This is a genomic window from Granulibacter bethesdensis (genome assembly GCF_001889525.1).
Lineage (GTDB): Bacteria > Pseudomonadota > Alphaproteobacteria > Acetobacterales > Acetobacteraceae > Granulibacter > Granulibacter bethesdensis_C.
The window spans coordinates 170,648-228,318 of the sequence record NZ_CP018192.1; the positions used below are offsets into that span (position 1 = coordinate 170,648).

The 57,671-nt window shown below is 59.7% G+C and carries 47 protein-coding genes and 1 tRNA gene (2 of these 48 running past the window's edge); 27 read left to right on the plus strand and 21 right to left on the minus strand.

Features of this window, described 5'->3' with window-relative positions:
* Nucleotides 1-1,763, minus strand: the 5' portion of a protein-coding gene (hrpB, locus tag GbCGDNIH6_RS00770) for an ATP-dependent helicase HrpB (protein ID WP_081370139.1). It extends 658 nt beyond the left edge of the window; only the first 1,763 of its 2,421 coding nucleotides appear in the window; its start codon is at nt 1,761-1,763; its stop codon lies beyond the left edge, outside the window.
* Between hrpB and GbCGDNIH6_RS00775 the strand changes: the two genes are divergently transcribed.
* The gene (locus GbCGDNIH6_RS00775; protein ID WP_232449880.1) at nt 1,762-3,615 is read left to right on the plus strand and encodes a protein-disulfide reductase DsbD family protein; all 1,854 of its coding nucleotides are present in this window, start codon (nt 1,762-1,764) and stop codon (nt 3,613-3,615) included. The genes hrpB and GbCGDNIH6_RS00775 overlap by 2 nt on opposite strands.
* 24 nt (nt 3,616-3,639) lie before the next feature.
* On the opposite strand, the gene GbCGDNIH6_RS00780 is transcribed toward GbCGDNIH6_RS00775, so the two are convergent.
* The 3 genes from GbCGDNIH6_RS00780 to GbCGDNIH6_RS00790 form a co-directional block, all read right to left on the minus strand.
* Nucleotides 3,640-4,200: a NifU family protein gene (locus GbCGDNIH6_RS00780; protein ID WP_072562509.1), complete on the minus strand. Its 561-nt coding sequence runs from the start codon at nt 4,198-4,200 to the stop codon at nt 3,640-3,642.
* 145 nt (nt 4,201-4,345) lie between these two features.
* A complete protein-coding gene (metH, locus tag GbCGDNIH6_RS00785) occupies nt 4,346-7,837 on the minus strand; it encodes a methionine synthase (protein WP_072562510.1) in 3,492 nt (1,163 codons plus the stop codon).
* Nucleotides 7,838-7,885: 48 nt separating this feature from the next.
* Nucleotides 7,886-8,857 carry an ArsR/SmtB family transcription factor gene (locus tag GbCGDNIH6_RS00790; RefSeq protein ID WP_072562511.1) on the minus strand — a complete coding sequence of 324 codons (972 nt, stop codon included), beginning with the start codon at nt 8,855-8,857 and terminating at the stop codon, nt 7,886-7,888.
* Between the two features lie 28 nt (nt 8,858-8,885).
* Between GbCGDNIH6_RS00790 and GbCGDNIH6_RS00795 the strand changes: the two genes are divergently transcribed.
* The gene (locus tag GbCGDNIH6_RS00795; protein ID WP_157692284.1) at nt 8,886-9,290 is read left to right on the plus strand and encodes a hypothetical protein; all 405 of its coding nucleotides are present in this window, start codon (nt 8,886-8,888) and stop codon (nt 9,288-9,290) included.
* Here GbCGDNIH6_RS00795 and GbCGDNIH6_RS00800 read toward each other — a convergent pair.
* From GbCGDNIH6_RS00800 to GbCGDNIH6_RS00820, 5 genes are all read right to left on the minus strand, one after another.
* Nucleotides 9,287-10,615, minus strand: coding sequence for an ABC transporter ATP-binding protein (locus GbCGDNIH6_RS00800; RefSeq protein ID WP_198355780.1), 1,329 nt, complete (start codon nt 10,613-10,615; stop codon nt 9,287-9,289). The two genes, GbCGDNIH6_RS00795 and GbCGDNIH6_RS00800, sit on opposite strands and share 4 nt — an antisense overlap.
* Nucleotides 10,616-10,632: 17 nt before the next feature.
* Complete coding sequence (locus tag GbCGDNIH6_RS00805) at nt 10,633-12,357, minus strand: ABC transporter permease (RefSeq protein WP_072562513.1); 1,725 nt, start codon at nt 12,355-12,357, stop codon at nt 10,633-10,635.
* A gap of 145 nt (nt 12,358-12,502) precedes the next feature.
* Nucleotides 12,503-12,940 carry a dUTP diphosphatase gene (gene dut, locus GbCGDNIH6_RS00810; protein WP_072562514.1) on the minus strand — a complete coding sequence of 146 codons (438 nt, stop codon included), beginning with the start codon at nt 12,938-12,940 and terminating at the stop codon, nt 12,503-12,505.
* Between the two features lie 14 nt (nt 12,941-12,954).
* Nucleotides 12,955-14,205: a bifunctional phosphopantothenoylcysteine decarboxylase/phosphopantothenate--cysteine ligase CoaBC gene (gene coaBC, locus GbCGDNIH6_RS00815; protein ID WP_072562515.1), complete on the minus strand. Its 1,251-nt coding sequence runs from the start codon at nt 14,203-14,205 to the stop codon at nt 12,955-12,957.
* Nucleotides 14,202-14,969, minus strand: a complete 768-nt coding sequence (locus GbCGDNIH6_RS00820) for a class I SAM-dependent methyltransferase (RefSeq protein ID WP_072562516.1) — start codon at nt 14,967-14,969, stop codon at nt 14,202-14,204. Before GbCGDNIH6_RS00820 ends, coaBC begins: the two co-directional genes overlap by 4 nt.
* Before the next feature lie 100 nt (nt 14,970-15,069).
* Here GbCGDNIH6_RS00820 and mutM point away from each other — a divergent pair, with 100 nt between their 5' ends.
* The 3 genes from mutM to dnaA all read left to right on the plus strand — a co-directional run bounded on the left by mutM (nt 15,070) and on the right by dnaA (nt 18,322).
* Nucleotides 15,070-15,951, plus strand: coding sequence for a bifunctional DNA-formamidopyrimidine glycosylase/DNA-(apurinic or apyrimidinic site) lyase (mutM, locus tag GbCGDNIH6_RS00825; protein ID WP_072564207.1), 882 nt, complete (start codon nt 15,070-15,072; stop codon nt 15,949-15,951).
* Nucleotides 15,952-16,093: 142 nt separating this feature from the next.
* The gene (gene rpsT / locus GbCGDNIH6_RS00830) at nt 16,094-16,363 is read left to right on the plus strand and encodes a 30S ribosomal protein S20 (RefSeq protein ID WP_011630868.1); all 270 of its coding nucleotides are present in this window, start codon (nt 16,094-16,096) and stop codon (nt 16,361-16,363) included.
* A gap of 510 nt (nt 16,364-16,873) precedes the next feature.
* A complete protein-coding gene (dnaA, locus tag GbCGDNIH6_RS00835) occupies nt 16,874-18,322 on the plus strand; it encodes a chromosomal replication initiator protein DnaA (protein WP_072564208.1) in 1,449 nt (482 codons plus the stop codon).
* Nucleotides 18,323-18,328: 6 nt separating this feature from the next.
* On the opposite strand, the gene GbCGDNIH6_RS00840 is transcribed toward dnaA, so the two are convergent.
* The gene (locus GbCGDNIH6_RS00840; protein ID WP_072562517.1) at nt 18,329-19,381 is read right to left on the minus strand and encodes a glycosyltransferase family 4 protein; all 1,053 of its coding nucleotides are present in this window, start codon (nt 19,379-19,381) and stop codon (nt 18,329-18,331) included.
* A 152-nt stretch (nt 19,382-19,533) separates the two neighbouring features.
* Between GbCGDNIH6_RS00840 and GbCGDNIH6_RS00845 the strand changes: the two genes are divergently transcribed.
* Entirely contained in the window at nt 19,534-21,489 is a 1,956-nt protein-coding gene (locus GbCGDNIH6_RS00845) for a polysaccharide biosynthesis protein (RefSeq protein ID WP_072562518.1), read from the plus strand.
* A gap of 9 nt (nt 21,490-21,498) precedes the next feature.
* Complete coding sequence (locus GbCGDNIH6_RS00850; protein ID WP_072564209.1) at nt 21,499-22,647, plus strand: DegT/DnrJ/EryC1/StrS family aminotransferase; 1,149 nt, start codon at nt 21,499-21,501, stop codon at nt 22,645-22,647.
* Between the two features lie 26 nt (nt 22,648-22,673).
* On the opposite strand, the gene GbCGDNIH6_RS00855 is transcribed toward GbCGDNIH6_RS00850, so the two are convergent.
* Nucleotides 22,674-22,949 carry a hypothetical protein gene (locus GbCGDNIH6_RS00855; protein WP_072562519.1) on the minus strand — a complete coding sequence of 92 codons (276 nt, stop codon included), beginning with the start codon at nt 22,947-22,949 and terminating at the stop codon, nt 22,674-22,676.
* A gap of 143 nt (nt 22,950-23,092) precedes the next feature.
* Nucleotides 23,093-23,482, minus strand: coding sequence for a DUF423 domain-containing protein (locus GbCGDNIH6_RS00860; RefSeq protein WP_072562520.1), 390 nt, complete (start codon nt 23,480-23,482; stop codon nt 23,093-23,095).
* A gap of 63 nt (nt 23,483-23,545) precedes the next feature.
* On the opposite strand from GbCGDNIH6_RS00860, the gene pip reads away from it, so the two are divergent.
* From pip to GbCGDNIH6_RS00885, 5 genes are all read left to right on the plus strand, one after another.
* Nucleotides 23,546-24,499 (plus strand): prolyl aminopeptidase, encoded by a 954-nt coding sequence (gene pip, locus GbCGDNIH6_RS00865; protein WP_072562521.1) that lies wholly within the window; start codon nt 23,546-23,548, stop codon nt 24,497-24,499.
* 68 nt (nt 24,500-24,567) lie between these two features.
* Nucleotides 24,568-25,245, plus strand: a complete 678-nt coding sequence (locus GbCGDNIH6_RS00870) for a glutathione S-transferase (protein WP_072562522.1) — start codon at nt 24,568-24,570, stop codon at nt 25,243-25,245.
* Nucleotides 25,246-25,250: 5 nt separating this feature from the next.
* The gene (locus GbCGDNIH6_RS00875; RefSeq protein WP_081369895.1) at nt 25,251-26,567 is read left to right on the plus strand and encodes an O-antigen ligase family protein; all 1,317 of its coding nucleotides are present in this window, start codon (nt 25,251-25,253) and stop codon (nt 26,565-26,567) included.
* Between the two features lie 44 nt (nt 26,568-26,611).
* Entirely contained in the window at nt 26,612-27,595 is a 984-nt protein-coding gene (locus tag GbCGDNIH6_RS00880) for a CobW family GTP-binding protein (RefSeq protein WP_072564211.1), read from the plus strand.
* Entirely contained in the window at nt 27,592-28,632 is a 1,041-nt protein-coding gene (locus tag GbCGDNIH6_RS00885; protein ID WP_072562523.1) for a WD40 repeat domain-containing protein, read from the plus strand. Before GbCGDNIH6_RS00880 ends, GbCGDNIH6_RS00885 begins: the two co-directional genes overlap by 4 nt.
* Nucleotides 28,633-28,717: 85 nt before the next feature.
* Here GbCGDNIH6_RS00885 and GbCGDNIH6_RS00890 read toward each other — a convergent pair whose 3' ends face one another.
* The 5 genes from GbCGDNIH6_RS00890 to GbCGDNIH6_RS00910 all read right to left on the minus strand — a co-directional run bounded on the left by GbCGDNIH6_RS00890 (nt 28,718) and on the right by GbCGDNIH6_RS00910 (nt 36,175).
* Complete coding sequence (locus GbCGDNIH6_RS00890; RefSeq protein ID WP_072562524.1) at nt 28,718-30,883, minus strand: TonB-dependent siderophore receptor; 2,166 nt, start codon at nt 30,881-30,883, stop codon at nt 28,718-28,720.
* Nucleotides 30,884-31,048: 165 nt separating this feature from the next.
* Nucleotides 31,049-31,564: a sarcosine oxidase subunit gamma gene (locus GbCGDNIH6_RS00895; RefSeq protein ID WP_072562525.1), complete on the minus strand. Its 516-nt coding sequence runs from the start codon at nt 31,562-31,564 to the stop codon at nt 31,049-31,051.
* Nucleotides 31,557-34,577 carry a sarcosine oxidase subunit alpha family protein gene (locus GbCGDNIH6_RS00900; protein ID WP_072562526.1) on the minus strand — a complete coding sequence of 1,007 codons (3,021 nt, stop codon included), beginning with the start codon at nt 34,575-34,577 and terminating at the stop codon, nt 31,557-31,559. Before GbCGDNIH6_RS00900 ends, GbCGDNIH6_RS00895 begins: the two co-directional genes overlap by 8 nt.
* Nucleotides 34,574-34,855, minus strand: a complete 282-nt coding sequence (locus tag GbCGDNIH6_RS00905; protein WP_072562527.1) for a sarcosine oxidase subunit delta — start codon at nt 34,853-34,855, stop codon at nt 34,574-34,576. Before GbCGDNIH6_RS00905 ends, GbCGDNIH6_RS00900 begins: the two co-directional genes overlap by 4 nt.
* 60 nt (nt 34,856-34,915) lie before the next feature.
* Nucleotides 34,916-36,175, minus strand: a complete 1,260-nt coding sequence (locus tag GbCGDNIH6_RS00910; protein WP_072562528.1) for a sarcosine oxidase subunit beta family protein — start codon at nt 36,173-36,175, stop codon at nt 34,916-34,918.
* Nucleotides 36,176-36,286: 111 nt separating this feature from the next.
* Here GbCGDNIH6_RS00910 and GbCGDNIH6_RS00915 point away from each other — a divergent pair, with 111 nt between their 5' ends.
* Nucleotides 36,287-37,318, plus strand: coding sequence for a LysR family transcriptional regulator (locus GbCGDNIH6_RS00915; protein WP_072562529.1), 1,032 nt, complete (start codon nt 36,287-36,289; stop codon nt 37,316-37,318).
* Nucleotides 37,319-37,556: 238 nt separating this feature from the next.
* Here the strand turns inward: GbCGDNIH6_RS00915 and GbCGDNIH6_RS00920 are convergent, their stop codons facing one another.
* Nucleotides 37,557-38,234 (minus strand): helix-turn-helix domain-containing protein, encoded by a 678-nt coding sequence (locus tag GbCGDNIH6_RS00920; protein WP_095413367.1) that lies wholly within the window; start codon nt 38,232-38,234, stop codon nt 37,557-37,559.
* Between the two features lie 299 nt (nt 38,235-38,533).
* On the opposite strand from GbCGDNIH6_RS00920, the gene GbCGDNIH6_RS00925 reads away from it, so the two are divergent.
* The 8 genes from GbCGDNIH6_RS00925 (at nt 38,534) to GbCGDNIH6_RS00960 (ending at nt 48,218) form a co-directional block, all read left to right on the plus strand.
* Complete coding sequence (locus tag GbCGDNIH6_RS00925) at nt 38,534-38,935, plus strand: hypothetical protein (protein ID WP_072562530.1); 402 nt, start codon at nt 38,534-38,536, stop codon at nt 38,933-38,935.
* A gap of 293 nt (nt 38,936-39,228) precedes the next feature.
* Nucleotides 39,229-39,318, plus strand: coding sequence for a potassium-transporting ATPase subunit F (locus GbCGDNIH6_RS00930; protein WP_072562531.1), 90 nt, complete (start codon nt 39,229-39,231; stop codon nt 39,316-39,318).
* A gap of 3 nt (nt 39,319-39,321) precedes the next feature.
* Nucleotides 39,322-41,028: a potassium-transporting ATPase subunit KdpA gene (gene kdpA, locus GbCGDNIH6_RS00935; protein WP_072562532.1), complete on the plus strand. Its 1,707-nt coding sequence runs from the start codon at nt 39,322-39,324 to the stop codon at nt 41,026-41,028.
* Between the two features lie 15 nt (nt 41,029-41,043).
* On the plus strand, nt 41,044-43,140 hold the full coding sequence (kdpB, locus tag GbCGDNIH6_RS00940) for a potassium-transporting ATPase subunit KdpB (protein ID WP_072562533.1): 2,097 nt from the start codon (nt 41,044-41,046) through the stop codon (nt 43,138-43,140).
* A gap of 20 nt (nt 43,141-43,160) precedes the next feature.
* Nucleotides 43,161-43,772 carry a potassium-transporting ATPase subunit KdpC gene (kdpC, locus tag GbCGDNIH6_RS00945; RefSeq protein WP_475689803.1) on the plus strand — a complete coding sequence of 204 codons (612 nt, stop codon included), beginning with the start codon at nt 43,161-43,163 and terminating at the stop codon, nt 43,770-43,772.
* Nucleotides 43,773-46,472, plus strand: a complete 2,700-nt coding sequence (locus tag GbCGDNIH6_RS00950; RefSeq protein WP_072562534.1) for a sensor histidine kinase — start codon at nt 43,773-43,775, stop codon at nt 46,470-46,472.
* Nucleotides 46,469-47,167 carry a response regulator transcription factor gene (locus GbCGDNIH6_RS00955; protein ID WP_072562535.1) on the plus strand — a complete coding sequence of 233 codons (699 nt, stop codon included), beginning with the start codon at nt 46,469-46,471 and terminating at the stop codon, nt 47,165-47,167. The genes GbCGDNIH6_RS00950 and GbCGDNIH6_RS00955 overlap by 4 nt, the downstream gene beginning before the upstream one ends.
* Before the next feature lie 109 nt (nt 47,168-47,276).
* The gene (locus tag GbCGDNIH6_RS00960) at nt 47,277-48,218 is read left to right on the plus strand and encodes a DMT family transporter (RefSeq protein ID WP_081369896.1); all 942 of its coding nucleotides are present in this window, start codon (nt 47,277-47,279) and stop codon (nt 48,216-48,218) included.
* Nucleotides 48,219-48,247: 29 nt separating this feature from the next.
* Here GbCGDNIH6_RS00960 and GbCGDNIH6_RS00965 read toward each other — a convergent pair.
* Nucleotides 48,248-48,322, minus strand: a tRNA-Thr gene (locus tag GbCGDNIH6_RS00965).
* Between the two features lie 128 nt (nt 48,323-48,450).
* Nucleotides 48,451-48,828 (minus strand): arsenate reductase (glutaredoxin), encoded by a 378-nt coding sequence (gene arsC, locus GbCGDNIH6_RS00970; protein ID WP_072562536.1) that lies wholly within the window; start codon nt 48,826-48,828, stop codon nt 48,451-48,453.
* A gap of 154 nt (nt 48,829-48,982) precedes the next feature.
* Between arsC and GbCGDNIH6_RS00975 the strand changes: the two genes are divergently transcribed.
* The 3 genes from GbCGDNIH6_RS00975 to GbCGDNIH6_RS00985 are packed head-to-tail and all read left to right on the plus strand — an operon-like array spanning nt 48,983 to nt 52,812.
* Entirely contained in the window at nt 48,983-50,425 is a 1,443-nt protein-coding gene (locus tag GbCGDNIH6_RS00975; protein ID WP_072562537.1) for a paraquat-inducible protein A, read from the plus strand.
* Nucleotides 50,422-52,140 (plus strand): PqiB family protein, encoded by a 1,719-nt coding sequence (locus GbCGDNIH6_RS00980; RefSeq protein WP_072562538.1) that lies wholly within the window; start codon nt 50,422-50,424, stop codon nt 52,138-52,140. The genes GbCGDNIH6_RS00975 and GbCGDNIH6_RS00980 overlap by 4 nt, the downstream gene beginning before the upstream one ends.
* Before the next feature lie 3 nt (nt 52,141-52,143).
* On the plus strand, nt 52,144-52,812 hold the full coding sequence (locus GbCGDNIH6_RS00985) for a PqiC family protein (protein ID WP_072562539.1): 669 nt from the start codon (nt 52,144-52,146) through the stop codon (nt 52,810-52,812).
* A 26-nt stretch (nt 52,813-52,838) separates the two neighbouring features.
* Here the strand turns inward: GbCGDNIH6_RS00985 and GbCGDNIH6_RS00990 are convergent, their stop codons facing one another.
* Complete coding sequence (locus tag GbCGDNIH6_RS00990; RefSeq protein WP_072562540.1) at nt 52,839-53,390, minus strand: GNAT family N-acetyltransferase; 552 nt, start codon at nt 53,388-53,390, stop codon at nt 52,839-52,841.
* A 254-nt stretch (nt 53,391-53,644) separates the two neighbouring features.
* Between GbCGDNIH6_RS00990 and GbCGDNIH6_RS00995 the strand changes: the two genes are divergently transcribed.
* From GbCGDNIH6_RS00995 to GbCGDNIH6_RS01005, 3 genes are all read left to right on the plus strand, one after another.
* Nucleotides 53,645-55,918 carry a peptidase domain-containing ABC transporter gene (locus tag GbCGDNIH6_RS00995; protein WP_072562541.1) on the plus strand — a complete coding sequence of 758 codons (2,274 nt, stop codon included), beginning with the start codon at nt 53,645-53,647 and terminating at the stop codon, nt 55,916-55,918.
* Nucleotides 55,919-56,059: 141 nt separating this feature from the next.
* Complete coding sequence (locus GbCGDNIH6_RS01000) at nt 56,060-57,442, plus strand: HlyD family type I secretion periplasmic adaptor subunit (protein WP_072562542.1); 1,383 nt, start codon at nt 56,060-56,062, stop codon at nt 57,440-57,442.
* A 102-nt stretch (nt 57,443-57,544) separates the two neighbouring features.
* Nucleotides 57,545-57,671: the 5' portion of a tetratricopeptide repeat protein gene (locus tag GbCGDNIH6_RS01005; RefSeq protein WP_408874851.1), read on the plus strand. 1,781 nt of this gene lie beyond the right edge of the window; 127 of the gene's 1,908 nt are visible here — the first part of the coding sequence; the start codon lies at nt 57,545-57,547; the stop codon falls past the right edge of the window.

The following is a 57,671-nucleotide window of genomic DNA, read 5'->3' on the forward strand; positions in this document are numbered from 1 at the left end:
TAAGCCGTCTCGGTCGTTTCATGTGCAAGGTCGCGCAGGGTATCGACCTCGATTGGCACGGCCAGCCGGATACGCGGTGCGGTCTTCACTTCCAGCGAGGCGACAGCAAGCAATCGGGATCGGGCAAGGGGGTCATTCACGGCCAATTTTGCTCCGCCTCCGCCGGAGAAACGGAAGCTGCCTGCCTCTCCCCGTGCCTGTGCGACCCGGTCCGGAAAAGCGGCCACAATCAGCCTGGCCACTGCATCCGGCCCTGCCTCGCTGGCTTCCGCCGGAGCGGTGCTGGCGGTTTTCAGACGGCGGCGATACTGGGCTGCCGTCTGGCGGATACGGGCCAGCGCCCCGCGATCGGCCGCGGGATCGTCATGGCGCAGGGCCTCCAGCCGCAGCATGAGGTCGGCAGGGGCATCCGGGTTGCGGAACGGGTCCCGTTCCTCCAGCAGAGCGGCAATATCGGCGGCCAGCAGGCGCTCTGGAGAGGTGCGGGCAGCCAGCATCATGGCAGCCAGTCTGGGATGGGCGCCGATCCGCGCCATCCGCCGACCCGCTTCCGTGATGCGGCCTTCAGGATCGAGGGCGCCCAGATCGCCCAACAGTGACCGCGCCACCGCCACCGCGCCATCAGGCGGAGCATCCGGAAACGGCAGGTCGGAGGGTGATGCGCCCCAGCCCGCGCAATCCAGCACCAGCCCGGACAGTTCGGCCTCCAGAATTTCAGGCCGGTCGAAGGGGGGCATGCCTCGCTCCATTGCCTGACTCCATAGCCGGATCGCGATACCCGGCGCTTCACGACCGGCGCGTCCGGCTCGCTGGGCGGCGGCTGCACGGCTGATGCGCAGGGTTGCCAGCCGGGTCAGACCGGTCGAAGTGTCGAGACGTGGCGCACGACGCCAGCCGCTATCCACCACGATCCGTACACCCGGAACAGTGAGGGAAGTTTCGGCAATGGAGGTTGCCAGCACAACGCGCCGTCCCCCATTTTCCAGTGGACGAAGGGCGCGATCCTGCTCGGCGGGTGGCAGATCGCCATGCAGCGGCAGCACGGTGGCGCCGCACCCATCCAACATGGATTGCACGCGGCGGATTTCTCCCATCCCGGGCAGGAAGGCCAACAGGTCACCTTGATGATCGGACAGGGCCGTCCTGACCGCGCGAGCCGTGGCCTCGGGGATGTCGTGCAAATGGCTCAGGTCGCGCGCGCTATGGGTGATGCCGACCGGATGGGCCTGTCCGGCGCTTTCGACGATGTCGGCCTGCATCAGGGTGGAGAGGCGTGCACCATCCGCGGTGGCCGACATGGCCAGCAGCCGCAATTCGGGCCGCAAGGCGCGTTGCAGGTCCAGACAGAAGGCAAGGGCGATATCCGCATCCAGACTGCGTTCGTGGATTTCATCGAGAATGACCAGATCCACTCCCTCCAGCCCCGGATCGGATTGCAGACGGCGCACCAGCAAACCTTCCGTTAACACCTCGATCCGGGTGGCATCGGAGACGGCGCTGTCGGTCCGTGTGCGGTAGCCGACCAGGTCTCCCGGTTTCTGCCCGATCAATGACGCCATGCGGGAAGCAGCGGCACGGGCGGCCAGACGACGTGGCTCCAGCATCACCATGCGCCGGAAAGGGGTGTCCTCGCCGAGCAGAAACAGCGGAACAGTCGTGGTCTTGCCTGCACCCGGTGGTGCGACCAGAACAGCGTTGCCCCGGATCAGGGTTTCGCGCAACGCGGGCAGGACATGTTTGACCGGAAGATCGGAGACGCTCATGGTCCGCCCCATATCACGGCGTGCCGGGAAACAAAGCCCCGGTCGCATCATGGAAACATGTTATCCGGGCCTGATCATGCGCTTTCTTCTGTCTGTGCTGGGTGTCTGTCTGTCGCTGCTCTATGGGAGTTCTCCGGCTGATGCGCTGGAAAGCGTGCCGGTCAGCAGTCCTCATGTGACTGTGACGCTGCTGAGCGAGGCGGAAAGCTACACGTCCGGTCATCCATTTCGGCTCGGGCTGCAATTCAGGATGGCTCCGGGCTGGCATATTTATGGCAAGGATCCCGGCGATTCGGGACTGCCGCCGGAACTGACCTTTACCCTGCCATCCGGCGTCACGGCCGGCCCTGTCGACTGGCCGCCGACCATGCAGTTGAAAGAAGGGCCGCTGACGGTCAATGCCTATCAGGGAACGGTCGTACTGCCGGTCACGATTGATCCGCACGGAGCGCGTGGCCCGATCGAGATTGATCTTCAGGCCAACTGGCTGATCTGTCAGACCATCTGTGTGCCGGAAGAGGGCCATTTTCACCTGACTTTACTGGAAGGCCAGGGAGGGGAAGGTTCTTCTGCCAGTCCCCTTTCCGGACAGGTATCTCAGCCGCAGCCCAGTGATACATCTTCCCTGCCGATGGTGCTGTTGTTTGCGGTACTGGGCGGGCTGATCCTCAATCTGATGCCCTGTGTCTTTCCGGTGCTGGCCATGAAGGCGCTGGCTCTGGCCCGCCTTGGCAGCGGTGAGAGAGCCGCCGTACGCAGCCATGCTGTGGCTTATACGGCGGGTGTTCTGCTGGCTTTTCTGGCGCTGGGGATGGTGGCGATCGGGCTGCGCCATGCCGGGGCGGCGGTGGGATGGGGGTTCCAGTTCGCCTCACCGGTTTTCGTGACAGGGATGGCGTGGTTGCTGATGGCGGTGGGGCTGAATCTGTCCGGGGTTTATCAGATTGGCGCACGGATGGTCGGCACAGGTCATACACTGAGCAGCCGGGATGGCCTGTCCGGGAGCTTCTTTACGGGCCTGTTGGCGGTTGTGGTGGCCACACCCTGCACGGCTCCGTTCATGGGGTTGGCTCTGGCCGTGGCATTGAACGCGCCGGCTGTGACCATGCTGGCGATCCTGCTGGCCATGGGGCTGGGGCTGGCCCTGCCTTACATGCTGGTGGCGGTTTTTCCGCAGTTGGTTGCGGCCATGCCGAAGCCTGGTCGCTGGATGGAGGTTTTGAAGCAGGCGCTGGCTTTCCCGGTTTATGCCTCGGTCTGCTGGCTGGTCTGGGTGATCGCGCAGGAAGCCGGGTCCAACGGGGTGCTGATTGTGGGGGAAGGGCTGACCGCCATTGCTTTTGCCGCCTGGGTCTGGGGGATCGCACAATTCGGGAGTGGCGTGCGCAGCCTGATCGGACGTGGGCTGGCGGTGTTGGCGATTGGAATCAGCTTGCTTCTGTTACAACGCCTGCATCAAGCGTCCGGATTGAATGTGGCCGATGTGGCCGGCAGCACGATGGCCGAGCGGCAGGGGGCCGAGCCTTTTTCAAGGGCTCGGCTGGATGCATTACGGGCGGAAGGGAAGCCGGTTTTCGTCAACCTGACCGCTGCATGGTGTGTGACTTGCCTGGTGAATGAGCAGGTTGCTCTCAGTCATCATACGGTCAAGGAGGCGTTCCAGAATGGCGGCGTCGCCTATCTGCTGGGTGACTGGACCCGTCAGGACCGTCAATTGACAGCATTTCTGCGCGACCATGGGCGGGATGGTGTGCCGCTTTATCTGTTCTATCCGGCGGGTGGCGGTGATCCCGTAACCCTTCCGCAGCTTCTGACGCCGGAAATCGTCATCAACGCTATCAGGGCGCGGTAACGTTTTCCGGCGCTGAGCCGAAGATCAGGCTTCCACCTGCTCCACGGCCAGAACTTCCGGCACGTAATGCCGCAGCATATTCTCGATCCCGTGCTTGAGTGTCGCGCGGGAGGAGGGGCAGCCGCTGCATGCACCCTGCATATGCAGCAGCACAACGCCGTCGCGATAGCCGCGGAATACAATGTCCCCACCATCTCCGGCGACGGCCGGGCGGACGCGGGTATCCAGCAATTCCTTGATCTGATCGACGATTTCGCGATCTTCCGGGCGGATATCCTCCTCCAGCACGTCGGAGGGGGTATCGTCCATGACCGGACGGCCTGTGACGAAATGATCCATCAGTGCGGCCAGTATCTGCGGCTTCAGCTCCGGCCATTCGACATCGGAGGATTTGGTCACGGTGACAAAATCCGTGCCGAGAAAAACGCGTGCAACGCCCGGCAGTTCGAACAACGCCAGCGCGAGCGGACTACGCTGTGCCGTGGTGGGAGAGGCAAAATCCGCCGTTCCCCCCGGCATGACATCCCGACCAGGCAGGAATTTCAGGGTGGCGGGATTGGGCGTGCCCTCGGTTTCGATGAACATGCGGATCTCCGGACGTCAGGAATATGGACTTTTTCAGTCCTGTTACCGGAGTAGATCGTCTGTTTGCCGTCTGAACGCAAGGGCCGTACTGGCCCCTGCGCATCAGGCCCGCGCAACGGGAATGTGTGAACGGGTCTGTTCCTGCTCAGACGGAGAAATATTTCGCATGGGGGTTGAGCACGACCAGCGCGGAGGTGCTCTGTTCGGGATGCAGCTGATATTCATCCGACAGATCGACACCGATCCGTTCGGCCTGAAGCAGTTTCAGGATCGGCTCCTGATCCTCCAGCTTCGGACAGGCCGGATAACCGAAGGAATAGCGGCTGCCGCGATAGCCCTGCGCCAGCATCTTTTCCATGTCCCGCTCATCTTCCGCCGCGAAACCGCATTCGGCGCGGATGCGCTTGTGCACGTATTCCGCCATGGCTTCCGCCATCTCCACCGACAGGCCGTGGAGATAGAGGTAGTCCTGATACCGGTCTTCCTCGAACCAGACCCGCGCCATGTCGGAGGCTTTCTGCCCGACCGTCACCACCTGCAACCCGACGACGTCGCGTTCCGCATCGTCCACATCGCGGAAGAAATCGGCGATGCATTCCCCATCTTCCTTCGGCTGACGGGGCAGGGAGAAGCGGCACAGTTCCGTGCTGCCATCCTGTTCGAACAGGATCAGATCATTGCCCTGCCCGGCAGCTTTCCAGTAGCCGTAGGCAGCCTGCGGTTTCAGGATGTCCTGCTCCTCGCACAGGGCAAGCATCCGCTTCATCACCGGGCGCAGTTCCTGCTTGGCCCAGCCCAGAAAATCGTCCAGCGAACGGCCCTGTTTCCGGAAGCCCCACTGAAACTGATACAGGCTGCGTTCATTGAGGAAGGGGATGATCGCTTTCGGTGTGGCTTCCACCACGCGCGCGCCCCAGAAAGGCGGTTCGATGGCCGGAACGTTGTTCGTCAGACGATGACGCCGCGCCCGCGTGGCATTGATATCCACCGGCTGGAAAGCGCGTGCATCGGCCTTGCCCAGCGTTCGGCTCTGGTTGCGTGACTTGCCTTTGCGTTTCTGTTGAATGGCGGACAGGTAATCGTCGAAGGCGTTGCCGGTCACCTTGTCCATCAGATGCAGCCCGTCGAACGCATCACGCGCATAGGCGACGCGGCCGGAGGCGTAGGCCGCCACGCAATCATCCTCGACGTAATTCCGTGTCAGGGCCGCACCGCCCAGCAGGACCGGCACATCGACGCCCTGGCGGGACATTTCTTCCAGATTTTCGCGCATGATGACGGTGGATTTCACCAGCAGGCCGGACATGCCGATGGCATGGGCGCGATGTTCCTTTACCGCTGCCACCATATCCGCCAGCGGCACCTTGATGCCGAGATTGACGACGCGATAGCCATTATTGGTCAGGATGATGTCGACGAGGTTCTTGCCGATGTCATGCACGTCGCCCTTGACGGTTGCCAGGACAATGGTGCCCTTCTGCTGCCCTTCCACGCGCTCCATCATCGGTTCCAGATAGGCGACGGCGGCTTTCATGGTTTCCGCCGACTGGAGTACGAAGGGAAGCTGCATCTTGCCGGCGCCGAACAGCTCTCCCACCACCTTCATGCCGTCCAGCAGGATGGTGTTGATGATGTCCAGCGGCGCATGGGTTTTCAGCGCCTCGTCCAGTTCGTCGGTCAGGCCCTTGCGGTCGCCATCGACGATGCGATCTTTCAGACGGCCTTCTACTGTGGCGGCACGGGTTTTCTTGACGGCATCGGCGGCTTTACGATCCGCGAACATTTCCAACAGACGTTGCAGGGGATCGTAATCCTCCGTACGACGGTCGAAGATCAGGTCTTCCATGACCTTCGCTTCCTCTGCCGGAATCTGGTGCAGTGGACGGATCTTGCTGACATGCACGATCGCGCCGGTCATGCCTGCCCGGACCGCATGATCGAGAAATACCGAGTTCAGCACTGCACGGGCCGCTGGATTGAGGCCGAAGCTGATATTGGACAGGCCGAGAATAATCTGGATATCCGGGAATTTCTCCCGGATCATGCGGATGCCTTCCAGGGTCCATTCGCCCAGCTTCCGATCATCTTCATTGCCGGTGGCGATGGTGAAGGTCAGCGGGTCGATCAGCAGATCGGATTGCGGCAAGCCGTGTTTTTCACAGGCGAACTGAACCAGACGCTCGGCGATAGCGAGCTTGCGTTCCGGCGTCTTGGCCATGCCTTCTTCATCGATGGTCAGGGCGATGACGGCGGCACCGAACTTGCGTGCCAGAATCATGCGTTCTTCGGCAGCATGTTCCCCGTCCTCGAAATTGATCGAGTTGATGATCGGCTTGCCACCATGCAGTTTCAGGGCGGCCTCGATCACCGGTGTTTCGGTGCTGTCGATCACCAGAGGCGCATTCACGCTGCTTGTGAAGCGACGGATCACCTCATCCATTTCCAGCCCTTCGTTGCGGCCGACGAAGGCGGTGCAGATATCCAGCGCGTTGGAGCCTTCGCCGACCTGTTCCCGTCCCATGGAGATGCAGGTGTCCCAGTCATGCTGTTCCTGCGCCTCGCGCCATTTCTTCGATCCGTTAGCGTTGCAGCGCTCACCAATGGAGAAATAGGAATTTTCCTGCCGTAGTGAGGTCTGACCGTACAGGCTGGCGACGGATGGAACCCAGATTGAGTTTCGTTTGATCGGCTCGGGCCGCAGACGCGCACCGGCCCGGCGGCGCAGCATGGCATCCAGCGCGCGGATATGCGGAACGTTGGTGCCGCAGCACCCGCCGATGAGATTGACGCCATCCTCGCTGATATAGCGTTCGACCCAGCTCGCCATTTCCTCGGGCGAGAGCGGGTAGTGGGTCTGGCCATCCACCAGTTCCGGCAGGCCCGCATTGGGCTGCATGGAGATCAGGCCGGTCCAGTTCGAGGCCAGCCATTTCACGTGCTCGGCCATTTCCTGCGGGCCGGTGGCGCAGTTCAGCCCGATCAGCGGCACGTCCATCGCATGGATCACGGTTGCGGCGGCGGCAATATCGGGGCCGACCAGCAATGTGCCGGTGGTTTCCACCGTGACCTGCACGAAGATCGGCGTATCAACGCCACGCTCGGCCCGCGCCTTTTTGGCCCCGTTGACGGCAGCCTTGATCTGGAGCGTGTCCTGACAGGTCTCGATCAGAAACGCATCGACACCGCCATCGATCAAGCCCCGGCACTGTTCCGCCAGCCCGGCTTCCAGCGGATCATAGTCGATATTGCCGAGAGAGGGCAGCTTGGTACCCGGCCCGATGCTGCCCACCACATAGCGGTGTCGGCCATCGCTGAAGCTGTCGGCAGCTTCGCGGGCCAGTTCGGCGGCGATCCGGTTGATCTCCCGCGCGCGATCGGCCAGTTCGAACTCGCCAAGGGTGACCGGGGAGCCGCCGAAGCTGTTCGTCTCCACCATATCCGCCCCGGCCTCATAGTAGCCGCGATGGATTTCGCGGACCAGATCGGGGCGGGACAGGTTCAGGATCTCGGTGCAGTTCTCCTTGCCGAGATAGTCTCGCTCGACATCAAGATCCAGCGCCTGCACGCGGCTGCCCATGCCACCGTCGCACAGCAGAACCTGGTCGCGCAGGGCATCGAGCAGATGGGGGCGGCTCATGAGAGTCTCCAGCTTTGGAATCGTGAGGGAAGCAGACCGGGCAGCGACTCAGTCATGGACGGAAGCCGCCTCCAGGGTGAATGCGGCTGGTCTGGTACCGGCAGGGCGGATGGCACGCCAGATAGCAATGTCGATCGGTCCGGATATCATGGCGGCAGGCATTGCCTGCAATCCGGCAGAGGTCAGGGCACGGCGCATTTCGGCATCGGAAAAGCCGGGCCAGCGGTGATGCAGGACACGTGTCAGATCCTGCCGCTCATGCGCGGTCAGATCGACGATCAGCAACGTGCCACCCGGTTTCAGCATACGGGCGGCTTCGGCGATCACCGCGCAGGGTGTCTCGCTGTGATGCAGCACCATATGCAGGATCGTCAGGTCGAAACTGGCATCGGGCAGCGGCAGGCGCATCATGTCCGCCTGGCGGACGCTGCAATGACGCAGCCGGGCACGGGACAGGCGGGACCGCGCCAGCGCCAGCATGGTGCGGCTGGCATCGATACCAAGCCCGGAGCCGATAAAGGGGGCAAGCAGTTCCAGAATCCGGCCGGTGCCTGTTCCGATATCCAGCAGGGTGGCGCCATCAGGCAAGCCAAGCGTTTCCACATCCGCCAGCAGCGCGGCTTCGACAGTTTCCGCGGGCAGGCTAAGCGCGCGCATTTCATCCCATTCCGCACCGTCGCGACGGAATCGCTCCGTTGCTGCGCGGGCACGTTCCGCCAGCACACGTTCAGCCTGTCGGCGGTCGGCTTGCAGAGTTGCGTCGATGGCGGGCAGCTTGGCGGCCAGATCGCGGCCCAGCCCGGTCTGGGCCAGGCTGAACCACGCATTGGAGCCTTCCCGCGTACGCTCCAGCAATCCGGCCTCCACCAGCAGGCGCAGATGACGCGACAGGCGTGGCTGGGACTGACCGAGAATGTCGGTCAGCTCCACCACGCAGAAATCACCGAGCGCCATCAGCGCCAGAAGGCGCAGGCGGGTCGGTTCGGCGCAGGCGCGCAACTGGGTGAGCATCAACTCCATACTGGACAAATGACATAAAGATATCTTTATGTCCACTATGGCCTGGTTTCTGGATGCCCGTATTCCCGTCGATATTCGTACCGCTGTCATGCAGGCACCGGTCGCGGACGGCATAGCCGTGCTGATGGAAGCAGGGATCGCGGCAGACCATCGTTCCGCTGACACCCGGATCTTTCAACCGGCAGCGCCGCGGGACAGGCGACATGGCACTGATTGCGCCTGCTGCACGCTGCGCTCACCGCTGGCAGAGGCGTTATCCGTTCTGTTTCTCGATCGTGTGCGTGGTCAGGCGGCTTTTAACAGCGTCGTCGTGATCGTGAGTAGTGCGGAAGCGGCAGAACAGGCGATAGAGACACTCAGGAACGATCCGTTATTGGCTGCCCGGTTTCGCCCTGCGCCTCCGGAGGAGAAGCAGGACGGGATCGAGGCCTAGACTGTTTCCGGCTCGTTTTCCTCGATGATGAGGCTGAACTGGTCTTCCTCCTCGTCATATTCGAACAGCTCTGCGTAACGGCCCCATGCAATCGCGGTGCGAAGGGTGGAACGGGCGTAATCTTCGCTCATATGGTCTTCCAGCTCATCGCGGAAGCGCACGGCGGCGGCGCGATGGTTGGGGCGGCTGGCCAGAACCTGACAGATCGTCGCCACCAGCGGCACATGGGAGCGTAGAGCGTTCGCGAAAATTTCTTTTCTGGTGTCGGTTTCGGCTTCGACATAGGCCCGCCCGGCATCCAGCAGCCGGATATCGCCTTCTTCCAGCTCGGCCAGACGCAGCATTTGCAGGGTTTCGCCCAGCGGTAACAATTCGTCCACGTCCAGTTGCAGCGCGGCGGCGAGCGGCGGAAGATCGGCGCGACCGTTATAAGGCTGTGCCTCCAGCGTTTCCAGCAGACCGGCCATGAGGTTGGTGGAAACGGGATGCAGGGCCTGACCAATGCCCTGGGGTGTGACTGCGGCATGCTTGGTCGGCAAAGGGCGGCGGGTCATGATCGCATAGATATCGTCCACCATCTGGCGGAAAGCGATATCGTGCCGATCACGCGGATGAGGGAACGGCACGCGCAGTTCCTGCGCCACCCGGCCGGGATTGGAGGAAAAGACGAGGATACGGTCGCACATCAGCACCGCTTCCTCGATATTGTGCGTGACCATCAGCACCGATTTCAGCGGCAGCTTGCCATCGCTCCACAGATCGATCAGATCGGTGCGCAGGGTTTCGGCGGTCAACACGTCCAGCGCACTGAACGGCTCGTCCATCAGCAGCAGATCAGGATGGACCACCAGCGCGCGGGCCAACCCTACACGCTGCCGCATGCCGCCGGACAGTTCCTTGGGATAGGCGCTTTCATAGCCGCCGAGACCGATCAGATCGATGGCGATTTCAGCGCGGCGTTCCCGCTCGGCCCGGTTGACGCCTTGTGCTTCCAGACCGAGTTCTACATTTTCCTGCACGGTCAGCCAGGGAAACAGTGCGAAGCTCTGGAACACCATGGCGACCCCGCGGGCGGGGCCGTTGAGCGGGCGTCCTTTCCATGTCACCTGACCGGATGTGGGGGGCAGCAGGCCGGAGACGATCCGCAGCAGCGTCGATTTGCCGGAGCCGGAGCGGCCCAGCAATCCGACGATCTCGCCTTCCCGCAGGGTCAGGTCGACATCGTCCAACACTACGAAATCGGCGTTGCTGTCCTTGTGATAGGCCTGCCGGACGTTCTTGACTTCCAGAAGGGCTGGGGCGGCGAGGGCTGTGTCCATGGCCATGAGATCCGTTCCTTCGATCAGTAGGTCAGGCGACGTGTGGCGAAGTTGAAAAGCGGCTTCCACAGGGCACGGTTGAAGCCGACCACGAAGGCCGACATTACGGCCACGCCCAGTATGGTGCGCGGCCAGTTTCCGTCGGCCGAGGCATCGGCGATGAAGCGGCCCAGCCCGTGAGCTTGCAGCGTATTCGGTCCCCAGGTTACGACTTCAGAGACGATGGCCGCGTTCCACGCACCGCCGGAGGCGGTGATCGCACCGGTGACGTAATAGGGGAAAATGCCGGGCAGGATCACCCGCCGCCACCACAGAAAGCCACGGATATGAAATCCGCGCGCGGCTTCCTGCATGTCGCCGGGGAAAGCAGCGGCCCCCGCGATCACGTTGAACATGATGTACCATTGTGCACCGAGAATCATCAGCGGCGTCAGCCAGATATCCGGGTTCAACGAGAAACGGGCGATCACCAGCACGAAAAGCGGAAAGAACAGATTGGCCGGGAAGGCTGCCAGAAACTGCACAAGCGGCTGTACGAAACGCGCCACGTGGGGGCGCAGGCCGATGGCCACCCCGATGGGTACCCAGATCAACGTGGCAACGATCATCAGCACGATGACGCGCAGCATGGTGATGCACCCCATCAGCACGGCTTGCAGCACATCCGAAGGCGCGATGCGTCCCGACAGGAAAGTGTAGATATGCCAGGCGCACCAGACCAGCATGGCGAAGACGATCAGACCCCACAGCATATCGACAATACGGGAAGGCTGGTTTGAGGCCCGGATCAGGCGCGGCAGACGGAAGCCGATTCGCAGATTTGTGAAAGCGTTGAAACCGCTCGCGAGCATCTCGCTTCCGGCACGCAGCCAGGCGGTGCGGCGCAGCAGCCGCAGCAGCCAAGGTTCCTCCGAGGTTGAGCCCTGCGTTGTTTCGAAGCGGAATTTTTCCGACCACGCCACCAGCGGACGGAACAGAAGCTGATCGTACAGCAGGATCACCACTGCCATGGCGAGAATAGCATAGCCGATCGCGGCCATATCCTGCTGACGAAGGGCCAATGCGACGTAGGAGCCGATTCCCGGCAGCATCCAGGTATTGTCGCCGACCGAAACGGCTTCCGACGCCACCACGAAGAACCAGCCGCCGGACATGGACATCATGGCGTTCCAGACCAGCCCTGGCATGGCGAATGGCACTTCCAGCTTCCAGAAACGCTGCCATGGAGACAGGCGGAACGCCCGAGTCGCTTCCACCAGATCACCCGGCAGGGTGGTCAGGGACTGATAGAAGCTGAACGCCATATTCCAGGCCTGGCTGGTGAAGATCGCGAAGATGGAGGCAAGCTCCGCCCCCAGCACCTGTCCCGGAAACAGGTTCATGAAGAACACGACGGTAAAGGTCAGAAACCCCAGAATTGGCACCGATTGCAGGATGTCGAGCATCGGGATCAGCAGCATGGCCGCCCGGCGGCTTTTTGCGGCCCAGGTCGCGTAGGTGAAAGTGAAAAACAACGCGGCAGCAAGGGCCAGCAGCATGCGCAAGGTGGTTCGGAACGCATAGGCGGGCAGGTTCCACGGATCGAGCGAAACTGCATGCGCATAGCGATCATCCAACGGCACCAACGTGCCACGCGTCACATGGACCACGGCCACCAGGACGGCAAACACCACCGCAATCGAAACCAGATCGAACAGGTTCGGAAGACGGCGTCGCGATGCCAGGGCGGGAAAAACAGTTTCGGACATCGTATCGTCCTCGCGCGAAAGCGGCCTGAAAGCGGCAGGATGCAGAGGGATATCCTGCTTCCTGCCTCCTAGAGCATGATGTCGGAGCCGTCACCCCGCTGTTTGGTTGCGTTTTAGTGACGGCAGAGAAACAAACGGACCGGAATCAGCCGGTGCTGCCGAAGCCACCCGTGCCGCGTTCCGTGTCATCCAGTGAATCAACTGTCTGAAATGTGCCGCGGATAACGGGGGCCAGCACCCCTTGGGCGATTCGCATACCGCGTTCGACGATAAACGGTTCCTTACCCGTGTTGAGCACGATGATGCCTACTTCGCCGCGATAATCCTCGTCGATCGTGCCGGGGGTATTGGGCAGTGTGATCCCATGTTTCAGGGCCAGACCGGACCGGGGGCGGATTTGTAATTCATGTCCCGGCGGCAGCGCCATCCGCAGTCCGGTCGGGATCAGCGCCCGACCACCGGGCGGGAGGGTGACCGGTTCCATGACGGCGGCCAGTAAATCCATCCCGGCCGCACCGGGAGTGGCATAGGCGGGAAGGGACAGCCCTTCCGCATGCGGAAGGACCTGAATCAGGATATTCATGACGGTCTCGATCCTCAGGATGCGTTCATTAAGGCTGCGATGCGGGCGGCAAGATGGTCTGCGACCTCCATTTTGGAGGTGCGGGGCCAATCCTCTTCCCCATCGGCGGTGATCAGGCGGATGGCGTTATCGTCTCCGCCCATGATGCCGGTGTCCGGGGAGACATCATTGGCCAGCAGCCAGTCGCACCCTTTGCGCAAGCGCTTGTCGCGGGCGTGCTGATGCACTGCTTCCGTTTCAGCGGCAAAGCCGATCACCAGAGCAGGGCGTCTTGGGCCGGGCGCGGACAGCGTCGCCAGAATATCGGGGTTCGGCAGCAGCGTGAGGTGAGGTGTGCCGCCGGTTTTCTTGAGTTTCTGCTCGGCGGCTTCGACATGCCAGTCGGCGACGGCGGCGACGCAGACTGCGATGTCGGCTGGCAGGGCAGATTCGCAGGCGGCCATCATCTGCCGTCCGGTTTCCACATGGATCGTGGTAACGCCTTGTGGATCGGGAATGGAGACCGGCCCGCTGACCAGCGTGACCCGTGCGCCCCGGCGTGCCAGAGCCGCCGCGATCGCATGACCCTGCCGCCCGGAACTGCGATTGGCCAGATAGCGCACCGGGTCCAGCGGCTCATGCGTTGGGCCGGACGTCACCAGCGCGTGATGCCCGCGCAGATCCTGCGGTATGATGTCGGCAGAGGAGGGGACAGAGGAGGGGACCAGAAGGGAGAGGATCGCATCATGGATCGCCTCCGGCTCCGCCATGCGACCGGGCCCGTATTCGTGGCAGGCCATCGGCCCTTCTTCCGGCCCGACCAGCGTGAGGCCGCGGGCCGTCAATGTGTCAATATTGGCCTGTGTCGCCTGATGTTGCCACATGCGGACATTCATTGCAGGTGCGGCCAGCACGGGTTTGTCGGTGGCCAACAAGACCGTGGCGGCCAGATCATCAGCCATCCCTGCGGTCATGCGCGCCAGCAGATCGGCGGTGGCAGGTGCGATGACCAGCAGATCGGCGGCACGGGAGAGCTGGATATGGCCCATCATGCTTTCCTCGGTCAGGGAAAGCAGGTCCATGTGTACGGGCTGCTCGGTCAGTGCCTGAAGGGAGAGCGGTGTGACGAAAGCGCTGCCCGCTTTGGTCAGAATGGTGGAGACGCTGCATCCTTCGGCGCGCAGCAGGCGGATCAGGGGCAGGGTTTTATAGGCGGCAATGCCACCGCCCACGATCAGCAGGACGGTTTTTCCGGCCAGACGCTGAGGCAACGCGGCGTCCGTCACAGCCGCCAGCCGCTGTGAATGGCGGCGATTCCGCCAGACAGGTTGCGCACGGACACACGGGAGAATCCGGCCTCCCGCATCATATCGGCCAGGGTTTCCTGATCGGGGAACATGCGGATGCTCTCGGCCAGATACTGATAGCTGTCCCGATCCCCGGCAATGGCTTGACCCAGGCGGGGCAGCACCTGAAAGGACCATGCATCATAGACAGGTTCCAGCGCGGCGACGGTTACATGGCTGAATTCCAGACAATGGAACCGACCGCCGGTTTTCAGCACACGGCGGGCTTCTTTCAGTACGGCCAGCTTGTCCGTACAGTTGCGCAGGCCGAACGCCATGGAGACCCGGTCCACGCTGCGGTCCGGCAGCGGCAGTGTTTCGGCATCGGCCACCAGAAAACGCAGGTTCCCCAGCAATCCGCGGCTGGCGGCGCGGTCTCGCCCTACCCCCAGCATGGCCGGGTTGATGTCCGACAGAATCGCATCGCCACCACCGGAACGCAGCCAGTTGAAGCTGATATCCCCGGTGCCCCCCGCCAGATCCAGCAATGTCTGGCCGGGGCGCGGATCCAGCACGGTGTTGAACACGTGCTTCCACAGGCGATGGATGCCGAGGGACATCACATCATTCATCAGATCGTATTTGGGGGCGACGCTGGCGAAGACCTCGCGCACCAGCGTTTTTTTCTGACCACGCGGGACGGCGCGAAAGCCGAAATCGGTTTCGCCAGGTGCCTGATCATTCCCAGCTGCCTGATTATTCATCGGGGGGACGGTGCCGTGTGACTCTGTCATGCAGGCTGTATAGGAGGTCACGCGGCGAAGTAAAACGATTGCGTGACGCTTGAAACAAGGAATGCGCTTCATGCCGGAACTGCCGGAAGTTGAAACGGTGATGCGTGGCCTGCGTGCGCGTCTGGAGGGGCGTCGTATCGTGCGGGCGGAGGTCAGGCGGCCTGATTTGCGCTTTCCTCTGCCGCCCGGTCTGGCGGCCCGGTTGACGGGCGCGTATGTGCGGGATTTCCGTCGGCGTGGAAAATACATCCTGATGCGTCTGGAGGGCGGTGACAGCCTGTTGATTCACCTGGGCATGTCCGGTCGTTTCGTGCTGCGTGCACCCGCCGACACGACCTTGCCGGAGGGGTATAAACCGGAGCGGCATGAACACGTCTCCATGATGGCTGAGGGTGGCTGGATCGCCGCGCTGGTCGACCCGAGGCGGTTCGGCATGATGGATCTGGTGCCGACTGAGGCGGAGGATGCGCATCGCCTGCTTTCCCCCATGGGGCCGGAGCCGCTGGAAAGTGCGTTTTCTCTCTCCAGTCTGGAAAAGGCATTTGCCGGTCGTCGTACAGCGGTGAAGCTGGCTCTGCTGGATCAACGGATCGTGGCCGGGCTGGGCAATATCTATGTTTCGGAGGCTTTGTTCCGGGCCGGGATCAATCCGCTGCGGGCCGCGGGAGAGCTCTCCCGGGCTGAACTCCGGCGGTTGATTCCCGCGATTCGCGAGACGTTGACGGAAGCGATTGCCGCAGGTGGCTCCTCCCTGCGTGACTATGTGCAGCCGGATGGTGAACTGGGCTATTTCCAGCACGCATGGAAAGTCTATGGCCGTGCGGGCCAGCCTTGCGAACATTGTCCCGGCCTGTCCGCCGGCTGCCACGGGATCGTTCAGATCGTGCAGGGCGGTCGAAGCACGTATTTCTGTCCCTGTACCCAGCCACAGGTGGGGAAACAGGCGGGATGAAGGGGGCAGGGTTGCCGGCGCCGAATGGCGGGGTGTGCAAGTTTCCTTGACTCTCTGCGGGCTGCTGCGTAGATATCCGCCCCTCACAGGCGGGCCACTCCGCCGGACCCGTCCTTAGCATTACCGAATGGTTTGAAGATCGATGGCTAATACCGCTTCAGCGCGCAAGCGCATCCGGCAGATCAAGGTTCGCACGGAGCGTAACGCTGCGCGCAAGTCCCGCATGCGTACCTTCGTCAAGAAGGTTGAAACCGCGATCGCGTCCGGCAATCACACTGCCGCAAACGAAGCCCTGCGTGAGGCTCAGCCGGAAATGCAGCGCGCCGCCGGCAAGGGCGTGATCCATCGCAACACGGTGGCCCGTCGTTTGTCCCGCCTGACGGCACGGATCAAGGCTCTGGCCACCGCCTGAGCCTGACCGGATTACAGAGCCGATATTTTTAATATCGGTCCCGTAATTTTGTTATCAGACATCTGACTTTAGTCAGTGTCTTGATTTTCGGCACTATCAATCTGCACGAATACTGCTGTCCATTCGACGGGTAGCAGTATTTTTGTTGTCTAGGGCTACTGTCCTTTCTCCAGGACTTTGGTTCTCAGTGCCGTGATCGTTCAAATCTTTCTGACTATAGGGTATGACTTTTGGATTGCTTCCGGATCATCTCCGATGCAACCTAAGATATCGACTTCCTGCCTATGGTGAGGAAGGTCTGACAGGACGTGCATGGTTCCTGTTCAGGCAGACGAAGCAACATGTCGTTTGAATATCGGTCCTCTCTTCAGGGCCGTTTGATCCGGGTAGGTGCGGGCAGTGTCAGAACACGGCAGCAGCGCGGAACAGGATATCTCCGTTCACGCTGCAAAAAAACGCGATGACTTTGCCGATGTTACGCCAGCAACCGAGCGTCCGGTTTCGGCTGGCTTGCTGGCCGAGCAATGGAATCGCGTACGTCAGAGGCTGCGGGCTGAGGTCGGGGAAGTTGAATACCGGACCTGGCTGCGACAAATGACGCTGGCCGGGTTGGAGGCAGACGAGGTTGCCATTCACCTGCCGACCCGTTTTCTGCGTGACTGGGTGCGTTCTCATTACTCCGATCGCCTGAATATGCTGTGGCAGGCGGAAAATCCTGCGGTCAGGCGGGTGGATATCCGCCTCGGCTCCGTGACGGAGAGTGGCCACGGTCTGACCGAAAGCCTGTATGAAAGCGGTATCGTCCAGAAAGCATCTGCTCCGGCAGAGCGTGTATCGCCGGTCGCGGATCAGGTGGGTCTTCCGGAAGCAGACACTCTGGCCCCTTCTTCTCTGGCTGGCCCTGCGTTGGATGAGGCCGGACGCGCCGGCGATATGCATGCGCTGGATCGGCGCTTCAGCTTCGAGACCTTCGTGGTTGGTAAACCCAATGAATTCGCCTATGCCTGCGCGCGCCGCGTGGCGGAAAGCCCCGCCAGCCCGGGTTTCAATCCGCTCTTCCTGTATGGCGGTGTTGGTCTCGGCAAGACGCATCTGATGCATGCCATCGCGTGGGAGCTGAACCGTCCGGGACGTGCGCCAGTCTCTGTCGCCTATATGTCGGCCGAGAAGTTCATGTATCGCTTTATTGCCGCCATTCGCAGCCAATCCACCATGGAGTTCAAGGAAGAGCTGCGCAGTGTCGATGTGCTGATGGTGGATGACCTTCAGTTCCTGATCGGCAAGGACAATACGCAGGAAGAATTCTTCCATACCTTCAATGCGCTGGTGGATGCGGGCAAGCAGATTGTTGTTTCGGCTGACAAATCACCTTCTGATCTGTCAGGGCTGGAAGATCGTCTGCGGACCCGTCTCGGCTGCGGCATGGTGGCCGATCTGCATGCCACCACCTTTGAGCTGCGTATTTCGATTCTCGAAGCCAAGGTGCAGAAGGCCGGCGTCGAGGTCTCTCCCAAGGTGCTGGAATTCCTTGCGCACAAGATCACCTCGAACGTGCGGGAGCTGGAAGGCGCGTTGAACCGGCTGATCGCCCATGCCAATCTGTTTGGCCGGGCGCTGACGCTGGAAACCGCACAGGAAGTGCTGCACGATATTCTGAAGGCGCATGACCGTCGCATCACCATCGAGGAAATCCAGCGCCGCGTCGCGGAGCACTGGAATATCCGCCTCACGGACATGTCCTCTGCCCGCCGGGCGCGGGCGGTGGCGCGGCCGCGTCAGGTGGCGATGTTCCTCGCCAAGCAGTTGACCAGCCGCTCCCTGCCGGAAATTGGCCGCAAATTCGGCAATCGCGACCATACCACCGTGATGCACGCCATCAGCCGTGTCACCGAGCTGATGGAACGCGATGCGGCTTTTGCTGAAGATGTCGAGCTGTTGCGCCGGATGTTGGAATCCTGATTTCGCCTATCGCCAGGACGTTCCATGTTTCCTGGCCGCCAGCACGACGCAGCCGAGCCAGAGCAGTTGAGGCACCAGCAGTAGCGCCGGGATCACCAGTTTTCCGCTCGGCCCTGCTTGCATGAACAGCAGGCAGGCACAGCCTCCCAGTACTACGAAACCCCAATGGATCAGGGTGACGGCTTCCCGGCTGAAGCCGCTGCGGGAGGCGATCTGATACAAGTGTCCACGATGGGCGGCGGTGACGTTTTCGCCATTGAGGCCACGCCGGATCAAGGTAAAAGCGACATCGAACAGTACGCCGAATAACAGCATCGGTACCAGCAGGAACGACATGTCCACATTGTCGAATCGGCTGGCGGCAATGCCGAGCATGGCGAGCACGAAACCGCAGAACTGGCTGCCGACATCACCCATGAAAATCCGGGCTTTGGGGAAGTTGAAAGGCAGAAAACCCGCAATTCCCGAGGCCAGCAGCAGGGCGGCAAAATAAATGAAATATCCGCCCTGTTCCTGCGCGATCCAGGCCAGAAACAGGCAGGCGATCAGGGAGACGCCGGAGGCCAGCCCGTTCAGCCCGTCGATGAAATTCATCGCATTGGTGGCGAAGATCAGCCACATCATGCTGGCAATTGGTGCAATCCATCCCAGGGAAACCGGCCCGATGAACGGAAGGTTCGGGTCGCGCAGACTCAGCCCGCTGGCGATGACGGTCAGGGCGGCAAGGATCTGGGTGCCGAGCTTGACGGTAAAGGAACGGCTGCGAATATCGTCGATCATCGAGACGGCCGCGATGGCGACGGAGGCGATAATGACCCCCCGGAAATAAGGATCCGCAATCCGGGAAAAATCCGCCCAGATATACAGGGCCAGCAATCCGGCCAGAAAAGCGACGACGATTCCCACCCCACCCCCTTTCGGGGTGGCGATGCTGTGGGCCTTGCGCAAATCGGGCTGGTCCATGACCCGCACGGTGATCATGATCCGCACGATCATGGCTGAAAGCCCTGCCAGCGCGGCACAGAACAGCAGATGGTGAAGAAAGGCCGTGAACGTCATGCAAGGCTCCCGCAACGGGCCGGAAAAGGCGGCGGACCATGGCCGATGCCGCGTGGAACCGCAACACCAGCCTGTATCAAGCGTGCGGGGCACACGGTAATTCACCGGTCTCCCCCCTCGGCAAGAGGGCTGGAGCTGTTTATAGGTCGCTCATGGCGTCCGGACGCGTTTATTCCCGTATCGTGCTGAACATCCTGCTGGATGGTTCTCTGGCGGCTCTGGCCGTTCCGGTGGCGCACTGGCTTGCCCGGCCGGGGACTGATCCGGTTCCGGCCTCATGGTGGCTATTACTCAGTGCGTTGAGCGTGGTGCTGGGGGGCATTCCGTTCCGCCTGCCTACCCAATACTGGCGCTTTGCAGGAATCGGCGATCTGGTCGGTGTCGCTGCATGCAGTATCAGCGGTGCCGTGCTGTTCACGCTTGCTCTGGTCATGGCGCACACGCCGCTGCCCAGTAAAAGTTTTCCGGTCATTTTCGCCATGACCTTGTTGCTGGTGCTGGGGACGCCACGGGTGGCCTACCGCTTGACGCAAGGCAATGTCCGTTTCGGGGCGCGCGCGGATGCGTCGGAAGCAGCCCCGCCGATGCAGACCGTGCTTCTGGTCGGTGCGGGCGAGGGCGCTGATCTGTTTCTCCGTGCGACGGCCAAGGATCGCCGTGCCTCGTTGCGTGTGGTCGGATTGCTGGCGCTGTCCTCCCGCCAGACAGGCCGGCGTATTCACGGGCAGCCGATTCTCGGCACGGTCGATCAGGCCGATGAAGTGCTGGAGCTTCTGCGGACAGAAGGACAGTTGCCGGGGCAGATCGTTATCACCGCGCCGGAACTGGGCGGGGAGCGGATGCGTATGCTGATGGATGTGGCGGAAAAGCAGGGCGTGCAGCTCCGCCGTGCCGCCGATCCTACATTGCTGACCAATGCCGCGGCCGATGCGGATTCCGCGCGAGCCACCCTGAAGCCGGTGGCCATTGAGGATCTGCTCAACCGCCCGCAGGCGAGACTGGATCGGGAAGGCATGGCCCGGCTGATTCAGGGCCGGCGTGTTCTGGTGACCGGTGCAGGGGGTACGATCGGCAGCGAGCTCAGTCGTCAGGTGGCGGCATTCGGGCCCTCACGCCTGCTGCTGCTGGATAACGGTGAGTACGCGCTGTGGCAGATTGATCTGGAGCTGGGAGAATCTTTCCCCGCTGTTCCGCGTCAGCCGATTGTGGCCGATATTCGGGATGCTGGCCGACTGCATGCGATCATGCAGGTGGAGAAACCGGAGCTGGTGTTTCATGCCGCCGCATTGAAACATGTCCCCATGGTAGAGGCCAATCCGCTGGAAGGCCTGCTGACCAATGCAGTCGGTACACGGATCGTGGCGGATGCGGCGGCGGCGGCCGGAGCGTTGGGCATGGTGCTGATTTCCACTGACAAGGCGGTTAATCCGACCAGTGTCATGGGCGCCTCCAAGCGTTTGGCCGAGATGTACTGTCAGGCGCTGGATCGTCTTGCCCAGCGTCATGGAAACGGAATGCGCTGTGTCACGGTGCGGTTCGGCAATGTGCTGGGCAGCACCGGATCGGTGGTACCTTTGTTTCAGAGACAGTTGGAGCGTGGCGGTCCTCTGACTGTGACCCATCCGGATATGCGCCGCTATTTCATGACGGTACGGGAAGCGGTGGGACTGGTCTTACAGGCCACGGTTGTTGGGGTCAGTGCCGGGGCGGCCTCCTCTGCTGTGCCCGAAGGCGGTATTTTCGTGCTGGATATGGGGGAGCCGGTGAAGATCGTCGATCTGGCCCGCCAACTGATCCGTCTGGCCGGTCTGAGGCCGGATGAGGATGTTGCCATCCGGTTCACTGGACTGCGCCCCGGCGAAAAATTGTATGAAGAACTGTTCCACGGCAAGGAACCGCCGGAGGCTACCATCTATCCCGGCCTTCTGATGGCCCGCCCGCGTGTGGTGGAGGCGGAGATGGCGGCTGATGCGATCGACATCCTGGCGGCTGCCTGTCGACGTGCCGACCATGCGGCGGCGCTGGTGGTGCTGGCACAGATGGTGCCGGAATTTGTGCATCAGCCCAATCATGACAGGACGGCTTTGCTACAAACGGCTTCCAGCTGAGTGAGACCCATGACAGAGACAGCAGCCCCGATCGCTTTCCTTGACCTGAAAGCGCAGCAGCGCCGCATTGCGGAGGATCTGCGCCCCCGTGTCGAAGCGGTGTTCGCGCATTGCCAGTTCGTCCTGGGGCCTGAGGTGCAGGCGCTGGAGAAAGAGCTGGCCGCGTTTTGCGGGGCCACCCATTGCGTCTCAGTCAGTTCCGGCACGGATGCGTTGCAGATTGCACTGATGGCGGAGGGAATCGGTCAGGGGGATGCCGTGTTCCTCCCTGCCTTCACCTATACGGCGACGGCGGAAGTGCCTCTGGTGCTGGGCGCGGTGCCGGTTTTCGTGGATATTGATCCGGCGACGTTCCAGATTGATCCGGTGGCGCTGGAACGCCGGATTGAGGACGTGAGACGTGCAGGCGTATTGCGTCCGCGTGCGGTGATCGGCGTGGATCTGTTCGGCCAGCCCGCGCCATGGGCCGCGCTCCGCGCTATCGCGGAGCGCCACGGCCTGTTCACGCTGGATGATTGTGCCCAGAGTTTCGGTGCGAGCCTGGGTGAGCGCAGACTTGGGCAGGAAGCAGTTGCCACGGCCACCAGCTTTTTCCCTTCCAAGCCGTTAGGAGCATATGGCGATGGGGGCGCTCTGTTCACCGAGGATGCGGAGCGTGCCGCGCTGTATCGCAGCCTGCGCACCCATGGCGAGGGCACGACACGATACGAGGTTCTGCGCACCGGTATGAATGGCCGACTCGATACGCTTCAGGCAGCGGTGCTGCTCAGTAAGCTGACGGTGTTCGGGCAGGAGCTGGAAGCGCGGGAAGCAATTGCGTCGCTGTACGATGCAAGGCTGGCGGGGGAAGCTGGTCTGACCACTCCTGCCCGTGTGCCGGATAGTCGCTCCGCTTGGGCGATCTATGCCATCTTGCTCAAGGATGCGGACCGGCGTGACGGCTTGCAGGCCAGTCTGAAAGATCAGGGCGTGCCGACAGCCATCTATTACCCGCGACCGCTGCATATGCAGCCTGCCTACGCTCCTTCTCACGATGGTGCGTCGCTGCCTGTTTCCGAGGATCTTGCCACGCGTATTCTGGCATTGCCGATCCACCCGGATCTCAGTGAGGCGCAAGCCCATCGCGTCTGTGACGCGATTCTGGCTTCATTGGCTTGACCTCACCGATCTGATCCGGATGCTGATCAGCGGCAGTTATCAGGATTGAAGGTTGGCTCCCAGCTGCACAAAACGTTATGTGCGGCGACGCTCTTGTTGAAGTCGTAACTCTCCGTGGCGATTTTGCCGCTGCCCAGCCAGGCCGTCTGATCCTGATTGTTCATCAGCCTGGCATGGGTTGTGCCGGTTTCCGGGGTCGGGCCGGCACAGGCTGCCATCAGCAGCGGCAGGCCCAGCGCCAGAATAACCGGGATTGCGCGCCCGGATATTCGCTGCCGACGTGTTCCGTGTGTATTTTGCATGATATGCGCTTTCCTCAATAGCTACCGGATCTGGTTTTGTTTTGGTCCGGTTCGCGACCATGAGGATGGGAATGATTGGGGTGGAGAACAACGTCAAACACGGCATGAGAGCAATGCTCCCCCTGTAATAAAACCGTTTTGTTTCAGTGTGTGAAAGAGGTGCTCTGTCCGACTGCGCCGGCTGCTGCCACACCAAGCCAGCCCAGCATCAGGGTTACACCGCCAATAGGTGCCAGCGGGCTGAGGCTGATCCCCTGCAGGGCCAGAACATACAGATCGCCGCAGAACAGAACTGTGCCCACAAAAAAAGCGCCTCCGGCGGCCAGAGCGATTTTCCGGGCGACACCCTTATTCACATGCGTGGCAAGCAGTGCCGAGATGATCATCATGATGGCGTGCCAGCCCTGCATCTGTACCGCCGTCTGCACCAGGCGGATTGTATCGGGGTCGGGTAAGGCATGGGCAGCGATGGCGGCCATGGCAACTGCCATGCAGCCGGATAATCCGCCAAAAATGAGCAGAACGCGGGCCATCTATGCGATCCTCCTGAAAGCAGCCCTATTTCATGCGCGGGCTTACATCTGTAAAATACCCTTATGCCCCGTGGCGATCTCTTTCCGGATATAGGTCCGAACGAAACCGGCTACCTGCCGTTGTCAGGTGGCCATGTCATGTATTGGGAGCAGGTGGGAAATCCTCACGGCGTCCCGGTGCTGTTCCTGCATGGTGGTCCGGGGGCGGGGGCGGGCACGGTCCATCGCCGTTTTTTTGACCCCGTTTACTGGCGGGCTGTGATTTTTGATCAGCGCGGAGCGGGGCGGTCCCGTCCGCTGGGCAGTCTGGCGCGCAATACCACGCAGGATCTGATAGAAGACATAGAACTGCTGCGCGTTCATCTCGGCGTCGAACGCTGGTTGCTGTTCGGCGGTTCCTGGGGATCGACCCTGGCGCTGGCCTATGCTCAGGCACATCCGGACAGGGTGCTGGGCTGTGTGCTGCGCGGCATTTTTCTGGGCCGTAAGCAGGAGGTCGAATGGTTTCTCTATGGTCTTCGCCAGGTATTTCCAGAGGCATATGCCGCTTTCGCCAATTTCCTGCCTCCTAAAGAGAGGCACGATCTGCTGGCCGGTTATATCCGCCGGTTGAACGATGCTGATCCTGCGGTGCATATGCCCGCGGCGCAGGCATGGTCTTTGTATGAAGGCTCGTGCAGCACATTGCTGCCGAATCCGGATACGGTTGGCTTGTTTGCGCGGGATCGTGGCGCGTTAGGGCTGGCGCGGATCGAGGCGCATTATTTTGCCAATCGGCTGTTTCTGCCGCCGGAGGGTTTGCTGGGTCATATGGACCGTATCGCCACCCTCCCCGCCGAGATCGTGCAGGGCCGCTACGACATGATCTGCCCGGCCTATTCCGCCTTTGACCTTGCCGCGTGCTGGCCGGCCGCGAAACTGACTGTGATTCCCGATGCCGGACATTCCGCGCTGGAACCCGGGATCAGGCGTGCACTGGTAGCAGCGGTGGAGCGTTTCCGCCGTCAGATCGGCTGAGCATGCCTGATCGTTTCAGGCCCGTTGGCTTCAATGGCTTTTTTTAAAGTTTTTAGGAATTGCAGAGCATGACCGCTCTTTCTGCTTCCACGCGCGCCCGTTTGTTGCTTGGCACCCGCCGCTATTCCTCCTGGTCGTTGAGGGGCTGGCTGGCGGTGAAGCTGGCAGGGATCGAGGCGGAGGAGGTGGTCTATAAACTGGCTGGGGGGCATACGCCGGAGGTGAAGCAGGCTTCTCCCAGTGGTTGTGTGCCGGTGCTGGAAGTGAAGGGGCAGCCGATTTGGGACAGTCTGGCGATCTGCGAATATTGCGCCGAGATCCAGCCTGCGTTGTGGCCGTCCGACTCCATGATCCGTGCCCAGGCGCGCAGCCTGGCGGCTGAAATGCATTCCGGTTTCCGGGAATTGCGCATCGCCATGCCGATGAATGTCTGCCGCCGTTTTCCGGGGCTGATGTTCAATGAGGCGGTGTTGGCCGATCTTGCGCGCATCGATCAGGTCTGGAGCGAAACACGGGCGCGGTTCGGGGCAGATGGCCCCTATCTTTATGGTGCGGCATTGACGGTTGCCGACATCATGTATGCGCCGGTGGTGGCACGCTTTCTGACGTATGATGTGCCGCTTTCTGAAGCGGCTGCGTCTTACCGGGATGCGGTGCGGATGCATCCGCTGATGCAGCAATGGTATGCGGCGGCAGAGGCCGAACCTGAATCCTGGCATCTGCCGAAATATGAGCAGATCGTCTGATCCCCGTGAACACTGTTTCCCGTGCGGCGGTCAGCGCCGGCATTGAACGTGTCTCGGTGGTGGCGTTACTGCTGCTGCCGATTTTTCTGACGCATGGGCGCGGGATTGCGGAATGTCTGATGTCAGGCATTGCGGCCCTGTTCCTGATCCGCTCGGCGCTGGCCCATGAATGGGGATGGTTCCGTACTGGCTGGCTGAAGATTGGTCTGTTGTGGTGGGGATGGCTGGTGCTGTGTTCCCTGCCGATCGGCAGTCTGGGGCAGGGGGGACTTTCTTCCCTGTTGCAGGCGGTGCTGACAGTCAGAGTCCTGATTTTTGTGGCGGCGCTGGAGCATCTGCTGCTGCGTGGGGAGCAGGTGAGGCTGTGGCTGCGGCGGCTGTTGGAAATCACGTTTTTCTATATGGCTGCCCAGACGGCTTTTCAGTTCGTAACCGGCCATAATATGTTCGGCTGGCCGCGTGGTCCCGATGGGGAGTTGACTGGTCCTTATCAGCATCCCCGTGCGGCCCCTCCTTACTCCCGTCTGCTGTTTCCTGTGCTGTTGCCTATGCTGATGCAGGCGTTGCGCGCACCATGGCAGCCGGCTGGTGTCTTGCGCATTGTGCTGGCTGCCGGCTCGGTCGGTTTGCTTGTGTTGATGGGGGAGCGGATGCCGCTGCTGCTGGTTCTGGGGCCGGGGCTGGGTGTGGCATTCATCTATCTGCGGCGTTTGCGTCTTCCGCTGGCGGCGCTGGCGGTGCTGGCCGGATGTCTGGTGGCGGCTTCTCCGGTGATTTCACCTCAGGTGCACCATCGGCTGGTGGAAAAGTTCAGTCAGCAGATGGGCGCCTTCGGAGGCAGCCATTACGGGCAGATTCTCAGCCGCTCTCTGGTGATGGCGGCGGATAATCCGCTGACGGGAAGGGGCTTTGACGGATTCCGCACTGGCTGTGACGATCCGCATTATTTCGGCGTGCGTTCTGTTGGGCGGGCACTGGGAGATTGCTCAACCGATGGGGGAGGCGCCGCGATCTGCGTGCAGCATCCGCACAATCATTATCTGCAGGCGCTGACAGATGCCGGTTATCCGGGGCTGCTGCTGTTTTCAGCACTGGTGATCGCATGGGTGGTGGCACTGGCGCGAGGGCTTTATCGCCATCCCACGCCGCTGCGGGTTGGTTTGCTGGCAGCCGTGCTGATCCAGGAATGGCCGCTCGCCTCCGCCAGCAGTGTGACATCCATGCCTCTTTCCGGCTGGTTCTTCCTGCTGCTTGGCTTCGGTCTGGCGGAGGCAAGGCTGGCTCTTGGATCAGACAAGGAACGCGTTATCTCTGCTTCGTAGAAAACGGCGTCGGTGCAAGCCGCATGACAGGAAAGACAATGACCATGACAGACACAGCTGCTTCCGCTCCGCCACACATTCCCGTCACTGTGCTGACCGGCTTTCTGGGTGCCGGTAAAACGACATTGCTCAACCGCATCCTCACGGAGCCACATGGCAAGAAATTTGCCGTGGTGATCAATGAATTCGGTGAGCTGGGCGTGGATAACGACCTCGTCGTCGATGCGGATGAGGAAGTGTTCGAAATGAACAATGGCTGTGTCTGCTGCACAGTGCGTGGTGATCTGATCCGCATCATCTCCGGGCTGATGAAGCGGCGTGGGCGTTTCGATGGTATTATCGTCGAGACCACCGGTCTCGCTAATCCCGCCCCGGTCGCACAGACTTTCTTCATGGATGAGGATGTGCGGCGTAATGCCCGGCTGGATGCGATCGTGACGGTGGTGGATTCCCGACATTTGCCGCGTCAGCTGGAAGAAAGCACGGAGGCGGTGACCCAGATCGCGTTCGCGGATGTCATCATCCTCAACAAGACCGATCTTGCCACGCCGGAAGAACTGGATGCGCTGGAGGCAAGAATAAAGGCCATCAACCCGCATACCGTGATCCGTCGCGCCCACCGCGCCGATGTGCCGGTCACTGAACTGCTTGGACTGGACGCATTCAGTCTGGATCGCATTCTGGCAAACGACCCTGATTTCCTCGATCATGACTCGCATGATCATTCGGAGGGGGTGACAAGCATCAGCCTGGAAGTGAATGGGCCCCTCGATCCGCAGAAATTCAATGCGTGGATTGCCGAGCTGCTTCAGACCAAAGGGCAGGATCTGCTGCGCACCAAGGGAATTTTACACTATGCTGGTGAAGATAAACGCTTTGCGTTTCAAGCCGTGCATATGCTGGCGGATGGCGATTACATCGGCCCGGCGGAGCCGGGGCAGCGCAGCCGGATCGTGTTTATCGGCCGCGATCTGAACCGCCCGCAATTGCGGCGCGGTTTTGAGGCATGCCGTGCGGCGGTATCATGAGCGGGGAGATGGATGAGGACTTCCTGCTGACGTCCCGCGGGCAGCAGGTACAGCTTGGAGCCTATGCAATCGGTGTGGCATTCAGCCAGTCGCATGTGGCCTTTGCGGCGGCGGATGGCTGTGTCCACGTGCTGTCTTTGTCCGATCCGACTGAAAAAATTCAGATCAGGACGCATGAGGACGGACTACTTTCTTTCTGTGCTTCTCCCGCGGGGGATGGCTTTCTGTCTGGCGGCGATGACGGCCAGTTACGTCTGATCCGGTCTGACTGGACGGTGGAGACATTGGCCGGTTTCAAGGGCAAATGGATAGAGACCATCGCCGTGCATCCGGATCGTAAACTCGGAGTGATTGCCTGTACGGCAGGCCGGGCGGTGCATGTTTTCAATGCACAGGGAAAGCTGCTGAAAACGCTTGAGCATGCGTCCACGGTCACCGGGCTGACTTTTGATGCGAAGGGCAAGCGTTTGTTTGCCTCCCACTATAATGGCGTCAGCATCTGGTATGTGGCGTCCAAAACCGACAACCCTCGTGTTCTCGCGTGGAAAGGGAGCCATACCGGTGTGGCCGTGCATCCGGCAGCGGAAGCGGTGGTGACATCCATGCAGGAAAACTCTCTGCATGGCTGGCGGCTGAGTGACGGGCATCACATGCGTATGAGCGGCTATCCCGCCAAAACACGGTCGCTGTCTTTTTCCAGAAGCGGTCGATGGCTGGCGAGTTCCGGGGCCGAAGCCATTGTGCTGTGGCCGTTTTTCGGTGGTGGTCCGATGGGCAAACAGCCCATGGAACTGGCACCAATTCCGGATGGTTTGTGCACGGCGGTAGCCTGCCACCCGCGTCATGAGGCGGTGGCGGCAGGATACTCCGACGGGCTGGCTGTCATGGCCGATATTGAATCTGGTCGTATTCTGCCGATCTGTGCACCTGGTCGTGGAGAGATCACTGTGCTGCGATGGAGCCCGGATGGGCGTCATCTTGCATTCGGCACTGAAACTGGCTTTGCCGCCTGGATCGATTTCTCACGGCAGGACTAGGCGCTTTTTATTTTTTGAATGTCAGCGCACAAAAAACAGCCCCCGATCATAGACCGGGAGCTGTTTTTATAGAAGGGGCTGTTGATTACCAGCGGTATCCGAGAGAGGCAAACACGGCCCGGCCCTGACCATACCCGCAGGCATTGATGCTGCTGCATGCGGCGACAAATGTTTTATCGGTCAAATTGGTGGCATTTACCTGCAGGCGCCACTGCTTGTAATCCGCGTGTGCTACCAGATCGAACAGCAGGAAACTCGGTACCGTGAAGGTGTTGGGTACGGCACCGGCTGTTTCACCAGTATAGCGGGTACCGGCCCCAAGCCCTACGCTGAGATCTTCGCTGATCGGATAAGTATAATCCAGAAACACGGATGCCATGTGGCTCGCCTGTGCGACGGGTCGTGATCCGGTTGCACCGGCCACATTGCTCTTTGTAATCAGCGGCTCCTGATAGGTGAAGGCACTGATCAGGGAAAGGTTCCGGGTGATTTTGCCGGTTGCTTCCAGTTCGATGCCGCGGCTGCGGATCTCGCCCGTCTGCACGCTGAATGTGGGTGCAATCGGGTTCGGAGTCAGCACGTTCTGTTGGTGCAGATCATAGGCCGCCGCCGTGAACAGAATGTTGGTCGAGGGAGGCTGATACTTGATGCCGACTTCGACCTGATCACCGGTCAGAGGCTGGAAGCCATTGCCCTGCATATCTGTGCCAGCCTGCGGCAGGAACGATGTGGAATAGGCTGCGTAGGGTGAGACACCGCTCGGGAATGCATAAAGCAGGGCGGCACGACCGGTGAAAGCCTGATTATCCTGGGAAGCAGTGGATTTTTTCAGATTGTTCACCGTGGAGGTGGAGGCAAAATCCTGCCGTCCGGTCAGCGTCAGGTGCCAGTTCTGGTAGGAGAGCTGATCCTGCAGATAGACACCGGTCTGTGTCTGTGTCTGGTTGGTGCTGGTGAGTGTGACACCGCGCGGGCCTGCGAAAGTCGGCCATGTGAAGCTGCGATAGACAGGTGCAAAAACATCCAGCGTAGGACCGTTGAGGCTCGCGTTACGTTGCTGGTTGGCATTGCTACGGAAATCGACACCCAACAGAATGTCATGGCCGATCGGGCCTGTAGCGATCTTGTATTCCGTATTTGTATCCAGCGTCACCGTGTTCATGATAGGTTGTTGCCACATCGCGACGCGGTTCAGTGTACGCAGACTCTGGCCAGCATATCCATTTCCGTAGATGGAGCGATAATTCAGGTCGATATGGGCAAAGCGCATATTCTGGCGTACCACCCAGTTCGACAGGATATGATGTTCTGCTGCATATCCGACAGCGATCTGGCGCTTGGAATAAACGTCGAACTGTTCATCGCCATTCAGGAAGTCACGCGGAATCCGACCATTGGGATTGGGCAGGACTGTGCCTTTGGCGGGAAGGAACTGGGCGGATGATCCTGCATCATCCTGCATGTAGCTGGCCAGCAGGATCACACTGGTATCGGCATCCGGTTTCCACGCAATGGATGGGGCAACATAAATGCGATTGTTTTTGATATTTTTGTAACCGGTGCCTGAATCGCGCAACAAGGCATTGAAACGCCACAGCAGTGTTCCGCTCTTGTTGAGTTTCCCCCCCACATCCACCGCACCCTGAATACGACCGAAGGAGCCACCCTGAATCTGCATCTGGTTCTGTTGGTTCAGCCTGGGTGTTTTGCTGACGGCATTGATCAGACCGCCGAGATTACCTGAACCATACAGTGGAGAGACCGCTCCACGCAGTACCTCAATGCGTTCCATACCCCATGGCTCGATCTGGAATGCCTGAGAGGTGGTGGTAATGGGTGTGCGCGTACCGTCCAGATAGACATCCGGGGTAAAGGCACGAATGGAGCCATAGAAGCCCCGCACGTCAGCGCCATATGAATCCGCATTGACGCCTGCCGTATAGCGAAGCGCTTCAGTGATACTGCGCGTATTGAGTACCTGCATGCGGTCCTGGGTAATAACCGTCACGGCTTGCGGTGTTTCCAGAATAGGCGTGTCGGTTTTCGTGGCGCTGGTATCGCGCGTTGCCAGAAATCCCTGCACCGGGGTGCTGGCGGTCGTTTTCTGCCCCTGTACGGACAGGGTGGGTAAGGCCGATGTCTCGGCCTGCGCAGTTTTCTGTGCCGCGCTGTCGGCCTGTGCCTGATGCATGACAGCCAGCATTCCGGCTGTCATGGCGGCATTGGCGAGAAGAAGGGCTTTGAGTTTCATCTGAAATTCTCCGGCTCACGTGGCAACGGCGCTTACCGGAAACGCTTCCCCTTTTGGAAGAGGTAATGATTATAATAATCGTTCTCATTTAAAGTTGATTGTAAAGCGTTGCTAAATGGCAACGCTTTAAGGAGATTGTGGTGATTGCCGATTGTTCATCTGTGGTTAACCGGCCTGCCACTCGCGGGCGGCTTCGGTGATCATGGCGATGGCGTAGTCCGCATAGCTGCGGGGAATGGCAAGATGGAAACCGTTTTCCTGATCGGAATGCCATATCTGCACGGTGACGTGGGCCATGGTGGTGATGGCTGTATCCTCCGGGCCGAAACTGCGTGGATGCAGATCGATCGGGACCAGTTTCGCCAGCACATCCCTGACGGCAGTGCCGGAGAGATGGAGAATCACCCGTCCATCCCCCTGTTCCGTGACCGAGGCATTGCTACCGGCGGCAGCCTGTATGTTCGATGCAAGGCCAGGATCATGACCGATGACCAGATACTGTCTGCTGCTGTTCCACAGCATCTCCATACCGGGTACGGCGCTGCGCTTTCCGGTCTCGGGCAGGGGGATGCCGTACCCGATGAGGAAGGCATCCCGCAGGGCGGAATGGCCATTCCGTCTGGTGCTGACCAGCGCGATGGCCCGGTTCTGTTCCGTCATCACAAAAGGTGTTTCAGACATTGGAGCGGTCTCCGGCAGGATCGACGAAGGCGGAGGAAACGATTTCGGCCAGATAATCTTCTCCGCGCACGGGATCGTAGACGCGGATGATTTCCCCCGCCCTTTCAGGCCCGTTACGCAGGAGTGCCAGCGCAATCCAATGGCCAAGAGTGGGAGAATAGACGGCAGAGGTGATGGATCCCTGATCATGGGCGGCACTGGCTTCAGCGCCGCGGGGCAGCAGATGGGCCCCGGCCCTCATTCTGATGCCGGGGTCGATCTGGAAGCCGGCATCGACCGGGCGCAGGCCGATCAGGCGCGGACGGCCGGGATCCGTCAGGGCCGGGCGCAATGCCATGGCACGACCGAGGCATTCCTTGTCGGCCATCAATCCTCCGGCGTTCAGATCATGCAGCGTGACCTGTCCGTTTAACTCGCTGCCCGCCGGATAGGCTTTTTCCACCCGCATGATCCCCATGGCTTCGGTGCCGTAGGGGGTGATGTCGAACTCGGCCCCGGCCTCCATCAGCCGGTCTGCAATCCCGGCTGCATGACGGGCGGGGACGGCCAGTTCATAAGCCAGCTCACCGGAGAAGGAGAGGCCGAACAACCGTACAGGCGTTCCATCCGTAAGCATGGTTTCGGCCACGCTCATGCGCGGGAATGCCTCGCGGGACAGATCGAACGCAGGGTCGATCAGACGACGCAGAACATCGCGTGACCGTGGACCTGCAATAGCGATCTGCGCCCATTGCTCGGTGACGGAGGCAATCTGCACGTCCAGCTCTGGCCACAGACATTGATGGCAGTAGAGGAGGTGCTGGAACACCTGCCCGGCATGGGCGGTGGAAGCGCTCAGCAGATAATGATCTTCTCCGAGCCGTGCGGCGGTGCCGTCATCCAGCACGAAGCCGTCCTCGCGCAGCATCACCAGATATCCGGCGCGACCGCTGCGAATGCGTGAGAGGCGATTGACGCAGACCCGGTCGAGAAATTCGGCTGCATCTGCGCCCTGTATATCAATCTTGCCGAGCGTGGAGACATCGCAGAACCCGACCCCGTTCCGCACGGCATTGACCTCACGGGTGGCGGTGGCCAGCCAGTCGGATTCTCCCGGACGCGGGAAATATTGGGCGCGCATCCATTGCCCGACCTCGGTGAATACGCCGCCGCGTGCTTCGGCCCAGCGATGCAGCGGGGTGAGGCGCCGAGGACGGTATTGCGGTCCACGATGCGCTCCCCCCAGCGCACCGATCGAAACCGGTGTATAGGGGGGACGGAAGCCGGTGGTGCCGGTGGCGGGAATGCCGGCCCCTGTGATTCCCGCCATCAGGGCCAGCCCGTTGATATTGGCCGTTTTGCCCTGATCAGTGGCCATGCCCAGCGTGGTGTAGCGCTTCAGATGCTCGACCGAAACAAAGCCTTCCTGATGCGCGAGCGCCACATCCTTCGCGGTAACATCGTTCTGGAAGTCGATAAAAGCCTTGCCCTTGATGCTGCGGAGGGTACCCAGCGGCTGGGCCGGATCGGCATCGAGATCATCCGTGGCCGGAAGCGCAGGGGCTGAAGGGAGCGAGAACCCACAGGATTCGGCCGCTTCCAGCCCTGCATGCGTTCCTTCGGCAATTCCTCTGCCGAGGCTGAAACAGCCTGCAGCAGCCCCCACCACCCTCATACCGGGCGGTAATCTGTCGGTATCGGGCAGGAAGGTGCTGATCGTGCCGTCCCAGCGCGGTTTACCGCCGAGATGGGTGGTCAGATGCAGGGCCGGTGTCCAGCCGCCCGACATGGCCAGCAGATCAGCGCGTAGTGTGGCGACTCCGCTATCGGTACCCGCGACGCTGACGCTGCGTATACCGCTTGCGCCGCCATGCGCTTTTTTGATGTGTGCTCCGGCAAACAGCCTTGCACCGGTGCGGTGGGCGATATCGCGTACGGCCTGCGAGGTTTCCGCCCGCTGGTCGACCAGGGCGGCAATGGAGAGTCCGGCTGCCGCCAGATCGGCCGCAGTGCGGGCGGCATCATCATTGTTCAGGGCGATCACGGCGCGCTGACCGGGCCGCACGGCAAAGCGATTGACATAGCTTCTGACGCTGCCTGCCAGCATCACGCCGGGGCGGTCATTGCCGTCGAAAACCAGCGGGCGTTCGATGCTGCCGGTGGCCAGAACGCAGCGACGGGCAATGAAGCGCCACAGGCGCTGGCGTGGCAGATGATCTGGAGTCACCGGCAGATGATCGGCCACGCGTTCCAGCGCGCCGTACGTGCCGCCATCATATACTCCGAACACGGTGGTGCGGCGGAAGATGCGGGCTTCCGCGCAGGCGGCAAGTTCGGCTTCCATCGTTGCGGCCCATTGCGCGGCGGGCTGGCCGTCGATGTCGCGGCGCTCGGTCAGGGTGCGGCCGCCCAAACGATGATCCTGCTCGGCGAGAATGACGCGGGCTCCGGTCCGTGCCGCCGCGACCGCCGCTGCCAGACCGGCCGGACCGGAGCCAATCACCAGAACGTCACAGAAAGCCGTTGCTTTTTCATAGCGATCAGGATCGGCCTCGCCTGACAGCGTTCCGAGACCGGCGGCGCGGCGAATGGCGGGTTCGTACAGTTTTTCCCAGAACCCGGCAGGCCACATGAAGGTCTTGTAGTAGAACCCCGCCGTCAGAAACGGTGAGATCAACTGGTTGACCGACAGCAGATCGAAACGCAACGACGGAAAGCGGTTCTGGCTGGTGGCGGTCAGCCCGTCGAACAACTCGATTGTCGTCGCACGGGTATTCGGTTCCTGCCTTGCGCCACTGCGCAGATGCACCAGCGCGTTCGGTTCTTCCTCGCCCGCCGAAAGAATACCGCGCGGGCGGTGATATTTGAACGAGCGCCCGACCAGTTTTACCCCGTTGGCCAGCAGGGCGGAAGCCAGCGTATCGCCCGCATGGCCGGTATAGGAGCGCCCGTCGAAATGGAAACGCAGCAGGCTGGTGCGATCGATCATGCCGCCGGAGGGCAGACGGCAGCTTTGGGAAAGGGGGGCGTTCATCGTACCTCTCCCGTTGCAGAGGCGGACGGATCGCGGGCCAGTATGACGCTGAGGATGCTGTGGTCGCGCGTATCACGCCTGACGCGCAGCCAGTTCTGACAACCGGCGGCATGGAACCAGTATTCCTCATGCCCCCCTGCCGGATTGTCGCGCAGATAGGTGTAGTCCGCCCATGCCTCCGTTCTGGCCGAGGCCGCCGGAAGGGTGCGGGTGGCATCGCCACGATACAGGAATTCCTCCAGGCCGCGCGGGCCGCAACAGGGACAGGCGATGCGCATATCCTGGTCCTTTTCAGTGTCGTTGATCTTCGTTCAAATCAAGCCGGTTCGGAAATCGTGTCAGTGCAGGTTGGGCTGTGCGCCCATGCCTTTTTCATCAATCACATGACCGGTGGCGAAACGGTCCAGACGATAGGCTCTGGCAACCTCATGCGGCGTGCCGGTGGCAACCAGATGGGCCAGACACAGCCCTGCCGCGGGAACCGCCTTGAAGCCGCCGTAACACCAGCCTGCATTCAGATACAGCCCGTCAACCGGAGTACGGTCGATGATCGGGCTGCCATCCATCGACATGTCCATCAGCCCGGCCCAGTGCCGCAGCAATCTGGCCCGGCCAATGGCGGGCATCAGCGCGACGCCGCCTTCACACACATCCTCGATGGTCGGCAGATTGCCGCGCTGGGCGTAGGAGTTGTAGCCGTCAATATCGCCGCCAAACACAAGGCCGCCTTTATCCGACTGGCTGATATAGAAATGCCCCGCGCCGAAGGTGATGACGCCGGGAATGACCGGTTTCAAACCTTCACTGACGAAAGCCTGCAACACATGGCTTTCGATCGGTAACCGCATACCCGCCATGGCCGCGACCTTGCTGGAAGAGCCGGCCACTGACAGCGCCACCGTTTTCGCACCGATAAAGCCCCGTTTCGTGTCGACCCCGAGAATACGGCCATGTTCGATTTTCAGCCCGGTGACTTCACAGTTCTGGATAATGTCTACACCCAGACGGTCTGCGGCGCGGGCATAGCCCCATGCCACCGCATCATGCCGTACCGTGCCGCCGCGTCTGTGCAGAAGACCGCCCTTGATGGGAAAGCGTGCGTGATCAAAGTTCAGGAATGGATACATTGCACGCACTGCCTCGCGGTCCAGCAGCTCTGCATCCACCCCGTGCAGTCGCATGGCGTTTCCGCGCCGCGCATAGGCGTCGCGCTGGCCATCGGAATGGATCAGGTTCAGCACACCGCGCTGGCTGACCATGGCGTTGTAGTTGATGTCCTGTTCCAGAGTCTCCCACAGTTTCATGGACAGTTCGTAGAACGGGATATTGCCCGGCAGCCCGTAATTGGAACGAATAATGGTGGTGTTACGACCGACATTGCCGCCGCCGATCCAGCCTTTTTCCAGCACGGCGACGTTGCGGATGCCGTAACGACTGGCAAGATAATAGGCTGTGGCCAATCCATGTCCGCCGCCACCCACGATCACGACATCATAGGATGGGGCGGGCGCGGCATCACGCCAAGCGGGTTTCCACCCTTTATGGCCACGCAGCGCCTGTGAGATGACGGACAGAATGGAATAGCGGTCTGACAACACGGCAATGCTTCTCCGGCGGGCGCATGGGGCGCATGCGGGAAAACGTAGCGGTGGAGGCGATGGGACAGGGTATAATTTTTTCTTATACTCCTGCCTCTGAGGAGATCGCCCATGTTGCACAGTCCCGGACTGCCATTTGACCTGCGCCTGCTAGAGATTTTTCTGGCGGTCTGCGATGCAGGCGGCATGGCTGGTGCGGCGCGCAGGCTGGGCTTGTCGCAACCGGCTGTCTCGCAGGCCATTGCCGAGATCGAGAAACGCACCGGTGTTGCGTTGCTGGATCGTGGTGTCAGACCGCTTTCACCCACGCCGGCAGGGGTGCTGTTGCGGCAGCGCGGCGCGGCATTGCTGGAGGAGGCGCGGCAGATTGCCCCGCTGCTGCGTCAGGTTCGTCAGCGGCGTCTGGCGCTGCTGCGGATCGGGATGGTCGATTCCCTGTCCCGCGCCGTGCTGGGGCCTCTGGCGCAACAGTTGGAGACGATGGCTGATCAGGTCATGTTTTTGTCCGGCCTGACCGCCAGCCATGCCAGTGCATTGCTGACGCGGCATCTGGATATCTGCCTCGGCACGGATGCGTTGCAGGATCTGGACGGGTTGGAACGCTGGAATCTGTTCGACGAGCCTTATATCCTGGCGCTTCCATCCGGGGTTGATCTGCCGGGGGGATTATCCGCTGCTGCCTCTCTGACCGCGTTGTCTGAGCGACTGCCGCTGGCCCGGTATAGTGCCCGCTCCCGCACGGGGATCGACATAGAGCGGCATCTGCGCCGTTTGCAACTGGATCTGCCACGTCATCAGGAATTCGATACGCCTTATGGCGTTATGGCAATGGTGGAGCAGGGGATTGCCTGGGGAATGACCACGCCGCTCTGTATCTATGAGGCACGTACGGATTTGAACCGCATACGCTGCCTGCCTTTGCCGGGACCATCCCTGCGGCGTCAGTTGACCCTGGTCGCGCGGCGAAGGGAGCTTGGAACAGTGCCGCGTTCCCTGGCACAGGGGGTGCGCAAGGCGCTGGAGGCTGAGGCCATGCCGTGGCTGCGCCGTTCTATGGGCTGGGTTTGTGAAGGAAAAACGGAGCTGCTGCCACCCTTATCATCCATGACCGGCCCCAATGCCGATCACGGGATGGGTGATTGAGACATATCAATGCCGGAACGATCAGAATCGGCAATGCCACGCCAGAGTATATCCCCGTGCCTGATCTATCGAAAGGCGAAGCCGATGTCGTTCCGTTTCACGAAGATCCTGTCTGCCGCATTTCTGATGAGTGCTCCGGCAGCTGCGTTTGCAGCCCCTTTGACCACCGCGCCTGTGTCCGTAGGGCAGCGGTTCCGGGACCAGCCTCTTCTGATTGCGACTCAGTATCCGTTATCGATCATTCCCGATTATAAACGATGATCGACAGGAATTGGGCTGGCAGTTCTGTCAGCTCCTCCGGTCCATGCAGTGCTGCCGAATCAAAAGACAGCATATCACCGGGATTCAAAGTATAAAGCCCATCCCCGTGGCGGTAGCGAATGCTGCCCGACAACATATAAATCAGTTCTGTTCCCTTGTGCTGAAACTGCGTGTAGGGGGCGGCATCCTTGCTGAGGGTGATCAGATATGGCTCCACGGCCAGACCGGAGCCCAGAGAATGCCCCAGCAGCTCGTATTTATGCCCTGCTTTGGTGCCGCGCCGTTCAATGCTCAGGCCCATACCGGCTGGAACATAACTACAATCGCGTCGTTCATCGAAATCGCTGAAGAAGCTTGAGATTGGTGTATTCAAAGCGCGGGACAATGCCTGAAGCGTGGCCAGTGACGGAGATGTAGAGCCGTTTTCGATTTTCGAGAGCATTCCGGCTGATAAATCCGCTTCCGCCGCCAGATCGGCCGCCGTAATGCCAAGACGCTGGCGCAGGCGGCGCACTTTCGCGCCAATAGCGGCCTCCAGCGAAGCAGGAGGCGCCTCCGTTCTGACAGGGGGGGCATTGGAGCCGGTAATCAAAGGCACATCGACAGATGCAGGAGGCTGCCTGTCAGATGTCTGGGAGGTAACTTTTTTGTTCATGCTACAGAGAAAATCCTTTTAAGCAGAATATAGAACCATATTCTGATGGGCCGTAAAGAAATTTGATATTGTACTAAAATATAATGTACAAAAACGATCATCAGAAAAATAGCAAATAAAAAATAATCTAATTTTTCTAGTGTTGTAATACCTCTTTTTTAATAAAGATTTTTTATATAAAACTTCCATAATTTGATACTTTTTCAAGAAATGTTTTTTATTGGAACTAGCAAATTTCTCTTGATGAAGATTTTTTATAATGCACTATACTGAGTTTGATTTAAAAACAGGGATCAGTGATGTCTTGCAAAAATTTTGTGGCCCGTGTTCTGCCGATGGTTGCCATTCTGTTTGCTGCTACAGGATGCGGCCAGAACGTGACCCAGAAGGAAAACAAGCTGGCAGCGGCCGGTTTCGTTCCTCATCTGCCTGATACCCCTGCGAGACTTGCCTCCATGAAAACCTTGCCGCCCCATAAATTTATCCGGCAGGTACGCAATGGTCAGATGCTGTATGTCTATTCCGATCCGACCCTATGCGGCTGTGTGTATGTCGGTGACCAGAAGGCTTACAGCAACTATCGGCATGAAGTGTTTGAGCAGCATCTTGCGGATGAGCAGCAGGCAACAGCATCGATGGATCAGGATTACGCCATGGAATGGTCTGCATGGGGGCCGTGGTCACCCTTTTATTATTACTGAAAATCCGTATCAAAAAATTTTTATCCTGATGAACAACTATCCCCGGAGCGGGTCGACCCGCTCCGGAGAGTCTGCATAACAATATTTCTTTTGCAAAACAGGCTCTTGTTTCGGTGCCTATGAGATTCCTATACCGCCAGTAGGTTTCTTCCTCTCTCATTCCTATCCCGGTCGCGCGATAAACCTGATCTGCAGAGGAGTTTGAAATGCTCGACGGATTTTATGTCGGCCTTGGACTGGTGGGTTTTATCGTCTGTATCGGCTTCGTGATGGCATGCGCGAGGATATGAGTCATGACCTTTGATTTTGTTCTGGCAGGTGGTGTGACTATTTTTTTGCTGGTCTATGTTGCCGCCGTTCTGATCCGGCCGGAAAGGTTCTGAACCATGTCCATGGCAGGATGGATCACAATCGGCATTTTCTTTCTCTGCGTTCTGGCACTCACAAGGCCGATGGGGGGATTTCTGGTCGCCTTGCTGGAGGGCAGGCGAACCTTTCTGTCGCCCATTCTGGGGCCGGTGGAGCGGGCATTGTACCGGTTTTCAGGTGTGAGGCCGGAGGAGGAGCAGTCCTGGTCGCACTATGCGCTGGCGCTGCTCAGTTTTAAAATCGTCTGCTTCGTGGCCGTCTATGCTATTCTTCGTCTGCAGGCTTACCTGCCGTTGAATCCGGCGGGACAGGGGAGCGTGGCGCCTGATCTGGCCTACAATACCGCTGTCAGTTTCGTCACCAATACAAACTGGCAGAGCTATGGCGGTGAGACGACCATGAGTTATCTCAGCCAGATGCTCGGCCTGACAGTACAGAATTTTGTATCCGCAGCTGCGGGTATTGCTGTGGCTGCCGCTATCATCAGGGGGTTTGCTCGCCGGGAATCAAAAGCCATCGGCAATTTCTGGGTCGATATGGTGCGGGCAACATTATATGTATTGCTGCCGCTTTCTGTCGTGCTCAGCCTGTTTTATGTTTTCGAAGGTATCCCTCAGACATTTTCGGGCAGTGTGGTTGCCACTACCTATGAAGGCATCCACCAGACCATTGCGCTGGGACCGGTGGCATCGCAGGAAGCCATCAAGATGCTGGGGACCAATGGCGGTGGTTTTTTCAATGTGAATTCTGCCCATCCATTTGAAAATCCTGATGCGCTGACGAATTTCGTCGAAATGATCAGTATTTTTGCCATTGGTGCCGGTCTGACCAACATGTTCGGTCGTATGGTCGGCAATGAGCGTCAGGGCTGGGCAGTATTCTCGGCTATGGCTGCTCTGTTCTTTGTGGGTGTAACGGTTGTCTACTGGGCCGAAGCACACGGAAACCCGGCTTTTTCCGCTTTCGGGATTGATCAGTCGCTGGGGAATATGGAGGGTAAGGAAACCCGTTTTGGTATTGCAGCATCATCCTTGTTTGCTGCTGTCACAACCGATGCGTCCTGCGGGGCCGTCAATGCGATGCATGAGAGTTTTCTGCCCCTGGGTGGCATGGTGCCCTTGATCAACATGATGTTGGGTGAAGTGATCATCGGGGGTGTCGGTGCAGGGCTGTATGGCTTCATCCTGTTCGCCATCATTGCAGTGTTCATGGCGGGTCTCATGGTTGGGCGTACGCCGGAATATCTCGGCAAGAAAATTGAAGCGCGTGAGATCAAGATGACGATGCTGGCAGTGTTGTGTCTGCCGCTTGTGATGCTTGGATTTACGGCTGTTGCAGTGGTGGTCAAACCGGGTCTGGCGGCGTTGTCTGCCACTGGCCCGCATGGTTTTACCGAAGCGCTTTATGCCTACACCTCGGCGGCTGCGAATAACGGCAGTGCCTTTGCAGGTCTGACGGCCAATCCATACTGGAACATCACACTCGGGATCGGCATGATGATCGGGCGGTTTTTTGTGATCGTGCCCGCTTTGGCCATTGCCGGATCCATGGCTGCCAAGAAAATCGTTCCTCCTTCATCCGGAACATTCCCGACCGATACCGGTCTGTTCATGGGTTTGGTGGCTGGTGTGATCATCATCGTCGGCGGACTGACTTTCCTGCCCGCTCTCGCTCTGGGGCCGATCGTCGAGCATCTGTCGATGCTCCGCGGCACCCTGTATTGAAAGGCGTTTTTGTCCATGACCTTTCTATCATCCAATGCGCCTGCCGCATCGGAGCGGGTCCATCCGCGTAGCAGCCAGCTTCTGCGGGGTGATCTGATACTGCCTGCTATGGTCGACAGCTTTCGCAAGCTTGACCCGCGTGTGATGTGGCATAACCCTGTCATGTTCGTGGTTGAGAGTGTCACCCTGCTGACCACAGTTCTTTTGATCAGGGATATATTCTCTGGTGAAAGCCATGTCGGTTTTGCGGTTCAGATCAATCTCTGGCTCTGGTTTACGCTGCTCTTTGCCAATTTCGCTGAAGCCATTGCCGAGGGACGTGGTAAGGCACAGGCAGACAGTTTGCGCCGTACTAAAACGGATACGATGGCGAAACGCCTGATTGCCGACAGTGATGGCCGTTATTCGGCGACCGGTATGTATCAGGGTTCTGCCGCGCCTGAACTGAAAGTCGGCGATGTTGTGCTGGTCGAGGCAGGGGATTTCATCCCCAGTGATGGTGAGGTGATCGAAGGCATTGCCTCAGTCGATGAGTCCGCCATCACTGGTGAATCAGCTCCTGTTATTCGTGAAAGCGGTGGTGACCGTTCGGCCGTGACGGGTGGCACGCGGGTATTGTCTGACTGGATCATCGTCCGCATTACCTCGGCGCAGGGGGAGACGTTTCTGGATCGAATGATCTCTCTGGTGGAAGGGGCGCAACGTCAGAAAACGCCGAATGAAATTGCGTTGACCATTCTGCTGGCAGGCATGACGCTGATTTTCATTCTGGCCGTCGCTACGATTCCCAGCTTTGCCGCTTATGCAGGCGGTCATATTTCGGTGTTCATTCTGGTGGCACTGTTCGTCACGTTGATTCCGACCACGATCGGTGGATTGCTATCCTCGATCGGCATTGCAGGTATGGATCGGCTGATCCGCTTCAATGTGCTGGCCATGTCCGGTCGTGCGGTGGAGGCTGCCGGAGATGTTGATACGCTGCTGCTGGACAAAACCGGTACGATCACCATCGGGGATCGTCAGGCAGCAGCGTTCATCCCTGTTCCAGGCGTGACGGAAGAAGAGCTGGCCGATGCGGCACAGCTGGCTTCTCTGGCCGATGAAACGCCGGAAGGCCGCTCAATCGTCGTTCTGGCCAAGGAAAAATTTGCGTTGCGCGGCAGGGAGATGCAAACACTGGAGGCCCGTTTTGTGCCCTTCACGGCGCAGACACGGATGAGCGGGGTCGACATTGGCAGCCGCAGCATCCGCAAGGGGGCAGTCGATAGCGTGTTGGAGGCGGCGTTCTCCGATTCATCCTGTCAGGCCGTCCGGAACAGTGCGGATGAGATCGCCCGTTCCGGTGGCACGCCCCTGGCGGTGATCGATAGTGGCCGTCTGTTGGGCGTGATTTATCTGAAGGATGTGGTGAAAGGCGGTATCCGGGAACGCTTTGCGGAACTGCGCAGCATGGGCATCCGCACGGTGATGATCACCGGCGACAATCCCCTGACCGCCGCTGCCATCGCGGCGGAGAGTGGCGTGGATGATTTTCTGGCGCAGGCAACCCCGGAAGCCAAGTTGGCCCTGATCCGTAAGGAACAGGCGGCGGGCAAGCTGGTGGCCATGTGCGGTGACGGTACCAATGATGCACCTGCGCTGGCTCAGTCGGATGTCGGTGTCGCCATGAACACGGGCACTGTGGCGGCGCGTGAGGCGGGCAATATGGTTGATCTGGACAGCGATCCAACCAAGTTGATCGAAATCGTCGGGATCGGAAAACAGCTTTTGATGACACGCGGCGCTTTGACGACGTTTTCCATTGCCAATGACGTTGCCAAGTATTTTGCCATTATTCCTGCCATGTTCATTGGCTTTTATCCGCAGCTCGGTGCGTTGAACGTGATGCATCTCGGCACCCCGGAAAGTGCGGTTCTGTCTGCGGTGATCTTTAACGCTCTGATTATCGTTGCCCTGATCCCGTTGGCCCTGAAAGGCGTTCGGTATCGCCCTGTCGGGGCGGCATCCTTGCTGCGGCGCAATCTGCTGGTTTACGGGCTGGGCGGAATGGTCGTTCCTTTTATCGGCATCAAGCTGATCGACATGATCGTCGTCAGCCTCGGCCTCGCTTGAGAGCACAGGTTATGATCATCATGCGTCACCTTCGTCCCGCGATCATGGTTTTTCTGTTTCTGTCCCTGATCACGGGTATTCTCTACCCGCTTGCCATCACCGGCTTATCCGCGCTGGTGATGCCCGGAAAAGCAGGGGGCAGTCTGGTGTACGACCATGGAAAACTGGTCGGCTCCCATCTGATCGGCCAGAATTTCACGCAGCCCGGCTATTTTCATCCACGCCTGTCGGCAACGATGGGGCCTGATCCAGCCAATGCAGCTGTGACAATATCCGCGCCTTATAATGCAGCGGCCTCCGCTGCATCCAATCTCGGCCCTACCTCAAAAGTGTTGGTTGATCGTGTGGCGGCTTCTGTGGCGGCATTGAAAGCTGAAAATCCAGAGGCTATGGCTGTGGGTTTGTCTATTCCAGTGGAACTGGTGACAGGCTCCGGCAGTGGATTGGATCCCGATATTTCTCCGCAGGCAGCGATGTTTCAGGTGAAGCGCATTGCACGTGTACGCAAGTTTCCGGAAGATCGTATTGTCGCGCTGGTGAATCAGATGACGGAACAGCCTTTTCTGGGCTGGCTGGGGGAGCCGAGGGTCAATGTCCTGCAACTCAACATGGCTCTGGATACGCTGAAATAAATGCAAGACCCCCGCCCGGAACGACCTGATCCAGACGCCCTGCTTCGTCAGGCGGAAAAAGAAGGGCAGGAAGGTCGTCGCGGGCGGCTGAAGATTTTCCTTGGTGCCGCGCCGGGAGTTGGCAAGACATGCGAGATGCTGACCACTGCGCATCATCTTCTGCGCGAGGGTGTTGATCTCGTTATCGGCGTCGTGGAAACGCATGGCCGCTCTGGCACTGCAGCGTTGGTCGAGGGGTTGGAAATCATTCCCCTTCGCTCTGTTCCGTATCGTGATCGCACGATGACGGAGATGGATCTGGATGCAATCCTGCATCGTGCACCGCAGACGGTGCTGGTGGATGAACTGGCACATGGAAATGTGCCTGGATCACGTCATCCGAAACGCTGGATGGATGTGGAGGAGCTTATCTCCGCCGGGATCGACGTTCTGACCACCGTCAATATCCAGCATCTGGAAAGTCTCAACGATATCGTTGCCAGCATCACCCGCATCCGTGTACGGGAAACGGTGCCGGATCGCGTGCTGAGTGAAGCGGATGAGATCGAACTGGTCGATCTGACCCCGAATGATCTGTTGCAGCGGATGCGTGATGGTAAAATCTACGCCCCACAGGCGGCCGGTCGGGCGATGCTGCATTATTTCTCGCCCGGTAATCTGACCGCGTTACGGGAGCTGGCACTACGTCAGACGGCGCAGCAGGTTGATGCCCAGCTGCTCGATCACATGAAGGCCAATGCCATTTCCGGCCCATGGGCGGCGGGGGAGCGGATCATGGTCTGGCTGACACTGCAGGATCGGGATGCCAGTCTCCTGCGCTATGGCAGGAGGCTGGCTGATCATCTGCATGCGCCATGGATCGTGCTGCATGTCGAGACCGGACGCGACATCACGGAGGATGCAAGGGCACGTATGGCAGGCCAGATGCATCTGGCCCAGTCGCTGGGAGCAGAGACCGTCACCATTCCCGGGCAGGACGAGGCGCTGGATGCGCTGGCCTATGCCCGGGCCCATAATGTGACGCAGATTGTGGCGGCCCATCCGGATGGTCATGCAGGGCGGATGCACTGGTATCAACGGGTGGCACGCTGGTTCAGCCGTTCGATGACGAACCGGCTGATCAGGGCGGGCGGCAGTTTTCCAATCCATATCGTTGCGCGATCCCGTGATGATGATCAGGACGTGGTGACACCTTTCGCCCCGGAACCGCGTCAGGCCATGCCCTATGTCAGCAGCACGCTGATCATCGGCGTGGCAACCGGGGCTGCCATGCTTCTGCGGCAGATTCTGGAAGTCGGTAATGTATCGCTGACATTTTTGACCGCCATTCTGTGGGTGGCGGTAGCATATGGTTTATGGCCTTCCCTGTGGGCATCGGTGCTGGGGATGCTGTGTTTCAATTTCTTTTTCCTGCCCCCGCTTTACACTTTCACCATTGCCGCACCGGAAAACGTGGTGGCCATGTTCTTTTTTCTGACCACCGCCCTGATCGCCAGCCATCTGGGGGCGAGGGTTCGGAATCAGGCGGTGGTGGCGCGTCATAGGGCGGATATCACGCAGTCGCTTTATCAGTTCAATCGTCGTTTGTCGGGGATTGTAACGCTGGAGGATCTGCTGTGGACGGCGTGCCATCAGATTGCCACCGCGCTGGAACGCAATGCCGTGATCCTGATGCCGGAGGGTGATCGGCTGATTCTGCGCGCATCCTACACCCCGGATGAGCAGATTGATGCCGATGATCTGGCGGCGGCAAGCTGGGCCTGGAAAAATGATCGTATGGCCGGTCGCGGCTCCGATACCTTGCCGGGCGTGGGCTGGCTGTTCATCCCGCTGCGCACGGGTCGCGGGCCGGTGGCGGTGATCGGTCTGGATGCCCATGCCGAGGACCATCTGTTGTATCCCGAGCAGCAACAGCTTCTGGATGCGCTGGGGGATCAGACAGCGCTGGCGATCGAGCGGATCGGTCTGGCAAAAGATCTGGATGAGGCACGTCTCACCGCGGAGACGGAAAAACTGCGCGGTGCGTTGCTGACCTCACTCTCGCATGATCTGCGCACGCCGCTGGCCTCTATCCTTGGGGCTGCCTCCAGCCTGCATGATTATGATGCGCTGTTGACGGAGCAGGACCGGCGGGAATTGCTGCTGACCATTCGTGAGGAGGCCGAGCGGCTGAATCGCTTCGTGGCGAATCTGCTCGATATGATCCGGCTGGAGGCCGGGGCATTGCAACCAGGACGGGAGCGGGTGGACCTTGCGGAGGTGGCGGCCAGCGCATTGTCTCGCGCCACCCGCATTTTGTCGGATCATCCGGTGCGGCTGGAGGTCGCGCCCGACCTGCCCATGCCCTTGCTGGATGATGTCCTGCTGGAGCAGGTTCTGTTCAATCTGCTCGATAACGCGGCCAAATACACGCCGCCGGGCACGCCGATCAGCATTATGATCGGGCAAGGCCCAGGTGTTCTGACGATTCGCGTGCTGGATGAGGGAGCCGGCCTCAGCGTGCAGGACACGGAGAGCGTGTTTGAGAAATTCACGCGTTTCCGTGCGGCTGACCGTTCCCGCCCGGGTACCGGCTTGGGGCTTGCCATTGCGCGGGGTTTCATCGAAGCCATGGGGGGAGGGATCGTGGCCCGTAACCGGAGTGATCGCTCCGGTGCTGAATTCACGATCACTCTTCCAGTGGAGGCGGAGAACAGATGAGCGACCCCTGCGTGCTGATCGTGGATGACGAGCCGGCCATTCGTCGTTTGCTGCGCACCACGTTGGGATCACAGTCATGGCGGATCACGGAAGCGGCCAGCGGTGCCGTGGCAATGCAGATTTTGGTCGAGCAAAAGCCTGATCTCGTGCTGCTCGATCTCGGTCTGCCGGATATGGATGGGCTGGAGGTGCTGCGGCAGATCAGGAAAATGGCTCCCACTCTGCCGGTGGTGATTCTCTCGGCACGGGATAATGAACGCGGCAAGGTGGCGGCGTTTGAAATGGGGGCAGATGATTACGTTACCAAGCCGTTCGGCATGGCGGAGCTGGTGGCCCGTCTGCGCACGGCGCTGCGTCATTCCCTGCAAACGGAAGGCACTGTGCCGGTGTTTGTCTCCGGCGATTTATCGGTCGATCTTGTGCGACGCCATGTCTTCAAGGGTGGGGACGAGATTAAACTCTCTCCGCGTGAATGGGACATTCTGAGGATGCTGGTGCAGCATGCCGGAAAAGTGCTGACCCATCAGCATATCATGTCCAGATTATGGGGCGCACAGGGCGATGTGCAGCAACTGCGCGTCTATATCCGGCAGATCAGGCAGAAGCTGGAATCCAACCCGGAACAGCCCCGCTGTATCGTCACCGAGACCGGTATTGGCTATCGCTTGATAGAAGCGGATGATATGGACAGGTAAAGGCATCCATCTTTTCTGGTTTCTGCAGCAGTTGTTCTGACCCGTGACAAAGTATACGGCCCCTTCTGTTCCCCCTGAAAATGCTTTGCCGTCTGCAGGCCCGCCAAGGGTGGTTATTCGAGGATCCCGGACCGGTCCCCTGCTGGCTGTCATGGCCTGCGTGCTGTTGTGGAGCCTGATCGGAACTGTCTCGAAGCTCACGCAGGCACAGATCGATTTTTACCAGATGATGAGCTGGTCCAACCTGCTGTCGTTGCTGGCCGTGCTGGTGGTGCATCGTCTGAGTGGTCGGGCCTGGCGCAATCTGCTGCCGAAACGCGCAGATATCAGCCGGGTCAGGCTGCTGATGCTGCCTGCGTTGCTTGGTATGCTCGATTGTTTCTTCTATCTGGCGGTTTATTACGGCTACGGTCATGCCAATGGTGTGGCGGTGCTGGTCACACAATCGAGCTGGCCGCTAATGATCGTATTGCTCGGCATGGCAGTGTTCAGCGAGCGAATGAGTCTCCGACGCTGGGTTGGAATGGCGCTGGGTTTTTTGGCTCTGCTGGTCACAGCGTCTGCCGCGGGGCATGCCGTGCTGCCAGCGGGGCCGGAGACGGATGCGAGCACGGCAGCAGCCGGTTTCGCGACACTGTGCGTCGTGCTGCTGGGAGCGTTCAGCTTTACGCTTTTTTCGGTCTTGTCCCGTTTTCTGCGGTTGGATGCGTTTGCCGGCACAGTCTGGGTTTTTCTGTTCTCGCTTTTATGCTCGCTGGTGCCGTTGGTTCTGTTCAGCCGGTTGACCCTGCCACCCCGCTCGGCATGGGCAGCCTTGTTGCTGAACGGAGTGTTGATCAACGGGGTCTCTTACATCCTGTGGATCTATGCGATGTCGTCAGCCCACGCCGCCCGTCTGACCGCGTTGGCCTTTGCAGCGCCCGCTTTATCGACGATATGGCTGGTGGTGTTTCTGCATGAGCCGCTGATCCCGGCCTATCTGCTGGGACTGGGCATGGCACTGGCCGGAGGCATGCTATGCCTGTCCGGTTCGGATGCAGGGCATGCCTGACGATAAATTCGATCTTATCGGGCGGAAAATGGTGCCGACACTCGGAATTGAACCGAGGACCTACTGATTACGAATCAGTTGCTCTACCCCTGAGCTATGTCGGCATAAGGCATACGAACCAGAGACCTTGTGACGGGTCATGTGTATCCTTGAGCGGCGCCGATATACAGAAAGCCGGCGCAGGCGGCAAGAGAAGAAGCCGCCTTATATCCCGCATCCTGAGCCGGAAAGATCAGTTTTTGCTCTCCGCGGCCGGTGCGGGCGGAAGAATGGCCATGACCGTTTCCGCAGGGCGGCAGAGTTTGACACCCAGTGGCGTATCGACGATGGGCCGGTTGAGCAGGGCGGGTTCCGCTAGAAGGGCGGTCAGAATATCCTCCTCCGTCAGGTTGGGACGGTCGAGGCCGGATTGTTCATAGGCCGGCCCTTTGCGGCGCAGCAGATCATGTGCGGTGCCATTCATCCGGTGCAGCAATCCGCTAAGCTGGGGACGGGTCAGCGGCGTTTTCATATATTCGATGACCACCGGCTTATGCCCTGCTTCCTCGATCAGGGCCAGAACAGCCCGGGACGTCCCGCAGCCAGGATTGTGGTAGATCGTCACTGTCATCGCCTGTCACTCCCCATCGTGGCGGCCCGGATGATTGCAATGGCAGGGTCCTCAGCCTTTGCAACCATACAGGCCCGGAACCCTTATAGAACACCTGACTGGAACGCGCTAAAGATCGATGAACGGCATTCAGTGAAAGGCGTCCGCGACCAGCATGGTTCATGCCGAGCAGCAAGACTCGCAGCCTGACGGAGCGGCCGACGCTGCCCGTTCCCGAACCGCCTCTTCCATCGTGGTGCATCGTCATGCGCTGGAATGCCCCGGCTGTGGCGCGTTTTACCGTCAACCACCGCGATCACAGCTGGAAGTGCACTGCACGCGCTGCCACACCGTGCTGCGCCGTACGACACGCTCTCCTGAACGCGATACGGTGGCGCTGGCCGGAACCGGGCTGGCGCTGTTCATTCTGGTTGGCCTGATGCCTTATATCACCTTCGATATGAGAGGCCGGGAAAATGTCGGTACCATGCTGGGTGGGGCCCTGGCCTTCTGGGAATATGGCCTGTGGGTGCTTGGGCTGATCGTGATGTTCACGACCCTGATTGCGCCGTTTCTCCGTCTTGTCGGGCTGTTGGCGGCCATTACGGCACCGCGTATGCGCAAGCCTCCGCGGGAGTTGTATATTCTGCTGCGCGTCGCCCAATGGGTTCGGCCATGGTCGATGATCGAAGTTTTCATGCTCGGCATGCTGGTGGCCTATTCCCGTCTGGAGGCACTGGCGCATGTGCGTTTCGGGGTGGCGCTGTACGCTCTGGGTGGCCTGATGCTGGTGATGGCGGCGATGGATTGGGCGCTTGATCCCCGTGATGCCTGGAACAAGCTGGAGGCGCGTGGTCTGGTCGCCGATCCGGTGATGATGGGGGAGGCCCGCCGAAATGCGGCCACAACGCGTTTTGATGAACGGAGCGCTGTCAGCTGTCATGGCTGTGGGTTGGTAGTCGAGGGGGCGGATCATGATGCCTCCTGCCCCCGCTGCGGCAGTTTCCTCCATCGCCGGCAGCCGGACAGTGTCACCAGAACGATCGCGCTGGTGGTGGCAGCGGCGCTCTTATACATCCCGGCCAATATCTATCCGGTCATGATCATCACTTCATTAGGCGATACCTCTCCCCATACGATTGTTGGTGGCGTGAAGGAACTGATTGAAGCGGATATGTGGCCGCTGGCGGCACTGGTGTTTTTTGCTAGCGTCATGGTGCCGGTGCTGAAAGTTATTGGGCTGGGCTGGATGATCCTGCGGGTGCGCAGACCCAGTATGGAGGGTTTGAAAACGCGTACCAGGATTTTTCATGTCATCGAAATGATTGGCCGCTGGTCGATGATTGATGTTTTCGTGGTGACGATTCTGATTGCACTGGTGCATATGGGATTTATTGCGACTATTCAGCCTGGTCCGGGGGCTTTGGCCTTTGCCGGCGTGGTCATTATAACAATGCTGGCGGCGGAGACTTTCGACCCGCGCCTGATGTGGGATGCGGCGATTGACCGGCAAAGGAGCACACGGCGTTCCCGTGATCAGGTTGCTGAGGAGCTTCCTGACAGAGTCAGGCGGCCATCCTCTTCCCGTGTTTCCGTCCAAGGTGGTCTGTCCCAATGAGCAATAACGAACGGCCGCCTTTGCCTCCCGAGGATGATGACGGGCTGGATTATCCGCAGGGCCTGCCCCGCCGTCGCTTTTCCCTGATCTGGCTGGTGCCGATTCTGGCGGCGATCTGCGTGATCTGGATCGGTTACCGCACCATCAGTCAGGAAGGTCCGACCATCACCCTGACTTTTCAGACCGGTGAAGGGCTGGTCGCGGGCCAGACCAAGGTGCGGCACAAAGCGGTTGATCTTGGCACGGTCCAGTCGATCAATCTGAGCAATGATATGTCTCATGTCGTGGTCACCATCGCCATGCGGCAGGAGGCGGAGAACGTTCTGACCGATCACGCCCGTTTCTGGGTGGTGCGCCCGCGTCTGTCGGCAGGGGATATCTCGGGGCTGGAGACCATCGTTTCGGGTGCCTTTATCGAACTCGATCCGGGTCGGCCGGGCGGGAATTATCGTTATCAGTTCACGGGGCTTGAGGCTCCGCCGGCAGTGCGGTCGGATGAACCGGGGAAGACCTTTACGTTGAAGGCGTTCAGGGTCGGGCAGATCGGCACCGGCGCCCCGGTTTTTTTCCGTGACCGGCCCGTGGGAGAGGTTCTGAGTCTGGATGTAGGCAAACCCGGTGAATCGGGGACCATGACTATCTTCATCCGGGCTCCGTTTGATCAATATGTGCATGAAGGCTCCTTCTTCTGGAGTGCTTCAGGCATGAGCGTTTCCACCTCCGGGGGGGATTTCCGGGTGGAAATCGAAAGTCTTCAGGCCCTTCTATCCGGCGCGGTTGCGTTTGATACGCCCAATGAGGCGCTGGAAACCCCGGAAGCCACCGATAAAACCAATTTTTTCCTGTTTCGTGATCAGGATACTGCCTCTTCTTCCCATTACCATGAGCAGCTGAAATTCGTGACCTATCTGAAGGGCGATCTCAGCGGCCTGGACAAGTATGCTCCGGTGCTGATTTACGGCATTCGTGTCGGCTTTGTGACCGATGTTCATCTCGGGTTCGACAGCAAATCGAATACGGTCATTGTGCCGGTTCATTTTGTCGTCCAGCCTGAGCGGCTGAAAATAAAGGGACCGCCTGTTTCCAAGGAGGAAAGCGAGGCGCGGCTGGCGGCACTGGTCAGGCACGGCCTGCGTGCCAAGCTGGCGACGACAAGCTATATCACAGGCGCGCAGGCGATCGAGCTGGTGATGGATGAAAACGGCCAGGATAGCGTCCTGATGCGCGAAGGCGATGCAGTCGTGCTGCAACAGGCCACCGGGACGGATTTCGCCGGGCTGACAGCCTCTGTGGGAGCAATTGCTGCCAAGCTGAACGCCATTCCTTTCGCAGAGATCGGTGCCAATCTGAACCAGACTCTGGAAGGGGTGGCCGCAATCGCTAAAGGGGAACAGCTTCGTAACACGTTGCGCGATGTCTCCAAAACGATGGCCAGCGTGCGAGAGCTGGCGGACAATGCCAATAAGGGAGCGACCCCTTTGCTGCGCCGCCTGCCTCAAATCAGCCAGGATCTGCAGTCGACATTGAGCCGGGCCAATACGCTGGTCGGCTCGCTGGATAATGGGTACGGAGCGAATTCTCATTTCAACCGGGAGCTGGACCGCCTGATGGCCCAGTTGAACGATACGGCCCGTTCCATCCGGATTCTGGCCGATCTGCTGGACCGTCACCCGGAGGCCCTGATTCTCGGTCGTGCCAAAGCAGGAGAACACTGATCCATGGTATTCAAGCAACCGGCCATGATCAGCTCCGGGCATGCCTGTGCAGAAACTGTGAAACGCCGTGCGGTGCTGGGCGGTCTGGCCGCAGGGCTGGCAGGATTGAGTGGCTGTGCGTCACCCAATCCGCAGCTTTTCACGTTGGCGACCGTGCCATCGACCCGTGTCTATCAGGGTGACTGGCTGGTGGAGCTGCGCCGGGTTGGTCTGCCGGCCTATCTGGATCGGCCTGAAATCGTTCGATCAAGCGACGGGTACAGGGTGTTTCTGGCCTCCAACCAGCGTTGGGCGGAGCCTCTGACCGATATGGTGGACCGGATTTTACGACAGGATTTGTCGCTGCGTCTGCCGGGATCGACGGTATTTTCGGAATCGGGGGCTATTTCTACCGATCCGACCGTCATTGTTGAAGCCGATCTGCAGCGTTTTGAATCTCCCGGCGATGGTTCTGTGCTGCTGTTGGCGCAATTCGCGATCCGTTCCTCCCGCTCTCATACCGCCTTGATGGCCCAGCCCGTGCGGATCAGTCATCCGATCTCAGGCGGAGGATCAGCGACTGATACGGCTTCCCTCGTCGCGGCCCTGAGTGCGGCTCTGGCAGAGATGGCCGATGCCATGGCCGTCGCAGTGGCACGCACCGCCCCTGACGTGCTCCGGCTGGAGGGGTGATGAAGAAGCAGATGCGGGATAGTGGGTCAAAGCGACTGGATACTCTCCCGTCCTGATCCTGTATCAAGATCGGTCAGGGCGCGCTGCATCAGCACGACATCCAGTGTGCGCCCCAGTTTCACCCCGACTTCCCGCAGGCGTCCGACTGATTTGAAGCCCAGCGTGGCATGGACGCCGATCGAGCCGATATTCTCCGCATCCCCGATCAGCGCGACCATCTGTCTGAAACCGGCCCGGGCGCTTTCATGAAGCAGCAAGGTCAGGAGTGCCTTGCCAACGCCCTGTCCTCGTACATCCTCACGCACGTAAACACTGTCCTCGGCGCAGTAGCGGTAGGCGGAACGGTCCCGGAACTGTGCTGCATAGGCATAGCCGATGATGCCGGTGCGGTCTTCAGCGACGATAAATGGCCAGGCTTCACTCTTGATGGTGTGGATCAGGCGCTCCATCTGCTCAACTGTGGGAGGCGTTTCCTCAAAAGTGCCTGTTCCATGGAGCACGTGATGGGCGTAAATGCTTTGGATGAAGGCACTGTCCTCCGGTTGTGCCGGGCGGAAATCGGGAAGGCGGTATGTCATGATGAGTGATCTTGATGTTATCGGGGTCTATTACTGAAATTTCAGAGTAGTGGTCATAGTGTCATCGTAAACCATGAGTTGTTTTGTGGTGACTTTTATGATCATGGCATGTTATGGATCAGTCACGATATTGTAACAGCCAGTATGGTATTTTTATTTTAGCTCTGAGCCAAGCTGGCACAGGCATCTAATCTGGATAATATATACCTCATCGTGCCAGGTGATGGGGCTGATTTCGCTTAAAGGATACGCTTTTGCAGAATAACAGCGATGCTTTGCCCTCCTCAGCGCAGGGACCGCAACAGGAAGCGGCTCTTGTTGATGTCGAGAACGAAGCCCTGCCGCCGGCGGTCGAAGCCCGTCTGGCTGCGGTTGAGGAAGCTGGCCGTTTCCATGGCATAACCCTGGACCGGGGCATGCTGCGTATTGTCAGCGGAGAGACGCCTTCAGCGGCGATGCTCGGGCAATGGGCCAAGGATTGCGGCCTGGCGGCGCGCGGGTTGCGGCTGAGCTGGGGGCAGCTCATGAAAATGAAGGGTACAAGCCCTCTGGTCATGCTGTTCAAGGATGGCGGAGCCGGGTTGATGGTGGGGGTCGACCCCCAGCGCAAGATCGTCTTCATGAAAGACCCGCTGGCACCCCGCAGGGATGATCCGATTGCCATTGATGAACTGCGCCTGTCGCAGGCATGGGATGGCGATACGTTGCTGATCCGCTCCCAGCGTGGCGTGGCAGAGGAGGATGCACCATTCAATTTCAGCTGGCTGCTGGGGATGGTTCTCAAGGAAAAGCGCAATCTGGTGGATATCGGAGTGGCATCAATCACTCTGAGTGTGCTGACCATCATTCCACCCATGCTGGTGATGACCGTTATCGACAAGGTCATTGCCCATCAGAGCATGTCCACCCTGCTGCTGGTGTCCCTGATCCTGCTGGTCTGTGTTCTGTTCGAGACTGTGCTGGGCTATACGAGGCGTGAGATCACCCAAATCGTGGCGGCACGGCTGGATGCCAAGCTGGCCTTGCATATTTTCAACCGTCTGCTGGCCCTCCCCCTGGAATATTTCGAGCAGCACCCTGCTGGTGAGACCACTCAGCGCCTCTATCAGGTGTTCCGTATCCGGGACTTCATGACAGGCAAGCTGCTTCAGACATTTCTTGATTTTTTCACGCTGATTGTCCTGCTGCCTTTTCTGTTTTACCTCAGCGCCACCCTGACCTGGATGGTCATCGGCATCTCGGTGCTGATTACCCTGACGATTGTCACTTTCCTCAATCCGATGCGGCGCGCTGTCGGTAAGGTTGTGGTGGCGGAAATTGCCAAGAATACTGTCATGGTGGAAACCGTCCACGGAATCCGGACGGTCAAGTCGATGGGGCTGGAGCCGCAGCAGAAGGAAGCCTGGGATGTGCGGGCTGCGGTTTCGGCACGGGCGAGGCTTGCAGCCGGGCGGCTGTCCAACTGGCCGAATACCATTGTCACACCGCTGGAACGGTTCATTGACCGGGGTGTGCTGCTGATTGGTGCCTATCTTGCGCTGACCCACCCTGACAGTGGTGTAGCTGTTGGTTCGCTGGTGGCTTTCATGATGCTGGGTGGACGTGTGGCTGCTCCGTTGGTGGGCATGGCGCGTCTGCTGGAAGATTTCGAGGAGGTGCGGACGTCGGTTGGCGAGGTGGGGGCCGTGCTTAATAATCCGAATGAAAGCAATGCCCTTCAGAATGGCCTGCGCCCCAAATTTGCCGGTGCCATCAGCTTCGACAATGTGCAGTTTACGTATCCCGGTTCCAAAACCCCTGCTCTATGTGGGGTCACATTCAGCGTTCCGGCCGGCACCATGCTTGGGCTGGTGGGGCGTAGTGGCTCGGGCAAGTCCACGATCACCCGATTATTGCAGGGGATCAACCGGGACTATGAAGGCTATGTGAAAATTGACGGTTCTGATCTGCGGGAAATCAATCTGCATCATCTGCGTCGCAGTTTCGGTGTAGTATTGCAGGATAATTTCCTGTTCCGCGGCACGATCCGCGAAAATATCATCGCTGGACGGCCTGGCCTGACACTGGAAGACGTGGTGCGGGCCGCGCGGCTGGCAGGGGCCGAGGAATTTATTGAACGGATGCCGCAAGGCTATGAAACCTTCATTCAGGAAGGCTCCGCCAATTTGTCCGGTGGCCAGCGTCAGCGTCTGGCCATTGCCCGCGCCCTGATTTCCGATCCGCGTCTGATGATTCTGGATGAAGCCACCAGCGCGCTGGATCCGGAAAGTGAGGCGCTGGTCAATGCCAATCTGGTGCGTATCGGCAAGGGGCGCACCATGGTGATCGTGTCCCACCGTCTGGCATCCCTGACAGAGTGCGATCTGATCGTGGTGATGGATCAGGGGCGGGTCGAGGATATGGCACCGCATAAGGTGTTGCTGGAACGGTGCACCATTTATCGTCAGCTGTGGAACCAGCAGAACCGTCATATGGAAGCAGCGCAGAAGCAGGGTCCGGTTGCGTCCATGCTCGCGCAGGGCGACTGACACGACAGAAATCAGGCAGGATTCTGTGATCCTGCCTGTCACAGGCTGCCTTCACTGCGGGAAGGCATCTCAGTCTCAGGGCGGCATTCACTGCGAAAACAAGGCAGTGGCACCGTTTGAATGCGTTAAGGGAGCAGGCCAATGGCCAGCAAACAGCTTAAATTGGCGCAGGCCAAGGATACAGCGGAGCTTCTGGAGTTTGAATCTCCCAGCTCTGCCGTCATTGCCACCCCGGTTCTGCCGACAGCCCGTCATAACACCCTCATCGTGTTCGGGCTGGTTACGTCACTGCTGCTGGCAGCGGGGTTGGTACCGGTCGACAAGGTGGTGACCGCCCGTGGCAAGGTGATTTCCAGGGTTCCGATCCAGGTTGTGCAACCTCTTGATACGGCCATCGTCCGTTCGATCAATGTGACGGAAGGGCAGGTAGTTCATAAAGGGGAACTTCTGGCTCAACTCGATCCGACCTTTGCCAGCGCGGATATGGGGCAGCTGCGTGATCAGGTGCGCAGTCTGGAGGCGGAACTGGCGCGGCTGCATGCGGAAGCTGATGGCAAACCCTATATTGCCCAGGCGGATAATCCGGACAGCAGGCTGCAGGCGGCGATCTACGCCCAGCGTCAGGCCGAGTGGAAATTCAAGGTCGAGAATTACAATCAGAAAATCAGCGGCTTGCAGAATACGGTCGCCAAAAGCCTGGCCGAGGCGAATTACTATCGTCAGCGTCTGGCCATTGCAACGAACGTAGAGAGCATGCGCCATGAGCTGGAGCGATTGCAGGTCGGCAGCAAGCTGAACTCACTGGCGGCGGTTGATAACCGCCTTGAGATGTCCCGCGATCTGGCAACTGCGACCTCCACCGCGGAAACGGCTCGCCGTGACATGCAGGCACTGGTGGCGGAGAGGGATGGTTTCATCAAGGAATGGGCTGCCAAGATCGGTCAGGATATTCAGGATGAAGGCCGCAAATATAGCGAGCAGAGCGAAAATCTGAAAAAAGCCCAGCTGCGACATAAACTGGTTGAATTACAGGCCAGCGGTGATGCCGTGATCCAGAGTATCGCCAAGGTATCCGTGGGATCGGTTCTTCAGTCGGGTGCCCAGTTCATCACCATTGTCCCGCTGGATGCTCCTCTGGAAGTTGAGGCTGATGTGCCGGGCGAGGATGCCGGTTTCGTGCATGTTGGCGATACGGTGACGGTCAAGTTCGATACGTTTCCGTTTACGCAATATGGCGGAGCACAGGGAATAGTCCGGGTGACGAGCCCGGACAGCTACAGCCAGAATGATTCGCGGGATGGGCAGCTGAAAGATACCCAGCAATCCTCCATGGCAGCCGAGAAGACCTTCTACAAGGCGCGGGTGACGATTGATAAGGTCACGTTGCACGACACGCCGGAAGGATTTCACATTGTTCCGGGCATGCCTGTCACCGCTGACATCAAGGTTGGGCAGCGTACGATCCTGAAATATCTTCTGGGCAAAGTCCTGCCGGCGTTTTCAGAAGGCATGCGGGAGCCTTGATCCGTGATTGATCAATAACGGGGATCATGATCAGAGGGGTATGACGCAGCCGTGGCACGTCTGATAAACCGGGTAACCGGCCTGTTTTCTCCTTCTGCCAGAATGCAGGAGGCCACAGCACTTGCGGAAGCAGGGGAATGGCCCAAAGCGTTTCCGCTTTTTGCCAAAGTGGCCGAAAAAGGTGTGGCCGAAGCGCAATATCGGGTTGGGCGTTGCTATCTGGAGGCTG

Coding starts and splice junctions, on each gene's coding strand:
- kdpC (WP_475689803.1), top strand. CDS start 43,161: ATGCGTCACCTTCGTCCCGCGATCATGGTTTTTCTGTTTCTGTCCCTG.
- GbCGDNIH6_RS00985 (WP_072562539.1), top strand. CDS start 52,144: ATGGTATTCAAGCAACCGGCCATGATCAGCTCCGGGCATGCCTGTGCA.
- GbCGDNIH6_RS00890 (WP_072562524.1), bottom strand. CDS start 30,883: ATGAAACTCAAAGCCCTTCTTCTCGCCAATGCCGCCATGACAGCCGGA.
- GbCGDNIH6_RS00790 (WP_072562511.1), bottom strand. CDS start 8,857: ATGGAGTTGATGCTCACCCAGTTGCGCGCCTGCGCCGAACCGACCCGC.
- GbCGDNIH6_RS00925 (WP_072562530.1), top strand. CDS start 38,534: ATGTCTTGCAAAAATTTTGTGGCCCGTGTTCTGCCGATGGTTGCCATT.
- dut (WP_072562514.1), bottom strand. CDS start 12,940: ATGAATATCCTGATTCAGGTCCTTCCGCATGCGGAAGGGCTGTCCCTT.
- GbCGDNIH6_RS00850 (WP_072564209.1), top strand. CDS start 21,499: ATGACAGAGACAGCAGCCCCGATCGCTTTCCTTGACCTGAAAGCGCAG.
- pip (WP_072562521.1), top strand. CDS start 23,546: ATGCCCCGTGGCGATCTCTTTCCGGATATAGGTCCGAACGAAACCGGC.
- GbCGDNIH6_RS00975 (WP_072562537.1), top strand. CDS start 48,983: ATGGTTCATGCCGAGCAGCAAGACTCGCAGCCTGACGGAGCGGCCGAC.
- GbCGDNIH6_RS00800 (WP_198355780.1), bottom strand. CDS start 10,615: ATGGCCATGGACACAGCCCTCGCCGCCCCAGCCCTTCTGGAAGTCAAG.
- GbCGDNIH6_RS00880 (WP_072564211.1), top strand. CDS start 26,612: ATGACAGACACAGCTGCTTCCGCTCCGCCACACATTCCCGTCACTGTG.
- GbCGDNIH6_RS00805 (WP_072562513.1), bottom strand. CDS start 12,357: ATGTCCGAAACTGTTTTTCCCGCCCTGGCATCGCGACGCCGTCTTCCG.
- GbCGDNIH6_RS00905 (WP_072562527.1), bottom strand. CDS start 34,855: ATGCGCATCGCCTGTCCCTGTTGCGGCCCGCGCGGCCTGGAGGAATTC.
- GbCGDNIH6_RS01000 (WP_072562542.1), top strand. CDS start 56,060: ATGGCCAGCAAACAGCTTAAATTGGCGCAGGCCAAGGATACAGCGGAG.
- kdpB (WP_072562533.1), top strand. CDS start 41,044: ATGACCTTTCTATCATCCAATGCGCCTGCCGCATCGGAGCGGGTCCAT.
- GbCGDNIH6_RS00895 (WP_072562525.1), bottom strand. CDS start 31,564: ATGTCTGAAACACCTTTTGTGATGACGGAACAGAACCGGGCCATCGCG.
- GbCGDNIH6_RS00840 (WP_072562517.1), bottom strand. CDS start 19,381: ATGACGTTCACGGCCTTTCTTCACCATCTGCTGTTCTGTGCCGCGCTG.
- GbCGDNIH6_RS00990 (WP_072562540.1), bottom strand. CDS start 53,390: ATGACATACCGCCTTCCCGATTTCCGCCCGGCACAACCGGAGGACAGT.
- GbCGDNIH6_RS00955 (WP_072562535.1), top strand. CDS start 46,469: ATGAGCGACCCCTGCGTGCTGATCGTGGATGACGAGCCGGCCATTCGT.
- GbCGDNIH6_RS00915 (WP_072562529.1), top strand. CDS start 36,287: ATGTTGCACAGTCCCGGACTGCCATTTGACCTGCGCCTGCTAGAGATT.
- GbCGDNIH6_RS00885 (WP_072562523.1), top strand. CDS start 27,592: ATGAGCGGGGAGATGGATGAGGACTTCCTGCTGACGTCCCGCGGGCAG.
- GbCGDNIH6_RS00845 (WP_072562518.1), top strand. CDS start 19,534: ATGGCGTCCGGACGCGTTTATTCCCGTATCGTGCTGAACATCCTGCTG.
- GbCGDNIH6_RS00820 (WP_072562516.1), bottom strand. CDS start 14,969: ATGAATAATCAGGCAGCTGGGAATGATCAGGCACCTGGCGAAACCGAT.
- GbCGDNIH6_RS00775 (WP_232449880.1), top strand. CDS start 1,762: ATGGTCCGCCCCATATCACGGCGTGCCGGGAAACAAAGCCCCGGTCGC.
- GbCGDNIH6_RS00855 (WP_072562519.1), bottom strand. CDS start 22,949: ATGCAAAATACACACGGAACACGTCGGCAGCGAATATCCGGGCGCGCA.
- GbCGDNIH6_RS00920 (WP_095413367.1), bottom strand. CDS start 38,234: ATGAACAAAAAAGTTACCTCCCAGACATCTGACAGGCAGCCTCCTGCA.
- metH (WP_072562510.1), bottom strand. CDS start 7,837: ATGAGCCGCCCCCATCTGCTCGATGCCCTGCGCGACCAGGTTCTGCTG.
- GbCGDNIH6_RS00870 (WP_072562522.1), top strand. CDS start 24,568: ATGACCGCTCTTTCTGCTTCCACGCGCGCCCGTTTGTTGCTTGGCACC.
- GbCGDNIH6_RS00900 (WP_072562526.1), bottom strand. CDS start 34,577: ATGAACGCCCCCCTTTCCCAAAGCTGCCGTCTGCCCTCCGGCGGCATG.
- GbCGDNIH6_RS00930 (WP_072562531.1), top strand. CDS start 39,229: ATGACCTTTGATTTTGTTCTGGCAGGTGGTGTGACTATTTTTTTGCTG.
- GbCGDNIH6_RS00795 (WP_157692284.1), top strand. CDS start 8,886: ATGTCCACTATGGCCTGGTTTCTGGATGCCCGTATTCCCGTCGATATT.
- kdpA (WP_072562532.1), top strand. CDS start 39,322: ATGTCCATGGCAGGATGGATCACAATCGGCATTTTCTTTCTCTGCGTT.
- GbCGDNIH6_RS00860 (WP_072562520.1), bottom strand. CDS start 23,482: ATGGCCCGCGTTCTGCTCATTTTTGGCGGATTATCCGGCTGCATGGCA.
- arsC (WP_072562536.1), bottom strand. CDS start 48,828: ATGACAGTGACGATCTACCACAATCCTGGCTGCGGGACGTCCCGGGCT.
- GbCGDNIH6_RS00950 (WP_072562534.1), top strand. CDS start 43,773: ATGCAAGACCCCCGCCCGGAACGACCTGATCCAGACGCCCTGCTTCGT.
- GbCGDNIH6_RS00780 (WP_072562509.1), bottom strand. CDS start 4,200: ATGTTCATCGAAACCGAGGGCACGCCCAATCCCGCCACCCTGAAATTC.
- mutM (WP_072564207.1), top strand. CDS start 15,070: ATGCCGGAACTGCCGGAAGTTGAAACGGTGATGCGTGGCCTGCGTGCG.
- GbCGDNIH6_RS00980 (WP_072562538.1), top strand. CDS start 50,422: ATGAGCAATAACGAACGGCCGCCTTTGCCTCCCGAGGATGATGACGGG.
- rpsT (WP_011630868.1), top strand. CDS start 16,094: ATGGCTAATACCGCTTCAGCGCGCAAGCGCATCCGGCAGATCAAGGTT.